Raw genomic sequence first — 54,719 nt, forward strand, 5'->3', positions numbered from 1 at the left:
TGATGGAGGAGAAGGTGGCGGTGGCGCAGTAAGGCTGCGTTGGGTCGGGTGGCGCACGATGGGGCGTACCCATTATCGGCCCACCCGATAGCTACCCGCGATCAATCGATTGGAACGAAAACCGCAAGCCGCCGAGCATGGGCGCACCGTTCAACAACAAAAACAAGGAACTGCCCATGCCCGCTCTCTTCCACAACCCCGTCGCCACCGTGTTCGGCAGTGGCAGCCTGGAACGTCTGCCCGCACTCTGCCCGGGCAAAGTCACACTGGTGACCTTTCCCGAAGCCGCGCAACTGGGCTTGGTCGAACGCGTGCGCGGCCTGCTCGGCGAGCGGCTGGTGTGCGTGATCGACGACGTCCAGCCCAACCCCGATGTCGCCTGGCTGCGCACGGTCCATGAGCGCTTCTGGCAGGTCAACGCCGAGTGCGACACCGTGCTTGCCTTGGGTGGCGGTAGCGCGATCGACACAGCCAAGGCGTTGATCGTGGGGACCGCCTCTGGGCGCTTCGACGAATTGCTGGAACTGCTGGCCAGTGGCAAACCGTTCACCCCTGCGCGCTGCAAGACCCTGGTCGCCGCGCCCACCACTGCCGGAACCGGAAGCGAAGTGACCCCTTGGGCGACTTTGTGGGATGCCGCGCAGCAGAAGAAATATTCCCTGCACCTGGCGTGCACCTGGCCCAAGGTGGCGCTGATCGACCCTGACCTGATGCTCAGCGTGCCTGCGGCGGTGACGGTTTCCACCGGACTGGATGCGCTGTCCCACGCACTGGAATCGATCTGGAACCACAACGCCAATCCGATTTCCGACACTTTCGCCATTTCGGCCATCGAAGACATCCTCGAATGCCTGCCGCGTCTTGAGCAGGATCTGGGCAACCGCGAACTGCGTGCGCGCATGGCCTTGGCTGCGCTCAAGGCCGGCATGGCCTTCTCCAACACCAAGACTGCCCTGGCTCATTCCATCTCCTACGAAATGACCCTGCGCCACGGTCTGCCTCACGGCATCGCCTGCTCCTTCACCCTGCCCTTGGTGCTGGGCCTTGCCTGGGGGCGCGACGTCGGACGTGACCAAGCCCTGAAGAAGGTGTTCGGCAATGACCTGGCCGATGCGCAGCATCAGCTGCGTGGGTTTCTTCACCGGCTGGGAGTCAAGACCGAGTTCGAGGACTACGGCGTGACGGATGCCGAGGCCGAAGCGATGATCGACTTCGCCATGCAGGGCGCACGCGGCCGTAACTTCATCGGCTCGCACGCCGCCTGATACGCGTCCAGACCCCGGTGGCCAGCGCCGCCGCCCTTTCCTGTTGCACCGAACAAGCGTGCCGTCCCGCCGTGCCTCACGGCGGCGCCTACGAACAAGAAGGAAAACCGTCATGAACCGTACACAAACCCTGTCTGGCCCATTGACCGGAACCTCGCCTTTTCGCGTCGCCCAATGGCGCATGCTGCTGGCGGCGATGTTCTGCTACCTGTTCTTCTACACCGGTCGCCAGACCTTTGGATTCGCCATCCCCGGCATCCAGGCCGAGTTCGGCCTGAGCAAAGAAACCCTCGGCTGGGCCTCCAGCGCCATGCTGTGGATGTACGCCATCGGTCAGGCGATCAATGGCAACCTCGCCGACAAGTTCGGCGGGCGCCGCATCATGAGTCTGGGGGCCGTGCTGTCTTGCGGTGCGAACTGGGTCACCAGTTTTGCCGGAGGCTTGTTCAGCCTGGTCCTACCCTGGGGCGTCAATGGCTACTTCCAGGCCTTGGGCTGGGCACCGGGAAGCCGCCTGCTGTCGAACTGGTGGGGCGCAGAAGAACGCGGCAAGGTCTATGGCTTCTACGTGTTCGCCGCAGGCTGCGCCTCGGTGCTGTCGTATGTGACCTCGGTGGTGGTCATCGATGTGCTGCACCTGGAGTGGCGGTGGATCTTCCGCCTGCCGGTGCTGCTGATGCTCGCCGGTGGCATCGTGTTCTACCTGGTAGCGCGCGAGCGGCCACAGGACATGGGCTTCGAGCCCTTGTCAGACACAGGTGTGGCCAATGCGGCGGACCGTGCGAACGAAGCCGACCACGCCGACCAGGAAACCTCCCGGCAACGCTACCTGGCCGTGCTGAAGAACCCGCGCCTGCTAGTGGCCGCTGTTTCGCTGGGCTTCCAGAACGCTGCGCGCTACGGGCTGATCGTCTGGGTGCCCGTGCACTTCTTGGGCGCCAACTGGCAGAAAGGTGACAGCTTCATCGATCCGAAGTGGATCACCGTCGCTTTACCGGTGGGCATGGCTGTCGGGGCATTGAGCAACGGCTGGGTCTCGGACCGGCTGTTTGGCAGCAAGCGCTACCTGGCGATCATGCTCTATATGGTACTGGGCGCCCTGACCAGCCTGTGGATGTGGAGCCTGCCGGCGCACAGCGCGATGGGGCTGTTGGCACTGTTCCTATGCGGGTTCTTCGTCTACGGGCCGGCGTCGAGTTTCTGGGCGCTGTGCCCGGACCTTGTCGGCGCACGCCGGGCCGGCACCGCCACCGGCATCATGAATTTCTCGTCTTATCTGTTTGCGGGCCTGGCCGAACCCTTGATTGGACGTATGCTGGACACGACTGGCAACACGTCTCTGATCTTCATCGTCGTCACCACGGCCTGCGCCTGCAGTGCCCTGGTCGCCCTGTTCGTCCGGCGCTGAGGGTGTGAAGATGCCCGTCATTGCCCACGCGCCCCTGACCGAGAGGCTCCATGTACCAGTACCACAAGTGGTTGCGTTCGTTTCATGCCGTTGCCCGGAGCGGGAGCTTCACCCAGGCCGCCACGCTGCTCAACATCGGCCAGCCGACCATCAGCGAGCAGGTCAGCGGCCTGGAAAAACGCTTCTCGGTGGAGCTGTTTCATCGTCGCGGTCGCTTCATCGAGCTCAGCCCTGCCGGACAGCAGCTGTACGAGATCACGCAAGGGTTGTTCGGCCAGGAGGACGAAGCCCTGCAGTTGCTGCAGAGCTTTGCCCAGCGCAAGCAGGGTATGTTGCGCATCGGCGCCGTCTCGCCGCCGATCGCCATGAGCCTGACCTATTCGTTGATGCAGCAGTATCCGGACATCGAACTGGAAACCTCGTTCACCAGCGAAGCCGGCACGCTGGAGCGGCTGTACAACTTCGATATCGACGTGGCGATTCTCGCTTTGTCGGAATTCGACCATCGCCTGAGCACCCAGCTGTATCGCACCTGCCCGATCCTCGCGGTGGTGCGCGACGACCATCCGTGGGCCCAGCGCGAGCGGATCAGCGTCCAGGAGATCGCCGATCAGCGTGTGGTGTTGCGCGAGCCGGCATCGCGCACACGCCAGCTGGTGGAGGAAGGTTGCCAGGCGCACGGCGTGACACTCGACTGCGCGATGCAACTCAACAGCCGCGAGGCGATCGTGCATGCAGTGGTCCATGGCATCGGGATTGGCTTCGTCTCTGCGGTGGAGTATGCCGATCGCCCCGGCACGCGCTCGATCGCCTTCGCCGAAGACCCATTCCACATCAGCTACTACCTGTGCTGTCTGGGCATTCGTCGCAACCGGCCGATCATCTGCGAGCTGTTCGACGCCAGCACCGCTCCCAACGCCCCGCACTAATGCTTCGCCTTGCCTGCCGCCCGCCGCGTGCGGGCTGGCTTCGTACGCCCTGAATTTCACTCACCGGAGAACACCATGAACTATCACACCCCCAGCAAACTGCAGGCTGTCGTGCTCGACTGGGCCGGCACCGTCGTCGATTTCGGCTCCTTCGCGCCGACCCAGATCTTCGTCGAGGCGTTCGCCGAATTCGGCGTCGAGGTCAGCCTGGAAGAAGCACGCGGCCCGATGGGCATGGGCAAGTGGGACCACATCCGCACCCTGTGCGACCTGCCGCAGATCGCCGAGCGCTATCACGCGGCCTTTGGCCGCTATCCCACCGACCAGGACGTGACGGCGATCTACAACCGCTTCATGCCGTTGCAGATCGACAAGATCGCCGAGCATTCGGCGCTGATTCCGGGCGCCTTGGAAGCCATCATGCAACTGCGTGCGCAAGGCCTGAAAATCGGCTCGTGCTCCGGTTACCCGGCGGTGGTGATGGAAAAGGTCGTTGCCCTGGCCAAGACCAACGGCTATGAAGCCGACCATGTAGTGGCCACCGATGAAGTCCCCAATGGCCGCCCTCACCCGGCCCAGGCATTGGCCAACGTGATTGCCCTGGGCATCGAGGACGTCGCGGCATGCGTCAAGGTCGACGACACCTGGCCGGGCATTCTCGAGGGCCGGCGCGCCGGCATGTGGACTGTCGCCCTCACCTGCTCGGGCAATGCCCTAGGCTTGACCTACGCCCAGTACAAGGCCCTGCCGGCGGACCGGCTGGCGCAGGAGCGCCTGCGCATCGGTCGATTGTTCGAAGGCTCGCGTCCACATTATCTGATCGACACCATCGCCGAGCTGCCTGAGGTCATCGCCGACATCAATGCACGCCTGGCGAAGGGAGAGATGCCGCAAGGGCGATGAACTCAAACGCCCCCAAGCAAGCCCGCCTCGCGCGGGCTTGCTTGGAGTCCCGATCACCAAGGCGATAGCCACGGCATGAATTTACGTTATAAGATAACGTTTCATTCATGCTGATTATCTCCTCGCCCATGACCAGTGCCCCTCCCGCCCTTACCCAAACCACCCAGCGCCTGCAGAGCATCGATGCCCTACGTGGCCTGGTGATCCTGTTCATGTTGCTCGACCACGTGCGCGAGACGTTCTTCCTGCATCACCAGGTCGGCGATCCGATGAACATCGACACGACCGAACCCGGCCTGTTCGCCAGCCGCACCCTGGCCCATCTGTGCGCCCCGGTTTTCGTGCTGCTCACGGGGCTTTCGGCCTGGCTCTACGGCGAAAAGCACCAGGGCCAAGGCGCTGCGGCGGTGTTCTTGTTCAAGCGAGGGCTGTTCCTGGTGGCGCTCGAGTTCACCCTGGTCAATTTCGCCTGGACCTTCCAACTGCCGCCGAGCGTGATCTACCTGCAAGTGATCTGGGCCATCGGCCTGAGCATGATCGCCCTGTCGCTGCTGGTATGGCTGCCGCGGCCTGCGCTGGTGGCGCTGGGCCTGGTGATCGTCGCCGGGCACAACCTGCTCGATGGCCTGCACTTCGGGCCAGAGTCGGCCCTGCACGTACCGTGGGCGATCCTGCATGACCGTGGTTGGCTGGTGGTCTCCGAGGAGATGCGTCTGCGCACTTCATATCCTGTGCTGCCGTGGATCGGCGTGATCGCCCTGGGCTATGGCTTGGGCCCATGGTTCGGCCGTGGCAGCGATGCCCGTGAGCGCCAGCAGCGACTGCTGCTCACAGGTGCCGCTGCCCTGCTCGGCTTCGCCGTGCTGCGTATGATCAATGGCTACGGCGAGGCGCCCTGGAGTGACTACCCCACCGCCACGCAGACGCTGATGAGTGTCTTCAACATCACCAAGTACCCACCATCGCTGCTGTTCCTGGCATTGACCCTGGGCATCGGCCTGCTGGTGCTGCGTGGCTTCGAACGCGCGGGCAGCGCCCGTTGGATCAGTACGTTGGCGGTGTTCGGCGCCGCGCCGATGTTCTTCTACCTGCTGCACCTGTATGTGTTGAAGCTGCTGTACCTCGCCTGCGTCGCGCTGTTTGGGCTGAACCAGGGTGACTACTTCGGCTTCGACGGCATCGGCGCGGTTTGGCTGGTCGCCCTGCTGTTGGCCATTGCGCTGTACCTGCCGGTGCGCAGCTTCGCCCGCCTCAAGGCGCGGCGACGTGACATTGCCTGGCTCAAGTACTTGTAGAAGTCACAGCGATGACCCTATTCAATCGCATCGCCCTGCTGCTGCCGCTGGCAGGCGCCTCGCCTGCGGCGATGGCCGACGCCGCGCAATCGCACGCCGAAGGGTTCCTCGACGGCAGCACCTGGAGCGTGCTCAACCGCAGCGTGCTCGACCAGCGCGACTATCGCCATGGCTCACGCAACAGCAGTGCCCGCAACGCCTTCAAGCCGCGCCGCGAACGCAGCGACCAGGCCGGAGAATGGGCCTACGGCCTGATGGGTAGTCTTCAGTCCGGCTTCACCCAAGGGCGAGTCGGTGTCGGCCTGGACGCGCACGCCTACCTCGGCGTGCAACTCGACAGCGGCGGCGGCCGCGCCGGCAAGGCGCGCTTGCTCGCGCTGGACAACGACGGCCATCCGAAAACGCAATACGGCCGTGGCGGTGCGGCGATGAAACTGCGTTTTTCCAACACTGTGTTGTCGTATGGCGAACAGCGGATCAAGACGCCCGTGTTCAGTTCATCCGACAGCCGCCTGCTGCCTGAGACCGCCACTGGGTGGTTTCTCGACAGCAAGGAGATCCCGACGCTCAGGCTGGTCGCGGGTCACTTCAACGAAAGCACCGACCGCAATGCGTCGAGCCACGACCAAGGCTTCGTGGTGAACTACACCAATGCCCGTCAAGGCAACACGTTCGACCTGGCCGGCATGGTGTGGGCTCCCAATGCCCGGGTCAGCGCCAGCCTCTATACCTCGCGCTACGAAGACACCTGGAACCAGCACTACTTCGGCAGCACCTTGAGCCATGCTCTGGATGATCGACGCAGCCTGGGCCTGGACCTGAACCTTTACCGCACCACCGATACCGCAGACGCCTTGTCAGGCCGTATCGACAACACCACCTGGAGCCTGGTGTCCCGCTACAGCGACGGCCCGCATACGTTCAGCCTTGGCTGGCAACAGGTCGATGGAAGCACCCCGTTCGACTACGTGACCCGGGGAGCGATCTACCTCGGCAATGCGGTGCAGTTGTCCGACTTCAACGCACCGAACGAAAAATCCTGGCAGGCGCGGTATGACCTGGACCTGGGCCCCTACGGCGTGCCCGGCTTGGACCTGACGGCGTTGTATGTGCGCGGGTTCGATATCGACGGCACCCATGCCGACCCGGACGGCGGCTACGCCTACCTCGGCTACGGCAAAGGCGGCAAGCATTGGGAGCGGGACCTGCAGGTGCGGTATGTGGTGCAGAGCGGCAATGCCAAGGGCATGGTGTTTTCGCTGCGGCACAACGTGCACCGGGGCAATGCCGCACAGGCAGAACTGGATGCCGACCAGATACGCCTGGCGGTGGAATATCCGTTTGGAGGGAAGCTCTAGGCGCTGGACGAGCTCTCAGTTGAACACCCAGAGCACGCGAGTCGGCTTGTCCGTCAGGTTGGCATAACGGAAACGCGCGTGAGGTTGGAGCTGGAAACTGTCATTGGGGTGGAGCGTCACCGGATCGCCGTCATCCAGCCAGACTGTCAGTTCGCCTTCGAGCACGAAACAGCCCTGCTCCGAACTGTCGTCCAGATACTCTTCCCCGCTCGAGGCCCCGGGTTCGAGGTGACTGTCGAGCATCGAGAAACCACCGGCGATGGTAGGCGACACGAGCACATCGGTAATCCCCCCTCCCAGATGCAGCGTACGGCGCTCATCCGGCCGCGTGACCCAGTCGAGCGCGCGGGGTTTTTCCAGGCTATAGAAGTAGGCCGTCGAGACCCCCAGCGTCTCGCTGATCGCCGTCAGGTCCGCCACGGTTGGGCGTGACACGCCCCGCTCGACCTGGGATAGAAAGCCCACCGAACGACCGATGCGTTGCGCGAGTTCGCCCAGGGTCAAGCCCTTGAACTTGCGCAGATCGCGAATGAGTATGGCGAGCCCTTCAATTTCTTCGTGCACTTTCATCGTGTGGTCTTGGCGGTGGGAGCGATGGTGTCGACGGAGGGTATTGGAGTGGGCCGTGCAAGGCAAGATCAAGGATCGAAGGGGACGGACTGGGCGGGCACGATGCATGAAGAGCACCTCGGCAGGGAGCCTGCCGAGGTGCCGCAGGCTTACTGGACAGCCTGGTAAGTCAGGTCCAGGCACTTGCGGGCCTTTTCCACCAGCTCGTCGATCTCTTCGGTGCTGATCACCAGAGGTGGTGCGATGATCATGGTGTCGCCCACGGCGCGCATGATCAGGCCATTGTCGAAGCAGTGCTGGCGGCAGATCATGCCGATGCCCTTGCCTTCGTAGCGGGCCCGTGTGGCCTTGTCCTTGACCAGCTCGATCGCGCCGAGCATGCCCAGGCCACGCACTTCACCCACCAGCGGGTGATCGGCCAGCTCACGCAGACGTTTTTGCAAGTACGGTGCAGTGACGTCACGCACCTGCTCGATGATCTTCTCGTCGCGCAGGATACGCAGGTTTTCCAGGCCCACCGCCGCTGCCACCGGGTGGCCGGAATAGGTAAAGCCATGGTTGAAGTCGCCACCTTCACTGATCACCTTGGCCACGTCGTCCCGCACGATCACGCCACCCATGGGGATGTAGCCGGAGGTCAGGCCCTTGGCGATAGTCATCAGGTCGGGTTTGAGGTCGTAGTAGTCGGTGCCGAACCACTGACCGGTACGGCCAAAGCCACAGATCACTTCGTCAGCCACGAACAGGATGTCGTACTTGGCCAGGATCTGCTTGATCTTCGGCCAGTAGGTCTGCGGCGCAATGATCACGCCGCCTGCGCCCTGGATCGGCTCGGCGATGAAGGCGGCGACATTGTCCTCACCTACTTCCAGGATCTTCTTCTCCAGTTGTTCAGCCGCCCACACGCCGAACTCGGCCTCGGACATGTCGCCGCCTTCACCGAACCAGTACGGCTGGGGGATATGCACGATATCCGGCAGCAAACCGCCCTGCTGGTGCATGCCGCTCATGCCGCCCAGGCCGGCACCCGCCACGGTGGAGCCGTGGTAGCCGTTGATGCGGCCGATGATGACTTTCTTGTCCTTCTTGCCCTTGATCGCCCAGTAATGGCGAACCATGCGCAGCACGGTGTCGTTGCCCTCGGAGCCGGAGCCGGTGAAGAACACATGGTTCATGCCGTGCGGGGCCACATCGGCGATTGCCTTGGCCAACTCCAGCGCCGGCGGGTGCGCGGTCTGGAAGAACAGGTTGTAGTACGGCAGTTCTTTCATCTGCCGGGCAGCCACGTCGGCCAGTTCGTCACGACCGTAGCCGACGGCTACGCACCACAGGCCCGCCATGCCGTCGAGGATCTTGTGGCCTTCACTGTCCCAAAGATAAACGCCCTTGGCCGAGGTAATGATGCGCGGGCCTTTCTCGGCCAGTTGCTTGACGTCGCTGAACGGCGCCAGATGATGGTCTCGGCTCATGGCTTGCCAGGCAAGCGTCTGGGAATTCTTTTCACTCATTTATTACTCTCCTTAACGAGGCGCAGCCGGGCTGCGTAAAAACATTCAACGTTTCAATAGCGCTCACGGCTCAGGCGGTTTTCAACATCAACTGACGCAATACCGAGCGTTGCCGGCAGGCTTTGCCAAAGGTCTGGAAGATCGTCAGGTAATGCGGGTTTTCAAGTACCCGGAACTCCGGATGCCACTGAACGGCCAAGGCAAAGCTCTTGCTGCCTTCAACCGAGATCGCTTCCACAAGCCCATCCGGTGCCAACGCCTCCACCCTCAGCCCCGGCGCCAGCACATCGATGCCCTGGCCATGGATGGAGTTGACGTCGATGACCGCGGGCAAGCCCATTCGGTCCATCAGGCCGCCTGGCTGGATATGCATTGCGTGGCGGGGGCCATACTGCTGGTCCACAGGCTCGTCCTTGCCTTCGCGGTGATCCATGAACAGGCCGGTCTCATGGACCTTCTGGTGCAGGGTGCCCCCGAGCGCCACATTCATTTCTTGGAAACCCCGGCAGATGCCGAGCACCGGCACACCAGCGGCGATGGCCGCACGCATCAGCGGCAGCGTCGTGGCATCGCGCAACGGGTCGTGGTGGGTGCCCGGCTCACTGGCCGGGCCGTTGTAGTGGAACGGTTCGATGTTGGACGGCGAGCCGGTGAAGATCAGCCCATCCACTGTGTCGACAATGTCGGCGGTATCCATCAATTCACCGAGACTGGGAATCACGATGGGCAAGCCACACGCCGCCTTGGCCGCGGCGCGCGCATACTTCTCACTGATCGTCTGGGTCGCATGCTGTTCAATCATGCGAGTGCATGCAGTGATGCCGATAACGGGCACGCGTGGCATATCATCCTCCGGCAAATCAATATTGCGAGTTATTCAAACTGATTAAGAAAGTGGGGCGCAGTTGGGCGAAACGGATGCTCACAAGAACCAGCGATATTCACGCGCGTTGATGGCGTTCATGAAATCCAGTTGTTCCTGGCGTTTGTTTTCGCAATAGACCATCACGAACTCACTGCCCAGGCCCTCGTTGACCACCGGATGGTTGCGCATCGCAGCCACAGCGCTCAGGGCATCCTTGGGGAAATCGATACCGCTCGTGCGATCGTCATTGAGCGGTGCGATGGGTTCCACGCCGCGATCAAGGCCATGCTCCATACCGGTGAGGATGGCCGCCAGCACCAGGTACGGGTTGGCATCGGCGCCGGCCAGGCGGTGCTCGATGCGCAGGTTGCGTGGATCGGACTCGGGAATGCGAATGCATGCATCGCGGTCCTCGAAGCCCCAACTGGCCACACTCGCGGCGTTGACCATGGCGCCGTAGCGGCGGTAGGCGTTGTGATTAGGGGCGAAGATCGGCATGCAATGGGGCAGCAGCGCCAGGCAACCGGCGACGGCATGGCGCAGGTTGCGTTGTCCGTAACCGGCCAACAGGTTGTTGCCGGCCTCATCGTAGAGACTGACATGCACATGCATGCCGCTGCCCGGTGCGTCCAGGTAGGGTTTGCTCATGAAGCTGGCGCGATAGCCATGTTTCATGGCGACACCACGCGTACTGCGGCAGAACAAGGCCGACCAGTCCGCCGCGCTCAATGCATCGTCACTGTGGGAGAAGTTGATCTCGAACTGGCCAGGGCCAAGTTCCGCGGTGATGACGTTCGCCGGTACACCCTGCTCGTTGGCGACATCCACCATCTCATGCAGCACGGACGAGAACCGCGACAGCCGTTCGATGTGCATGTTCGGCTGATCGTCCTGGTCGCCGGTAGCGACATCGCGTGGGTACTGCGGCAGGCCGTCCTTGAGCGCGCGGTCGAACAGGTAGAACTCAAGCTCAAAGGCAACCACCGGGCGAATGCCACAGCTGGCCAGACGTCGCAGCACCCGGGCCAGCACCTCACGGGGCTCGAACTCGATGGGCTTGGCGGTGCCATCGGAGGTGATCATCATCTGGGCGATCGCCTCCTTTTCCCAGCGCACCGGTTTCAGGGTGCCAGGCACCAGGCGCCGCGGTGCGTCCGGATCACCATCGGCAAAGCAATAGTCGCCAATCTTGTAGAGGCCACCCTGGGTCCCCAGCAACACACAGTTCTGCGGCAACTTCAAAGGCGCGCCTGCAGCCACTTTCTCCAGCATGTCCATGGGGTAGCGCTTGCCATAGAAATGCCCAGGAATATCCAGCGCAATCAGGTCGACGTAACGCACGTCTGGGTGTTGGGCGCGGAAAGCGCGCACTTCAGTCAGCAGATCCGGAAAGATGACACTCATCTTCTTGTCCTTGTGAGGTGAAACGAATTCAGTTGAAGACCCAGAGCACGCGGGTGAGCCTGTCCGTGAGGTTGGCGTAACGCAAACGCGCATGAGGTTGCAGCTGGAAGCTGTCGTTGGCGTGCAGCGTCACGGCATCGCCGTCGTCCAGCCAGACCGTCAGTTCGCCCTCGAGCACAAAGCAGCCTTGCTCCGAGCGATCGCTCAGGTGCTCTGCGCCACTGCTCGCACCAGGCTCAAGGCGGCTGTCGAGCATCGAGAAGGCGCCCGAGATCGTCGGTGAGGCCAGCACATCGGTGATGCCCGAACCGAAGTACAACGTGCGCCGCTCATGAGGGCGAGTCACCCAGCTGACGGCGCGGGGCTTGCTCAGGTTGTAGAAATACGCAGTCGAGACGCCGAGTGTTTCGCTGATGGCGGTGAGGTCCGCCACGGTCGGGCGCGAAACACCCCGTTCAACTTGGGAAAGAAAACCAACCGAACGGTCGATGCGTTCAGCCAGCTCGCCCAGCGTCAGATTCTTGAACTTGCGCAGGTCATGAATGAGGATCGCCAAGGCTTCAACTTCTTCGTCCATCTTCATCGCTCAGAGGCAGCCGTGAAATTATTTGATTTATTTTTCATGAAAAAATACATGAAAAATTTCACGCGTCAAGCCAGGCGCAGCAAACGGCTTGCACCCAGAGCTAGGGATTCAGATGAGGTCGGGGACGTCAGGCGCGCGGCCATCGTGGGCACTCAGGCCACGTTGCGCGCCCATCGTAGGCTTCGCCAGCGCCTACAAGAGAGGACCAAGCTTTCACCGGGGAGAATGAGGCCAGCTCCCACCCAGTGAGGCGGTTTTACACTGGGGACGCTGCGCCAGGGTTCGTGGGCGCTGGCGCAGCCAGTGATCGAGTGTGAAGCACTCGCCTGCTGTTTTCGCTACAAGATGTCGGATTCGCGTTCGATGATCTGCGTAATGATCGGCACCGGCGTCATCAAATGCTCCAGCATCATCTTGCTGGCCTTGGCGGCATCGCGCCCCAGGATGGTACTGACCAGCTCGGCGTGCTCTTCGCGCTTGAGCCGCAACGACTCTTCGGACAGCACCGTGCGCTTGAGCCAGATCTGCCGGTAGCGTTCGGCCTGATCCTGCAGAAAGGCACGCGCCTGCAGCAAGCTCTTGGAGCCGCAACCACTGGCAATGGCATTGTGGAAGGCCTTGTGCCGGGCATCCCAGATATCGACCATTTCCTGCGGGCTGTGCAACTCGACCACCTTCGAAAGCGTGTGCGAGCACGCCACGATGGACGCCTCCCAGGCTTCATCGCCCTTCTCTACCGCCAGCCCCACGATCAAGGCCTCCAGGTGAGCCCGGGCGGTGTAGACATCGAGCATCTCGTCCAACGACATCGGTGCCACCCGATAGCCCTTTTGGTTGATCGCGCTGACCAACCTCTCTGCCACCAGCCGCGCCAGCACCTCGCGCATCGGCCCCACACCGACGGCGTAACGGTCTTTCAAGGCGCTCATCAAGAGTTTTTCCCCGGGGCGGAAGACGCCACGGAGAATGTCGGATTTCAAGCGCGAATAGGCAGCATCTGATGCGGTTTCAGCGAGGTCTGTGTGGTCCATCCAGAGGGCTCTCTTGCTAGGCGCGCCTATCATACCGGACTCCGTTAGGACACGCAGATCGTGTACAAAACACAATAATTACTACGATATTTAAAAATGTAGACATTTTTTAATTTCAGCGATATTTTTGCTCCACGACCTGACCCGTCCTCTCAACCGCCCGGTTAACAAGGAGTCGCCATGAACGCCCTCACCCACATCGATATGCCTGTCCTCGAGCAACCTGCCCTGCTGCACGGTTTCACCTTGCAGTCGACCTCCCAGTCCGAGCGCCTGCTGGAACTGCGCTTTGCCAAGGAAACCGTCGACGCCTTCGTCGCCGCGGTCGCCCAATGGCCGGTCCAGGCCTTGGAGTACAAATCGTTCCTGCGTTTCCAGTTCGGCAAGATCCTCGACGACCTGTGCCAGGGCACTTTGCGCCCGGTCATCGTCAACACCCTGCTCGATCGCAGCACTGGCGGCCTGCTGGTCACCCCTGAGGGCCTGGACAACGTCTCCCAGGCTGAAGACATGGTGAAACTCTCTACCGCTGTGGCCCATCTGCTGGGCCGATCGAATTTCGATGCCATGAGCGGCCAGTTCTACGCGCGCTTCGTGGTCGAGAACGTCGATAACTCCGACAGCTACCTGCGCCAGCCACACCGGGTGATGGAGCTGCACAACGACGGCACCTTCGTGAACCAGATCACCGACTATGTACTGATGATGAAAATCGACGAGCAGAACATGGAAGGCGGCAATTCCCTGTTGCTGCACCTGGACGACTGGGCTGACCTGGACCGTTTCTACAAGCACCCGCTCGCCCGTCGGGTGATGCGCTGGACCGCGCCACCGAGCAAGAACACCCGGGAGGATGTATTCCATGCCGTGTTCGATACCGACTCGGTGGGTCGCCCGACCATGCGCTACATCGACCAGTTCGTGCAGCCTGAGAACTACGAGGAAGGCACCTGGCTGTTCCAGTTAGGCGAGTCGCTCGAAGGCAGTGCGCACAAGGTGTCGATTCCGGTCCCGGTCGGCTCGTTCCTGCTGATCAACAACCTGTTCTGGCTGCACGGCCGTGACCGCTTCGTCGCTCACCCGGGCCTGCGCCGCGAGTTGATGCGCCAACGCGGCTACTTCAGCTTCCCGAAAATGGAACACCACCGGGGCCAGACCTCCAACTGATGCTCAGCGTGGCCTCGGCGCCTGCGGGCCGGGGCCATCTGCAAGGAACAGACTCATGTACGATTTCGTGATCATCGGCGGCGGTATCGTCGGCATGTCGACAGCGATGCAGCTGGCTGACCAGTACCCCGAGGCGCGCCTGCTGCTGCTCGAGAAAGAGAGCAGCCCAGCCCAGCACCAGACCGGCCACAACAGTGGTGTGATCCATGCGGGTGTCTACTACACGCCCGGCAGCCTGAAAGCAAAGTTCTGCCTGGAAGGCAACAAGGCCACCAAACGCTTCTGCGATGAGCACGCCATCCCCTACGACAACTGCGGAAAACTGCTCGTCGCCACCAACGAGCTGGAGATGCAGCGTATGCGCGCCCTGTGGGAGCGCACTGCGGCCAATGGCCTGGAGCGCCACTGGCTGTCGGCCGGCGAGCTTCGCGAACGCGAGCCGAACATCGTTGGCCTGGGCGGTATCTTCGTGCCCTCCAGCGCCATCGTGAACTACGCCGCGGTGACCGCTCAGATGGCCAGGCAGTTCGAGAAAAAAGGCGGCACCCTGCAGTTCGATGCCGAAGTCACCGGACTGGTCGAACAGGCGGACTCGATCGTCGTCAAGACCGACCGGGGCACTTACACGACCCGCTACCTGGTGTCGTGCTCGGGCCTGATGGCTGACCGGGTCGTACGCATGCTCGGTGTGGAGCCAGGTTTTACCATCTGCCCGTTCCGTGGCGAGTACTACCTGCTGCCACCGGAGCACAACCGAATCGTCAATCACCTGATCTACCCGATCCCGGACCCGTCCATGCCGTTCCTGGGTGTACACCTGACCCGGATGATCGATGGCACCGTCACCGTCGGGCCGAATGCAGTGCTGGCCATGAAGCGCGAGGGCTATCGCAAATCCGATGTCTCCCTGAGCGACCTGGGCAACATGCTGGGGCACCGTGGTATCCGCAAAGTGCTCAGGGACAATCTCCGCCCAGGGCTGATCGAGATGAAGAACTCGCTGTTCAAGGGGGCCTACCTCAAGACCGTGCAAAAGTACTGCCCGAGCCTCGAGAAGAAACACCTCAAGCCCTACCCGGCCGGCGTGCGCGCCCAGGCGGTGTCCAATGACGGGAAGCTCATCGATGACTTCCTGTTCGTCAACACCGCCCGTAGCGTCAACGTCTGCAACGCGCCTTCCCCGGCGGCCACCTCAGCCATTCCGATCGGGGCCTACATCGTGTCCAAGGTCCAGGAAATCGTCGGCGATGAATTCAAGAAAACGTCCGTGCCGGCACTTCAGGCCCAAGCCGTCTGAACACAGGCTGTTGCGTCCGGAAGGTCACTCGACCTTCCTCTGGCTGGCAAGGCTGACCCAGGGCCACCGGCTGGAGCTGCTCGCCCTGGCCAGTCTGTTGATCGCCGTTTTCATGCTTTGATCCCCGCCGGGCTGCCTGCTGGAAGCAATGATTCAGCAGGCAGTCATCTGACGTATTCTTCATAATATCTGTCAGACACTCCGACATAAGCAGTGTTATATTTCGCAAATTGGACCAGCTGGTTACTTCTTGACCGCTAGGTTAGCCACCCGTGGCAGTGTCAGTCTGCTTGATGTGTGGCACAGGGCCGGGAGTGCCCGTTGCGAATTCCCCACGCATTCGCGACCCGCAAGAGAAATCGGAATTCCCATCAGGTATCTATGTGAAGCGTGACATCCACCTCGTCGTTCTGCTGCTGTCGATCATCGGTTGTTCGCTCGCATCGTTGACACTGTGGAAGGTCATGGCCTCTCGTGAGCGGGCACTGGAAGACATCAATACCCACGCCTTGAACCTCACCCAGGCACTGTCCACCTATTCCGAAGGTATCGTGCGACAGAGCTCGCTGCTGTTGCTCGGCCTCATCGAGCGGCTGGAAACCGAAGGCAGCGGGCCTTCGCAGATCGAACGCCTGAGCCAGCTGGTGAGCCGCCAGCACCCGTTGATGCCGCAGTTGAGCGGCATCACCATCTATGACAAGGATGGCCGCGGGCTCATGTCCTCCAATAGCCCCATGCCCGTCGGTGCCAACAGCAGCGACCGCGCCTACTTCATCCATCACCGCGACGATCCTTCCCGCGAGCCGTTCATCGGCCTTCCTATCCGCAGCCGCACCAACCAGGAATGGGTCATCACCATCAGCCGCCGCTTCAACGACGCCCATGGCGATTTCGCCGGCGTCGTTGCCGTGACGCTGGGCGTGGAGAACTTCCTGCACCTGTTCGGACAGCTGGATGTGGGCCAGGACGGCGCCATCGGGCTGTCGTACACCGACGGGGCGATACTGGTGCGTTACCCGTTTCGCGAACAGGACATGGGGCGCAACTTCTCCAAATCGCCCATCTATGCCAAGTACCTCGTCGATCAGTCAGTGGGCACGGCCTCGTTCACCTCCAGCCTGGACGGCGTGGAGCGCCTGTATGCATTTCGCAAGAGCGACACCCTCCCCCTGGTGACAACGGTCGCCCTCGGCAAACGCGAGGCGCTCGCGGCCTGGCGCTTCGAGGCGCAGCTGTCGGCGTTGGTGGTCTGCGGTCTGCTCGCCCTCACCGGCGCCATCGGCTGGCTGCTGATTCGCGCCATGGGCCGACGGATCGCCGCAGAGCGTGAGCTCAGAGAAACCCAACAACAGTTGCTCGACAGCAATCAACAGCTCGAACGCCAGGCGATGCTCGATGCTCTGACCGGACTCGCCAACCGACGCCGCTTCGACGAGGTGCTGGACGAGGAGATTCGAAGAGCCCGTCGAAGTGGGACGCCATTGTCCCTGCTGATGATCGATATCGACCACTTCAAACGCTACAACGACACCTACGGCCATCCGGCCGGCGATGCCTGCCTGCAGCGAATCGCCGGCCTGCTCGCCGGCTGCATCCGTCGGCCGTGCGACCTGCTGGCACGTTACGGAGGTGAGGAAATGACAGTGGTCCTGCCCGACACCGACTGCGACGGTGCCGTCGTCGTGGCGCGGCTGATGCTGGAGTGCCTGGCCATGGCGTCCATCGCCCACCAAGGCAGCCCTTTTGGCCAGGTGACCGCCAGTATCGGCATCGCCTGCGCGGCCGGTGCCTCCCTCGACAGCAGCCAATCGCTGCTCGAACGCGCCGACCAGGCGCTCTATACCGCCAAGCAGGCGGGCCGCAATCGCCTGCATGTCGCCACGCCGACCGGCATTCCCTTACCCGCTGGATCCTGAATCGAGCATGACACTCTCCAACCCCTCACTCCTCATCTGGACCGTGGCCGCCCTGGCTACCTGTGGCGTCATCCTGCGCCCCTGGCGCATACCTGAATACGTCTGGGCCATGGGAGGCGCGCTGCTGCTCACAGGCCTGGGGCTGATTCCATTGCACCGTGCCATGGCCGCTATCGCCGAAGGCGGTGATGTCTATCTGTTTCTCATCGGCATGATGGTATTGGCCGAACTGGCACGACAGGAAGGTTTGTTCGACTGGCTCGCCCGGTACGCGGTGGGCCACGCCCGTGGCTCTGGGCAGCGGTTGTTCGACTTGGTGTTTCTGGTGGGCACGCTGGTTACCGTGTTCCTCTCCAACGATGCGACTGCCGTGGTGCTGACCCCAGCGGTCTACGCCGCCTGCCGGGCGGCCAAGGCCGAACCGCTGCCGTACCTGTTCATCTGCGCGTTCATCGCCAACGCCGCCAGCTTCGTATTACCGATTTCCAACCCCGCCAACCTGGTCGTATTCGGCAGCCAGATGCCGCCGCTGCTGGAATGGCTCAGGCAGTTCACTTTGCCGTCGCTGGCGGCCATCGTCCTGACCTACGCGGTCCTGCGGATCACCCTGCGCCAACAGATTCGCCAACCCTTGGCCTTGGAGATCGACCCGCAGCCCCTGTCCCAAGGGGCCAGGCTGAGCGCCGTGGGGATTGTGCTGACCGGCACCCTGTTGCTGACGGCGTCGGCACTGGACACGCCCTTGGGGCTGCCCACCTTTTGCGCAGGTCTGGCCACCACCGGGCTGATCCACCTGCGTCAGCGACGTAGCCCGATGCCGGTGCTCAGGCATGTGGCCTGGGGCGTGCTGCCGCTGGTGGCAGGTTTGTTCGTGCTCGTCGAAGCCGTGGCCCAGACCGGCGTCATCGACCGGCTGGCTCAGGCCCTGGCGGCACGGGCCCAGGTCTCGCCCACCCAGGCCAGCTGGGCCGCAGGCGTAGGTGTCGCCCTTGCCAGCAACCTGATGAACAACCTGCCCACCGGGCTGATAGCCGGGGCCATGGGGCATCTGGTCGAGTTACCCGGACAGACGACGGCCGCACTGCTGATTGGTGTGGATCTGGGCCCGAACCTGTCGATCACAGGCTCCCTGGCGACCTTGCTATGGCTGGTGGCAATTCGTCGCGAAGGCGAGCATGTCAGTGCCTGGCGCTTCCTGCGCCTGGGTCTGCTGGTGATGCCGCCAGCGCTGGCTGCTGCATTGTTGGCATTGATGCTCTGAACGCAAAACCAGGGCACTGAGCTCGACCTTGAGCAAGATCCTGGTGCCGCCCGCCAATACCTGACAGATCTGTAATGTTGCACTCAGTTTTCTGACAGCGCTGCCTGCCTATCGTAAGCCTGGAAAGTGCGAGTGCTCTCGGGACCAAGGATGCTGACCCGATAGCCCGTACATCAGCCACTATATGACTGACTGGACGCAACGGCATGCAAAGCAAAACCACAAGACGATCCTTCGTCAAAGGCCTGGCCGCGACCGGACTACTGGGTGGATTGGGCATGTGGCGCACGCCGGTCTGGGCCGTGACCAGCCCTGGCCAACCCAGCGTGCTGACGGGCACCGAGTTCGATCTGTATATCGCAGACCTGCCGGTCAACTTCACCGGCGCCGCGCGTACGGCCATGGCCATCAACGGCTCGCTGCCAGGCCCCATACTTCGCTGGCGCGAGGGCGACACCGTCACGCTGCGTGTGCGCAACCGCTTGAAGCAGGACACCTCCATCCACTGGCACGGCATTATCCTTCCGGCGAACATGGACGGGGTGCCTGGGCTGAGCTTTCACGGCATCGCCCCCGACGGGATGTACGAGTACAGGTTCAAGGTCCAGCAGAACGGTACCTACTGGTACCACAGTCACTCTGGCCTTCAGGAACAGGTCGGGGTGTATGGCGCGCTGGTCATCGATGCCAAGGAGCCCGAGCCATTCACCTATGATCGCGATTACGTGGTCATGCTCAGCGACTGGACCGATGAGGATCCTGCCCGGGTTCTGTCCAAGCTCAAGAAACAGTCCGACTACTACAACTTCCACAAACGCACCGTTGGCGACTTCGTCGACGATGTCAGCAAAATGGGCTGGTCGGCGGCCCTGGCCGATCGCAAGATGTGGGCCCAGATGAAGATGAGCCCCACCGACCTCGCCGACGTCAGTGGCTATACCTACACCTATCTGATGAATGGCCAGGCCCCTGATGGAAACTGGACCGGCCTTTTCAAACCCGGCGAGAAAATTCGGCTGCGCTTCATCAACGGCTCGGCCATGACTTATTTCGATGTGCGGATCCCCGGCTTGAAGATGACTGTCGTCGCGGCGGATGGTCAGCATGTCGATCCCGTCTCGGTCGACGAATTCCGAATCGCCGTGGCGGAAACCTACGATGTCATCGTCGAGCCCGAGGACGCGCAGGCGTACACCATTTTCGCTCAGTCCATGGACCGTACCGGGTATTCCAGGGGCACCTTGGCAGTACGCGAAGGCCTGCAGGCGCCCGTCCCCGCGGTCGATCCACGCCCGCTCATCTCGATGAGCGACATGGGTATGGATCACGGCAGCATGACTGGCATGGACCACGGCCAGATGGCTGGGATGGACCACGGCAGCATGGCGGGTATGGACCACAGCCAGATGGCCGGGATGGATCACGGCAGCATGGCTGGCATGGATCACGGCAGCATGGCGGGCATGGACGGTGCCATGCAGACCCATCCTGCGTCAGAAACCAACAACCCTCTGGTCGACATGCAGACCATGACCCCGACGCCCAAGCTCAATGACCCCGGAATTGGCCTGCGCAACAACGGCCGCCGTGTGCTGACCTACGCGGACCTGCGAAGCACCTTCGCTGACCCGGACGGCCGTGAGCCGGGGCGGACCGTGGAACTGCACCTGACCGGTCACATGGAAAAGTTCGCCTGGTCCTTCGACGGCATCAAGTTCTCCGATGCCGAGCCGCTGCGCCTGAAGTATGGCGAGCGTCTTCGCATCACGCTGGTCAACGACACCATGATGACTCACCCCATCCACCTGCATGGCATGTGGAGCGACCTGGAGGATGAACACGGCAACTTCATGGTCCGAAAACATACGATCGATATTCCCCCAGGCTCCAAACGAAGCTACCGCGTGACGGCGGATGCCTTGGGTCGTTGGGCCTATCACTGCCACCTGTTGTTCCACATGGAAATGGGCATGTTCCGAGAAGTTCGTGTGGACGAATGAACTGGAGATCTGAAATGAGCAAAACCATGAAACGAAACACCTATGTCTTCTCTGCCGCATTGGCAGGCCTGCTGGCGGTCTACACGCCGTCCTCGTGGTCCAGCGATGATCATGAGCAGCACGTTCAGAAATCCACCCAGGCTGCTGGCCAGCCCGATGGCATGAAGGGGATGGACCATGGCTCGATGAAAGGCATGGATCACAGCAAGATGAAAGGCATGGACCATGACGCGATGAAGGGCATGGATCACGGCAAGATGAAGGGCATGGACCATGACGCGATGAAGGGCATGGATCACCGCAAGATGATGGAATCCCAGGGCGGCGACAAAGCCAAGGCAGGGAAAGATGACCAATAGGCGAGTGCGACCCTCGCTCATGGCATTGGCCATCTCCCTCAGCACACTGGGCGGGACGCCGAGCTTCGCGGCTGAAAAAATGGAGCACTCGTCGATGGACCACGGCGCCATGCAGGGCATGGACCACGGCAAGATGGGCCATGGCAGCATGGAGGGGATGGACCACGGTGCCATGGATCATTCAATGATGAACCCAGGCACCGACGATGCCCCCCGAAGGACCAGTCGAACGCCCATTCCGATCCTCACGGACACCGACCGCAAGGCCGCGTTTCCCCCGCTGGACGGTCACAAGATGCATGACAGCGCGATCAACAGCTTCTTCTTGCTCGATCAGCTGGAATATCAGGACGCGGACGAAGGCAGTGCGCTGGCCTGGGATGCCTCGGGATGGGTGGGGGGCGATGTCAATCGGTTGTGGATCCGCTCCGAAGGCGAACGGACCAACGGGGTGACCGAGGATGCCGAGTTGCAATTGCTCTATGGCCGCGCCATCGGCCCTTGGTGGGACGTGGTGGCCGGGGTTCGCCAGGACTTCAAGCCCGAATCACCGCAGACCTGGGCAGCGTTTGGTGTGCAGGGCATGGCGCTTTACGACTTCGAAGCCGAAGCCACTGCGTTTATTGGCGAGAATGGTCAGACAGCCGCGCGTCTTGAGGGCGAGTACGACATTCTGTTGACCAATCGCCTGATCCTGCAACCCATCGCCGAGGCCAACTTCTATGGCAAGAACGATCCTGCGCGCGGCGTCGGTTCGGGCCTTGCCAACACCGAAGTCGGCCTGCGTCTTCGTTATGAAATCGTTCGTCAATTCGCGCCGTACATCGGCGTTACCTGGAGCCGCTCCTACGGCAAGACCGCTGACCTGATTCGCGACGAAGACGGGGATGTGGAAGAGGCGCGCTTCGTTGCCGGGATTCGGATGTGGTTCTGAGACCTTGAATGAAAAGAACAATGACAACGCTCGTGGTCGCAGGCGCGGTAGCGAGTGCCGCCGTGTTGGGCGCCGCCTACTCGGGCCTGGTCAACGTGGGGGCCGATGATCCCCACTTCCCCGCCGTGCATGCCTTCCTGGTCATGGCCCGGGAGCGCTCCATCGAAGTGCGCGCCAGGGACATCAAGGTGCCGAACCTCAAGGATGAAGCACTGATCCGCACGGGAGCGGGCAACTACAACGCCATGTGCGTCGGGTGCCACCTCGCCCCTGGGGTTGACCAGACCGAACTCAGCCAAGCGCTCTACCCCCCGCCTCCGAACCTGGCCAAGATCGGGACCGGTGATAATCCCGCCGTGGCGTTCTGGACCATCAAGCACGGCATCAAGGCCACAGGCATGCCGGCGTGGGGCAAGAGCATGGGGGATCAGTACATCTGGGGGATCGTCGCCTTCCTCGATCAACTGCCCCAGATGGACGCTCAGCAGTATCAGGCGATGGTGGCGAGCAGTGGCGGCCACCAGCACGGCGGTGGTGAGAGTGCGATGCACAGCGCTGGAGGCCACCATGGTCAGGGTACGGAGCAATCGAAGGCGCATCATCCACCCTCTGACTCAGCACACAGCTCAGGTCACCACGATGGGCATGGCGGAGCCGAAACGGACGTTGCCCATCCCGCCACACCTTCGCCAACGACGCATGTCCACCGAGATGGAAAAGAGCACGCCCACTGAAACTGAAGGGTCACTGACGGGAGGGGTCGCTGTGCCCCTTACCCGTTTTGCGCAGGGTTAACGTTTTAACTTCACACTCGCGAAAGTCGACTCGCTTTGTGCTTGGTCGAGCGAACTTTTAGCGGTGTCGTCTGGCCCCTTTGTCTCGTCGTCATCCAGCAGCAGTTTTTGCGAAGTATTGGAGGTAGCTCTTTCGTTTTTCGGTGGCGCCCCGAAATATTCCCGGTAGCACTTGGAAAAGTGCGGCGTGGAGACAAAGCCCACCACGGAAGCCACCTCGATGATCGACATGTGCGTTTGTTTGAGTAATTGACGCGCCCGAACAAGACGCAAGCGTAGATAATAACGAGAGGGGGTACAGTTCAGGTTTTTCTGAAACAATCGTTCAAGTTGGCGCCGTGAAATATTCACATACTTGGCCAGCTCATCCAGATCAATCAACTCCTCCAGATTGGCCTCCATCAGCGCGACGATTTCCTGCAACTTCGGCTGATTGGTGCCGAGCATATGCTTGAGCGGCACACGCTGATGGTCCTGCTCATTACGAATACGCTCGTACACGAACATTTCCGAAATGGCCGCCGAGAGTTCCCGACCGTGCTCGCGACTGATTAGGTGCAGCATCATGTCCAAGGGGGCTGTGCCTCCCGAACTGGTGAAGCGGTTGCGATCCAGGCTGAACAAGCGGGTACTCATGTTGACCCGCGGAAAGGCCTCCTGCATCGCGCCCAGGCACTCCCAATGCACGCTGCAATCGAAACCGTCGAGCAACCCGGCGCAGGCAAGCGCCCAACTGCCGGTGCATACCCCGCCCAAGCGCCGCGACTTGCGCGCCTGGGCCTGTAGCCAAGTGATATGTTCACGGGTGACGGTGCGTTGAATGCCGACGCCACCGCAGACAATCACGGTATCCATCGGTGGCGCGTTGTGCATGGCGGCGTCGGGGACGATCTGCAAGCCATCACTGGCCCAGACTTGGCCACCATCGACGGTCAGGGTGTGCCAACGGTAGAGCTCGCGTCCAGAAAGCTGGTTGGCCATGCGCAGCGGTTCGACGGCGGACGCCAAGGAGATCAGCGTGAAACTGTCCAGCAAAAGAAAGCCGATGGACTGGGGAGGAAAGCCGTTGTGATCAGGCTTTCCGTCCTTTTGCGACGACATACAGATACCTCTTCGACAGGCAGGCGAGCACCCATGACGGGCTACTTTTAATAATTCTCGAATTAATCGAGATATTAAAAATCTTTTTTTTAGTTATTTGAAAACTGCAACGTTAATCCTGCGGTCGCAAAGACGCCGTGTTGTGTTTTTGAACCACCGTTCAATAATACCGCATAGCAAGCTCACTTAGCCTGAGCCCCAAAACAGTGCAGAGGTCAACTTGAAAGAAGCGTTCGCTGGCGATGGCACGATTTGGCCATCACTGTATACGATGTATTAGCCTGATGGCGGGGCGTTAAACAGCTAGTTACTCTTACTTTCTAGAGGGTCAATGTACGTGCTCGGTTTAAATGGCACATGATCTGCTTACGCCATTTTTTTGCCCATGTGCGACCTGCCGCGTGTTGCCGGGAGGGAAAGGTTTCGACTCTCTGCGCTGCGTAAAGAAGCAAATGTGGGGAACAAGCAGACGCGCAGCGTACGCGAGCGGATGACGGCAACTCCAAACAGGCTGCCTTCAGGCGGGATCTACAAAAAATCTGCAAACGAAAAAAGGGCGACCCTTTCGGATCGCCCTTTTCGTGCCCGGAAATCCGGGGCTTTTGTTTGGTAGGCACAATTGGACTCGAACCAACGACCCCCACCATGTCAAGGTGGTGCTCTAACCAACTGAGCTATGTGCCTGTCGTGTGGCGCGCATATTAAGGGGACGGCACCCACCTGTAAAGCGCTTTTTTCAAAAAAATCAAAAACTTTGCCAACAGTGCCAGGCCAGAGGCGAAGACCGCGCCCCGAGGCCACCCGCCTATCGCCGTAGCACTCCCGCCAACACCGGCGAATGTTGTCGTTTTCCATCAAGAGCCGCCTTTGACCCTCCCCTAGATTAACTCCCGAGCAAGCCCCTGACCGAATCCAAGGGGCAGTGTCTGGAGGAGACCAGCCATGCAATCCGTCGAACAGTTCAAGCACAGCACTTGCGTTGCAGATTGGGCCGATCAACGCCCGGAACAGGCGTTTACCCTGCCCTCGCGGTACTTCTTCGATGAACAGATTTTCGCCGCCGAACGCGACCGCATCTTCATGAGCGCCTGGCACCTGGCCGGCCATCGCAACGAGTTCGCAGAGCCCGGGCAATTCGTGGTTTGCGACATCTTTGACCAGAGCGTGGTAGTGGCCTGCGGCAACGATGGCAAGATCAATGCCTTTCACAACGTCTGCCAGCACCGCGGCAATCGCTTGCTGGACGTACGCCGAGGCAGCGACACCCGGGTGCTGCGCTGCGCCTACCACTCCTGGTGCTACGAAATGGACGGCAGCCTGCGCAGCGCACCACGTAGCGAACGGCTGATCGCCTTCGACAAGCAGCAGTTCAATATTCCCAAGGTCCGCGTCGAAGAACTCGGCGGCTTCGTCTACTTCAACTTCGACGCCCAAGCCCCCTCGCTGGCCGAACTGTTCCCCGGCGCCGATGAAGAGATGCGAGCGGTGTTTCCCGAGCTGGGCAAGATGCGCCTGATCGAGGAGCAGGATGTGATCGTGCCGGCCAACTGGAAGGTGATCATGGACAACTCCATCGAGGGGTATCACTTCAAGCTGTCCGGCCCGTGCCATATCGACCTGGCCAAGCTGATCGACTTCAAAGGCTACCGTCTGACCAAGCGTGACAACTGGTGGACCTACATCGCCCCAGCCAACCTGCAGGCCGAAGAAGCCTACGGCGTGAAGCTCAGCGGGCCGCGCAACCCCGACGAGCGCTTCTTCAACATTGGCCTATGGCCGAACAACACCTTTTATACCTTCCCGTTCTCCGAGTTCCTCGGCACTTTCATCATGATTCCGCTGGACGCCGAACGCTCGCTGCTGCGCTTTGGCTACTACAGCCCGCACGAACAGGTGCCGGCAGTTTCCCACGCCTGCATGAAATGGATGAACGAGGACCTGGGCCCGGAAGACATCGAGCTGAACATCAGTGTGCAAAAAGGCCTGCGCTCGCTGGGCTACGACCAGGGCCGCTACATGATCGATGCCGAACGCAGCAACGAAAGCGAGCACCTGGTGCATCACTTCCACAAGCTGGTGTTCGACGGGATCGGCGCTGGCCGCTGACCGTTGAGGGAGAGCCTTATGCTCGGGCATGAATACGACTACGTGATCATCGGCGCAGGCTCGGCCGGCTGTGTGCTGGCCAAGCGCCTGGGCGAGAACCCGGCGCTGCGCATCCTGGTGCTGGAGTCCGGCCCGCCGGACGCCAGCTGGACCATCGACATGCCCTCGGCCGTGGGCATCGTGGTGGGCGGCACGCGTTTCAACTGGCGCTACAGCAGCGAACCGGAGCCGGGCCTGGACGGCCGGCGCATCGGCACGCCGCGCGGGCGCACCTTGGGCGGTTCCTCGTCGATCAACGGCATGGTCTACATCCGTGGCCATGCCCGCGACTATGACGGCTGGGCCGAGCACGGCTGCGAGGGCTGGAGCTACCGCGAGGTGCTGCCGTACTTCATCCGCGCGCAAAACCACCGGGACGGCGCCGACCGCTACCGGGGCGGGGCCGGGCTGCTCCACGTGACCCCAGGCGACACCTCGCCACCACTGTGCCAGGCCTTCATCGAAGCGGGCCAGCAGGCCGGCTACGGCGCGAGCGGCGACCTCAATGGCTACCGCCAGGAAGGCTTTGGCCCGGTCGACCGCACCACCCGCGACGGCAAGCGTTGGAGCACTGCTCGCGGCTACTTGGCCGAAGCGCTCCAAGGCGGCAACGTCACGGTCGCCACCTCGGCGCTGAGCCGCCGGATTCTGTTCGACGGCGACCAGGCCTACGGGGTGGAATTGGAAATGGACGGCGCCGTGCACCAAGTGCGCGTGCGCCACGAAGTGCTGCTCAGCGCAGGCGCCATCAACTCGCCCCAGCTGCTGATGCTCTCCGGCGTCGGCCCTGCCGAGGATCTGCAGCGCCTGGGCATTCCCGTGGTGCGGGATCTGCCTGGGGTTGGCCAGCGGCTCAACGACCATCCCGACACCGTGGTGCAGTACCGCTGCAAGCAGCCGGTGTCGATCTATCCCTGGACGCGGGCGCCAGGCAAATGGCTGATCGGCGCGCGCTGGTTCGCCAGCCACGATGGCCTGGCGGCGAGCAATCATTTCGAGGCTGGCGCCTTCATCCGTTCGCGGGCGGGCGTGGAGTTTCCCGACCTGCAACTGACCTTCATGCCCCTGGCGGTGCAACCGGGCAGCGTCGATCTGGTGCCCGAGCACGCGTTCCAGGTGCACATCGACCTGATGCGTCCCACCAGCCTGGGCAGTGTCAGCCTGACCAGCGCCGACCCGCACCAGGCGCCACGCATCCTGTTCAACTATCTCACCAGTGAGCGCGACCGGGCCGACATGCGCGCCGGTGCCCGACTGGTGCGCGAGATCCTCGCGCAACCGGCGATGCGTGCCTATGCGGGCGATGAGCTGGTACCGGGTGCCGACCAGGTGAGCGATGCGCAGCTCGACGCCTGGGCGCGGCGTGTCACCGAGACCGGCTACCACGCCAGCGGCACATGCAAGATGGGCCCGGTCGGCGACCCGGAGGCGGTGGTCGATCCACAGTTGCGCGTGCATGGCCTGCGTGGGTTGCGGGTGGTCGACGCCTCGATCATGCCGCAGATCGTCAGCGGCAACACCAACGCGCCCACAGTGATGATCGCCGAGAAGGCCAGTGACCTGATCCGCGGCCATGACCCGTTGCCGGTCAACGATGCCCCGGTGTGGATTCACCCGCACTGGCGCCAATGCCAGCGCTGAAGCGCGCTTGCCAAAGCCGGCCCGCTGCGCTTGGATAGGCGCAGCGGGCCTTTTCCGTGAACGAGGCGCCGGCCCATGCAGCCGACGCCCATTGTCGAGCCTGGTGCAACCATGAACCGATCCGAAACCCTTGGCCTTCAGTGGCAGGGCCCCGCCAGCCCTCCCCTGCGCATCGGCATCCTGTTGTTGCCGTCGTTTTCCAATTTCGGCCTGGCCTCGCTGATCGAGCCGTTGTCGATCGCCAACTGGCTGGCCCAACGCAGCCTGTTCCAATGGACCCTGCTCTCGGTGGACGGCCAGCCCGTGCCCGCCAGCAACGGCCTGCTGGCCAGCGCCCAGGCCGGCATCGGCGAGCACACCGAGTTCGACGCCTGCGCGGTGATTGCCAGCTTCGACGTGCACCGCCACGCACGCAACCCGGCGCTGAAGGCATGGATCAAGCGCCAGGCCGCATTCGGCGCAATCATGGTCGGCATCGAGACCGGCACCGAGCTGCTCGCCGCAGCCGGTGTGCTCGATGGCCATCCGGCGGCGGTGCACTGGGACAACCTGCAAGGCTTCCAGGAAAGCTACCCCAAGGTCCAGGCTTGCGCGCAGCTCTACTCGCTGGGGCGCAAGCGTCTGACCTGCGCGGGCGCCACTGCCGTGCTGGATATGGTCCTCAACTGGCTGGATCACCTGGCCGGCGGCAATCTGGCGCGCGAGGTGGCCATGCACATGCTCATCGAGCAGGTGCGCGAGCCACAGGTCCAGCAAGCCGAGGGCTATCGCCGCAGCCTGCATGCCCAGGCCGGCAAGATGGGGCGGGCCATCGAGCTGATGGAGCAGCACCTGGAGGAGCCGTTGAGTTGCGAGGCCATCGCCGAGCGGGTGGCGCTGTCGCGTCGGCAACTGGAGCGCCAGTTCATGCAGCACACCGGCCTGACGCCATTGAAGTACTACCTCAGCCTGCGCCTGGCGCGTGCGCACAACCTGTTGCAGCAGACCCGCATGAGCGTCGCCCAGGTAGCCGCCAGCGCTGGGTTCGGCTCGTTGGAGCACTTCTCCCGCGCCTACCGCGCCAAGTTTGGCTGTGCGCCGAGCAATGACCGTTCGCAGAGCTTGAACGCGCCGGTCATGCGCCAACCGTTGGGACATGATCGGCAGCCGTTGGCGTTCTAAGCGCTGCGCGAATCTTTGGGGCCGCAACGCGGCCCCGGGGGCCTTGCGCTAGAGCCCCAGGTAACGGCGCACCGCCGACACGCCCGGCTGGCCATCGAAGGTCGTCACCCCCGCCAACCAGCTGTCCAGCACCTGCGGATTGCGCTTGAGCCATTCACGCGATGCCAGCGCAGGCTTTTGCTTGTCGTTGAGGATCGCGCCCATGATCTGACTCTCCATCCCCAGCTGGAACTCCATCCGCGATAACAGCGCCCCAACGTTCGGGCACTCCTGGCCAAAGCCTTTGCGGGTGTGGGTATCGATCACCGCAGCGCCATAGTTGGGCCCGAAGTCGTCATCGCCGCCACTGAGGTAGCGCATCGACAACTGGGTGTTCATCGGGTGCGGCTCCCAGCCCAGGAACACGATCGGTTTTTTCGAGCGCACGGCCCGGCGCACCTCCACCAGCATGCCGGCCTCGCTCGACTCGACCAGGCGAAAATCCTTGAGGCCGTAGCGGTCCTTGTCGATCAGGCCCTGGATGATCTGGTTGCCATCGTTGCCCGCCTCGATGCCATAGATGCGCCCCTGCAACGAGTCCTTGAGCCGGGCGATGTCCTTGAAATCCTTGAGCCCAGCCTCGTAGGCATAGTCCGGCACCGCCAGGGTGTACTTGGCGCCGGTCAGGTTGGTTCGCACCCGCTCGACGCTGCCTTTTTCCAGAAACGGCGTAGAGATCGCCGCCATCGAGGGCATCCATGCGCCGAGATAGACATCGATCGTCTTCATCTCCATGGCCTGGTACGCCATCGGGATCGACAGCATCTGCGTCTTGGTCTTGTAGCCCAAGCCCTGCAGCACAGTGGTTGCAAGGCCTGTGGTGGCAGCGATGTCGGCCCAGCCGACCTCGGCGAAATGCACGGTCTGACAGGCAACGGGGTCCCCCGCCTGGGCGGTGGCAAAGGCTGCGGCGAACAGCGATGCGGCGAGCACGGATACGGCTGTTTTCTTCGGCATGCGAGCGACTCCAGAACGGTTGAGGGTGGGCGTGGCAATAGGTTGGGACGTTCAGGCGCGGTAGTCCGGCTCCTGTTCATCGAGGATTTCCTGCAGCGCGGCAAAATGGCGGGTGGCGAAGTCCGGGTAGTCCAGCCACTGCCGGGCCGTCTTGCGCGCTACGGCGTCGCTGGCGATGCGCAGCGGGCGGCCGGTGGCCAGGGCGGTGAGGTAGAGCTCGCAGGCGCGCTCGAAGTAGTAGAGATCGTCGAAGGCCTGGGCCACGCTGGGCGCCGCCACCAGTACGCCGTGGTTGCCCATCAGCAGGACCGGCTTGTCGCCCAGCTGACGACTCACTCGCTCCGCTTCATCCCCCAGGCCCATGCCATCGAAACCCTCGTCGATGGCCACGCGCTCGAAGAAGCGCATGGCGTTCTGCTCGATCGGCGGCAGGCGTGAATCGGCCAGGCAGGCCAAGGCCGTGGCGTACTTGGAATGCACATGAAGGATGCAGCGCGCGTGCGGGTGCTGGCGATGCAAGGCACCGTGCAAGGCCCAGGCGGTGATATCCGGCGCCCCGGGGCGCTGCAGGGCCAAAGGGTCATCGGCATCGAGCAGCAACAGGTCGCTGGCGCGGATCTTGGAAAAGTGCCGCCCATAGGGGTTGATCAGAAAGCGCCGGCCATCCTCGGACACGGCCAGGCTGAAATGATTGGCGATGGCCTCGTGCATGCCCAGACGGGCAGTCCAGCGAAACGCGCAAGCGAGCTCGACGCGGGCCTGGGCATGGGCGTCTAACACGGCGATGGATGGGTTGTGCATGGCGGTTCCTCGGGCGTCGAGCGCGCCCCCCGGGCACGCATTCACATTCCCGAGTCTAGGGAGCGCGCCAACGAGGACTTGATGCGATGCGACCTGCCTTGTCGCGAATGCACGCCGCGGCGATGGCTGTCGCATTCGGTCAAGTTCGTGCCCAGGAGCCTGGCTATGGTGCGGTCATTTCCAATGCACACGAGGAAACGCAGCATGACGCATCATCAGCTCTTCATTGCAGGGCAGTGGCGTGAACCGCACAGCAAGCGCTATCGGGAAATCATCAACCCCGCCGACGAAACCCTGCTCGCCCTGGCGCCAGAGGCAAGCGCCGACGATATCGACGCCGCGATCGACGCCGCCCGCCACGCCTTCGACCACGGCCCCTGGCCCCAACTGCCGCCCAGTGAGCGCAGCGCCGTGCTGCTGCGCATCGCGGCGGCCATCGAAACCGATGCCGCCCATCTGGCGCGCCTGGAAACCCTCAACACTGGCAAGACCCTAGGCGAAAGCGCGGCCGACCTGGCCTGCGTGGTGGCCACCTTCCGCTACTACGCGGGGCTGCTCGAAGCGCGCACCGACATCGCCCATCCCCAGGCGCCCGCCCATGTCATCAGCGTCACACGCCATGAGCCGGTGGGCGTCTGCGCACTGATCGTGCCGTGGAACTACCCGCTGCTACAGACCGCCTGGAAACTCGCGCCCGCCCTGGCCGCAGGGAACACGGTGATTCTCAAACCCAGCGAACTGACGCCACTGAGCGCCTTGCACCTGGCATCGCTGCTGGCCGCCCTGGCGCTGCCGCCTGGCGTGTTCAACCTGGTTTGCGGCGATGGCGCCGTGGGCCATCGCCTGGCGCTCAGCGAGCGGGTGGACATGCTGTCTTTCACCGGTGGCGCCAATGCCGGCGCCAAGGTCATGCAGGCCGCCAGTGGCAACTTCAAGCGCCTGGCGCTGGAGCTCGGCGGCAAGAACCCGAACATCCTGTTCGCCGATGCCGACCTGGACGTGGCCCTGGACCAAGCGCTCAACGCAGTGTTCTTCAATGCCGGGCAAGTGTGTTCGGCCGGCTCGCGCCTATTGCTGGAGGCGAACATCCATGAGCGCTTCGTCCAGCGCCTGGCCGAACGCATCGAAGCCATCGTCCTGGGCGATGGCTTCGACAGCCGTACGCGCATGGGCCCGCTGATCTCGTCGGCCCACCGGGACCGCGTACTGGCACGGGTCCAGACGGCGCAAGGCGAAGGCGCCCGCCTGAGCGCAGGTGGCCATATCCCCAGGGACGCGCACTTGAGCAAGGGGTTCTGGCTGCGCCCTACCCTGCTCACCGAGGTACAGGCCGACATGGGCATCGCCCGTGAGGAAATCTTCGGGCCGGTGATCACCGTCGAGCGCTTCACCGATGAGGACCATGCCGTTCAGCTTGCCAACGATACGCCCTATGGCTTGGCGGCGGGCGTGTGGACCGGCGACCTGGGCCGTGCCCATCGTCTGGCGCGGCGGCTACGGGTGGGCACGCTCTGGGTGAACGACTACAACGTGGCCTTTCCCCAGGCGCCCTGGGGCGGTTTCAAGGCCAGCGGCATTGGCCGCGAGCTGTCGGCGGCGGGGCTGGAGGAATTCAGCGAACTCAAGCATGTGCTGCTCAACTGCGAACCCCGAGCGCTGAACTGGTTCAAGTGAGGCCGCCATCAAGGCTTGCCCGTCGTACCCGACCGAGCCTGCTGGTCCTGCCAGCGCTTGAGGTTTTGCTCCAGCAGTTGCCTGGGCACGGCACGGTCGAGCAGGTCGGTGAGTTTTTGTGCCAGTTGCGCCCGTAGCTCGGGCTGGTTGCAGGTCGAGTGATGGGAGAGGGTCAGGTACAGCCCTTCGCTGGAAACAGGCGGCGCCAGCGCCTGCACTTGCTGGGAGATTCCCAGAGTGCGGGCCAGCGCCAGTCCTGGGTAAAGCTCGTAGATGACGTAGTCGTTGCGTTTGAACAACAGCTTGCGAAACGCTTGGTCCGCGCTGGGGACCGCTTCGAGTTTCAGGTGAGCGTTGGCGTAGTCGTCAAATTGCTGGCCGTAGCTGTTGTTGACCAGGGTGCCACCGCTGCGCCCTTGCAGGTCGGCCCACCCTGTGTAGGAAAACGGGTCGTCGTGACGCACCCAGACCACGCTGGGCGTGTTCAGGAACGGCGGGGGAATGAAATCCATGGTGACTTCGCGCGATGCGGTACGAAAGGCGCCGGCGATCAAGTCGATCCGCCCGCTCTTGACCTGCTCCTGCGCACGCGACCACGGCCCGCCATAGACCACGTCGATCTCAAGCCCCAGTTCGCTGCCAAGGCGCTGGAGCAGATCGGCATTGGCGCCGATCAGGCGTTGCGGGTTCTGCGGGTCGCGCCATAGGTAAGGCGGGTACTCGGGATTGCCCGTTGCCATCAAGTGCTTGCACGGCTGCGCTGCCCCGGCAGCCGCCGGGGCAAGCAGGAAACACACCAGTGACAAGAGCATCGGTCGATAAATCTTGCGCATGGGCGCCCTCGGTTCGGTCGTACCCGCCTATCTCGACGATGCAAGTGTAGCGTCGATGCAGGCAGCGAGCACGACGCCCCGAAAGCCTCGCGCCAAGCGTGGGTAGACCTTTAACCATGCCCAACTTGGGCAGGCTCAGTGGCGTTTGCCTTTGTCACGCGCGGCCTTTTGCGCCGTGGAGTCGTGCGCAGTACCGGTCGAGCCATCAGGGCGATGGGCGTCGTTGTCGCGCTCGGCCTCACCCTTGGGCGGGCGCTTGGCAGGTTCGTGGGTAGCTTGGGTCATCATCACCTCCTATCCTTTGCTGTGTTCAGGCGAAGTCGGTCCGGTCCCACGCTTGATGCCGCGCGGCCCGGCAACGCCCCAGATGGCCAGCCCGATCACCGGGAACAGCACCAGCAGCAACGACCACAGCACTTTGGTGCCGTCGGACTTGTCGCTGCGGAACACGCTGACGATGGCCCAGAGATCGACCAGCAGAATGATCGCCACCAGGGCGATCCAAAAATACGTGACAGGATCACTCATATCCGCCTCCTCTTGCGATTCGAAAAAACCACAGGTGTGAACAGAGGAAGGCGCACGGCGGCGCAAAGTTCAGACAGCTTCGTTGAGCGCGGATGAATGGGCCGGCGCTGTCACACCGGTGCCGACAACACCGGCAGCTCCTTGGCCAGCAAGGCAGCGGCGGTGCTGCTCAATTGCATACGGCCCAGCACGCTGCGCAGCACCCATTTGCAGGCCACGATTTCGTTGCTGGGCACGGGCCGTGTCCGCTCGCCGAGGTTGGTGGTGAAGATGTGATGAAGCACATTGCCAACCGGCAACGTACACAACGTATGCAAGCCCTGGCAGTGCAAAGAGGCTTCCTCTCGCAACTCTCTGATAGCGGCCTCTTCCGGCGTCTCGCCCGGCTCGATGACGCCGCCTGGCAGGTTCCACCTCGCGCCTTTCTTGCGTACGAGCAGGACCTTTCCGTTGCGTAGACAGACGATCGTGGCGCGGGCTTTGGCTGTGCGGATTTTCTTTGCAGGCATACCGGGTGTTCTGGGCAAAGGCTCGGGTATCGGCAGCGCCGACTGACGCTTCTTCCTTGAAGACCTGCACACCTGACGCCCCGTTCAAGCGAAGGGACACATACCAATCGAATCTCACCCACAGTGCCAGCGCCTAGCGAATACTTGCGCGGTGGTCATCCGTCAAGCAACAACCTGCGCACCCGAAAGCAGTGCGAGACAAGCCAGGGTTATTGGCTTTGGCACTTCAAACGCCGGTCCGTCAATCCTTAAAGCAACCCGTCAGCAAATTCCAATTCCTTTTGCGAGGTGCAATGCCTCGCCCTTGTCACTACTGAACACAGACCTTCCTGTGTAGATGACATGAGGTGAAAGATCATGGCTGACAACCAAGACAAACAAAGCAACCAAGGCGGCAGCGCCAACACCAACCCAGGCAACTTCGCCAACGACCGGGAGAAAGCTTCTGAAGCTGGGCATAAAGGTGGCCAGGCGTCCGGTGGCAATTTCAAGAACGATCCTGAACGCGCCTCCGAGGCCGGCCACAAAGGCGGCCAAATGTCCGGGGGCAATTTCAAGAACGACCCTGAGCGTGCCTCTGAGGCCGGCAAGAAAGGCGGCCAGGCGTCCGGCGGCAATTTCGCCAACGACCGTGAAAAGGCCTCCGAAGCCAGTCGCGTAGGCGGCCAGCACAGCCATGGGGGCGGCCGTAAAAGCGACGACGACCGCTAACTTCCCACCGATTGCCGGGGCGGTTCTGCCGCCCCGGCGCTGTTGATGAGGCACATTCCAATGTTCATGCACAACAAACGCCTGCAGTACACCGTGCGGGTGGCGCAGCCCAATCCTGGGCTGGCCAATCTGCTGCTCGAACAGTTCGGTGGCCCCCAAGGGGAACTGGCCGCCGCCATGCGCTATTTCACCCAGGCCGTGAGCGAGGATGACCCAGGGCGCAAGGACCTGCTGTTCGATATCGCCACGGAGGAACTGAGCCACCTGGAAATCATCGGCTCGATCGTGGTGATGCTCAACAAGGGCGCCAAAGGCCAGCTGGCCGAGGGCATCGAGGCCGAAGGCGAGCTCTACCGCTCGCTGACCGGTGCCGGTAACGACTCGCATATCACCAGCCTGCTCTATGGCGCCGGCGCACCCTTGGTCAATTCCGGCGGTGTGCCCTGGTCGGCGGCCTACATCGATACCATTGGCGAACCCACTGCAGATCTTCGCTCCAACATCGCCGCCGAAGCCCGCGCCAAGATCGTCTACGAGCGGCTGATCAATGTCACGGACGATCCTGGCATCAAGGATGCCCTGGGCTTTCTCATGAGTCGGGAAATCGCTCACCAACTGTCTTTCGAAAAAGCCCTGCATGCCATTGCGCCCAACTTCCCCCAAGGCAAGCTGCCAGGAGATCCTGAGTTCAACAACACGTACTTCAACCTTTCCAAAGGTGGCGAAATGCGCGGGGCCTGGAATGAAGGACAAGACTGGGTCTATGTGGAGCAGCCTCAACCGGCTGTGGATGGCGGCGATGGCGAGGCCTCGGTGCAGCTCGACGCGCAGTCGCAAACCGCATTGGACGCGATGAAAACCAGGACGATGTCCAATCCCCAGGCCCAGCCTCTGACCGGGGCGGAGCTTGGCAAGGTCAACAACGGTCAGGAGTAGGATGGGCCCCGCACCGGGCAAAACGCCGGTGCGGGTGATTGGCTTCAGCGCTTGGCTTCGGCATCCGGATCGGCGGACCGGGCCAGGAAGGCACGGGTCACTTCCGGCAGGTGGTCCTTCAGCCATTCGGCCATGGCCACTTCTTCCTTGAGAATCGACCTGCAGGCCTGTGCGGTGGCGCTGTCGCCGGCCGCCTCCGCCGCCTCGATCAATACGGTGTACGAGGCGATCTCCATGTTTTCGAAGACATAGCCGGCCATGGCCCCTTTGACCACCTCGTCGCTCATGGCCATGCCGCCCACTGCCTGCCCGAAGGCCATGAGTTTGGCTGCCATATCCTTGAACACCGAAGTGCTTCCGCCCAGGCGCTCGATGCACTCGACCAGCACGCGCTGCTGCCCTTGGGTTTCTTCGATGTGCTGGACGATTCGTGCCTTGAGGGTGGGGTAATGCTCGAGGCGTTCAGCCTGCCCTTTGAGCATGCTCTCGGCTTGCTGTTCCATGGCATGGGCATCTCGCAGCCAGTCGAGCAGATTGTCGGTAATGGATGTCATGTTGCGTTGCCTCTTTGGGATGATGGGTACTGCTTGTGAAAGCCAGTTCCCCGCCTCGACTCTGTCGAACCGACAGGTGGGCATGCGGCTACGCTAAAGGCGCTACGCGGCCTCGCTTCGACTGCCAGGCCCGCGCACATCACAACACCTGGATTGCCACCGCATAACCCCCTAGGGCCAGCCAGAACACCAGGAATACCCAAGGAGTGCGCAACGAAAACAGCAATGACTTGCGATACCCAGGTCGCGAGATTTCCGTCTCGCAAAACAGTGGTGACTCGTCATAAGCCAACCCCATCAAGGGCTCGCTGCGCAGCAGGTGGCTCTGCTTGAACTGCCAATGGTCGATGATCTTGTAAGCCGCGCGGATGCCCGGCCAGGCACTCAACGAACTCAACGCCCCCAACAGGGCGAGAAACGGCGGCACGATCAAGGTGAACGCCGCCCCCCAGTCCGGATTGAGATTGCCCATGGAGGAAACGAACGCGATGACCAGAAACGACTGGGCCGCAAGAAAGGCATCGGTGCGGTTGGCAAGGATGCTCGTCTCGTACTGGATTTCCCGGCGGTAGAAATCCAGGCGCTCCTTGGGAGAACCGAACAGCTTGGCATTGCGCTCGCTGATTTCGTGCTCAGGGGTTGAGGGGGTGATGATGCGCGGCACCGGTCGCTCCTGGGAGAGGGTTCAACGTGGATTGTGGAGGTCGGATGGGGTTTGCGGCGCCAGCGCGTATTCCACCAACGTCGCGGCACAGGCCGTGATGCCATCGCCATGGATCATCTCGAAGCCATGGGTGTTTTCCGTGGGAATGGCCAGGCAGCCTGCCTGCGCCGCGACACCCGCGCTCATGACCGCGCTCGCGTCACTGGCGAAATCCACCAGCAAGGCGGCTTGCGGCCTGTACCCGGCGTGCTGCGCCGCCGCCGTCAGCCCATGGACGACACTACGGCTGTAGAGGCCTTTTTGATCCCCGGTATTGATGATCGGGTCGGCGCTCAACCGGGCACCGTACTCGTCCAGCACCGGGCCCACTTCGACTGCCACGGTAGTATCACCCGGCAGGCGCGCCGCGGCGTACATGGCCCCGGCGTTGGACTCTTCCTCCAGGGTGGTGAGGACGAACTAGACATCCTGGCGCAGCCCGGCGCGGCGCGCCTTAAGATCACGGGCACAGCCCAGCAGCGCTGCCACCGGCGCGCGATCATCGAGAAAATGCGCCGCGATGCAGTCGTTGACCGCGTAAGGTTGACGCCAGTGCCGGCTGAGCACGACCCGCGTGCCAGCAACAGTGCGTGGAGTAGCGGATCGATTTCCATGATGACGTGCCCCCGGGCTCATGAGCCGTTGAACTTCTTCACATCGATGGGCGGGGCGACGAATTCGGGCCCCTGCCCCGCTGGACGCCAACGCACGTTGGCCAGGCCGTAGCGCTCGGCCATGGGTCGGCTGACCTTCTTGATCGTGTGCTGGCCGAACCGTGGGATGATGCCCACGCCCGCATCGCAACAGGCCCAATGCCAGGCCTCGGCATTGTCCATGCGCCCCAGGCGAATGATGAACGTGCGGTACTCGCCATGGAGTTCGTACTCGATCACAAACAATTGCTGCCCTGCCATCACACGCCTCCTCAGTGGTTCCAAGCCTATGGAGCAGGGGCAGGGAAAGAAAATTCATTCGAGATTCACACGCTTGGTACAGTCGCCCCAAACGACCGCCGGAACGCTCGCAATGAACCTTGGCCCCGCTCTCGGGCTCGATTGCCAAAGCGCGCAGGAAAACGGCCATGAATGCATTCAACGAGCCTTTGGAGCGGGAGCGACGCAAGCGCCTGGCGATCGATTGCTGGTTCGCCCTGTTCGACGATGACACGCTACGCCAGGACTGCCCCAGCACCTACCACGAGACGCTGTTGCGCCAAGCGGATGAAATGGACCGACTCGGGTTGGTGGAGTGGACCGAATGGCGCGACCTGCGCCGGCTGGCCGACCGGGCGTTCCTCAGGGCGGTCGCCGGTGCGGACTACCATCCGGCCACACTGCTCAGGGTTGTTGGTAGTGGGCCGGGGATGTGCCCGGCTCATGTTCATGCTCGATGCGCTGCACCTGTACATCGGTGAACGACGATGACTCGCCGCGATGCAGCCCCTGCAGATAGCTGCGCGCGCATTCCACGCTGATGTCCTGTTCGTCGCTGCGCATTTCGCAGGTGCCTGGCTGGTTATCGAGGATGTAGCTGATCAGAAACAGATGACTGGCCATGGACGGCGCTCCTGTCGAGAAAATGAAACGCGACCGGCTACCCGGTCGCGTATGGGGCGTCAGGCGGCGTTCTGGTCGGCCTTTAGCATCTTCTTGTGGGCCTGCATGGCGACGCCCATCTCCTCGAGCGCCTGCTTGCCCAGCAGCTTCTTGGCGGTCGGAAAGAGCTCGCCTTCCTCCTCCTCGATATGGTGCTCCAGCAGCTCCTTCATCACCTTGACCCTGCCTGCGAATTCCACGGTGCCAGTGTCGGTCTGCAGCAAGTCGGGCAAGACCAGCGAGTCGACGGTGCGGTGTTCCTCCTTGGCCTCGTAGTACATTTTCTCCTCTTCCTTGCCCCCGGCCTGCTTGATGGCCGGGTAGAGGATCTGCTCTTCGAGCGCGGTATGGATCTGCAGCTCCTGTTCGATGCGGGCGAGCAACTCACTGCGCTTTTTCACGGCGCGCTCGGTGGTGCTGGACAGTTCCTCGAGCAGTTTCTTGACGGTTTCATGATCCTGGATCAGCAGTTCGATGGCATTCATTGTCGGGCCTCATCAGTCGATGGAATACAAAGACTTGCCCTGTGTGGAGTCATCGCCCGCTACGTCGGTTCGTGGTGGCCGATAAATGGCAGCGCACCGGCCCCGCCGCGGGGTGTCGGTCACTTGGCGCAGGCGGGGGCCGCGACGCGCTCGCCGGCTATCCACCTGGCGCGGCCCACCCCCCAGGCCAGCGCCCGGGTCATGGTCTCGCCTGGGCGGGCATCGAACGCTTCTTCGTGCAAGGCCTTGCCGCCACGTGCATACACACCGATGAACAACTGCGTGGCCCCGGTGCGCGACAGCCTTACCTGCACATCGATACAGGTGCCATCGTCGAGCGCCTCCTGATGCGTTCGATGATGAAGGGTCGCATCGGCCCAGTCCCAAAACACATTACCCCTGATACGCATGTCGGCCTCCTGCGACTCCTGTCCAGAGCGCCACCCTATCGAAACCGCCCTGGCATGCAACCTCCGTGGGCAGGAATGAGAACTGAATCAGACAACCGGTGGGATACCCTGCAATCAGGCTAATGATCGTCCAGCATCGGTCTAATGCTGCCACCCTCGAGCTGCGCCTGTGCTAGCGTTTCCTGATTGGGTGCCTGCCCTCCTGCCGAAGAGAATCGACACATCAACCGACTGATTACAGGTGAGCCATGGAGCTGAAGATCAATCATAAGACCTATCAGGTCGATGCCGAAGCCGACACGCCGCTGCTGTGGGTGATCCGAGACGACCTGGGGCTGACCGGCACCAAGTACGGCTGCGGCCTGGCCCAGTGCGGCGCCTGTTCGGTGCTGGTCGATGGCAATGTGGTGCGCGCCTGCGTCACGCCGGTGGCCGGTGTGGTGGGGCGGGAGGTGACCACCATCGAGGCGATCGAGGCCGATGAGGTCGGCAAGCGCGTGGTGGCGGCCTGGGTCGAACACCAGGTGGCTCAGTGCGGCTATTGCCAGTCCGGACAGGTGATGGCGGCCACCGCACTGCTCAAGCACACACCCACGCCCAGCGACGAGCAGATCAACGCGGCGATGGTCAATCTGTGCCGCTGCGGCACCTACAACGCCATCCATGCCGCCATGCACGACCTGGCCCAAGGGGGTAAAGCCTGATGAAGACGCCCCTGGAGCTCCCCGAAGACCTGCTGAGCCTGACCCCCGGCGAAACCGTCAACCTGTCGCGCCGGCGTTTTCTCGCCGGTACCGCCGTCGGTGCACTGGTGCTGGGCTTCGGCCTGCCCCTGGGTTCGCCTAGGGTGCAGGCGGCCACCGCCACCGGCACTGAACGTGGCACCCAGGTACCGGCCTTCCTGGAGATTCGCCCGGACAACACCGTGCGCCTGCTCAGCCCGTTCATGGAAGGTGGCCAAGGCACCTACACCGCCATGGCGCAGATCGTCGGCGAGGAACTGGATGCCGACCCGGCCACGTTCGTGGTCGACAGCGCTCCGCCCGGCGAAGCCTACGTGGTGATGGAGAACGGCATGCGCATCACCGGCGGCAGCATGTCGGTGCGCATGAGCTACCCGACCATGCGCCGTCTCGGCGCCATGGCCCGCGCCATGCTGCTGCAGGCCGGCGCCGAGCACTTCGACGTGCCGGTGGGCGAGCTCTCCACCGAGCCTGGCAAGGTCGTCCATGGCGCCTCTGGGCGCAGCATCACCTATGGCGAGCTGGCCGGACGCGCCATGGACCTGCCCGTGCCGGACCCGGCCCGTGTCACGCTGCGCGACCCCAGCCAGTTCCGCTGGATCGGCAAGCCGGTCAAGCGCGTCGATGCCTACGACAAGTCCACCGGCAAGGCTCAGTACAGCATCGACATCCACGTCGATGGCATGCTCCAGGCCGCCGTGCAGCATGCGCCACGTCTGGGCATGACCCCTGGCGGTATCCGCAACGAAGCCCAGGTCAAGGCCATGAAAGGCGTGCATTCGGTGCACCTACTGCCCGGTGCGGTCGCGGTGGTCGCCGAGCGTTGGTGGTACGCCAAGCGTGCAGCCGAGGCGCTTCAGGTCGACTGGCAGGAGCCGGGGCCCGACGCGACGGTACGGCCCATGCCCAAGGATTTTTCCAGCGATGCCTGGCGCGAGCACCTGGCAGCCCAACCAGGTCCAGGCCGCGATGACGAAAAACTCGGTGATGTAGCTGCGGCCCTGGCCAGCGCCAAGACCACCGTAGAGGCCACCTACCACAATCAGTACCTCAACCATGCCCAGCTGGAGCCGCCCTCGGCGACCGCGCGCTTCAACCCGGACGGTTCGCTGGAGGTATGGCTGCCCAACCAGGCGCCGGACATGTTCCGCGACGACATCGCCAAACGTACCGGGCTCGACCCTGCGCGGATCACCCTGCACTCGCCTCTGCTCGGCGGTTTTTTCGGTCGGCATTTTCTCTATGACTCGGCCAATCCCTACCCGCAAGCCATCGCGTTGGCCAAGGCGGTCGGCCGCCCGGTCAAGGTGATCTGGAGCCGCGAGGAAGAATTCTTGCGGGATGTGCTACGCCCCGTCGCCGTGGTCAAGTTCCGCGCCGGGCTCGATGACAAAGGGCTGCCGGTGGCACTTGAAGCGGTGAGTGCCACCGAGGGCCCCACCGAAGCCATCGCCGGCAAGCAGGGCGAGCAACTGGACCCTACAGCCCTCGAAGGGCTGTCGGGCAAGGCCTACGCCATCGCCAACACGCGCGTCGCCCAGATCTACGTCAAAGGGCCGGCCATGCTCGGCTACTGGCGTTCGGTGGGCAATTCGCTCAACGACTTCTTCTACGAAGCCTTTCTCGACGAACTGGCCGACAAGGGCGGCCAGGACCCGTACGCGTTGCGTCTGCACCTGCTGCAGGGCAACCCGCGCTTGACCACATTACTGCAGGCGGTCGGCGAGTTGTCCGGCGGTTGGAAGCGCGGCCCGTTCACGGCCGAGGACGGCAGCACGCGCGCCCGTGGCGTGGCCATGGCCTCGCCGTTCGGCTCCGAGGCGGCGGTGATCGCCGAGGTGTCGATCGAGAACGGCCAGGTCAAGGTGCACGACATTTGGCAGGCGATCGACCCGGGCAGCATCGTCAACCCGGCGATCATCGAGGCCCAGGTCAACGGCGCGGTGGCCCTGGGGCTGTCTCAGGTGCTGCTGGAGGAAGCGGTATGGCAAAACGGCATGCCGCGGGCGCGCAACTATGACCTGTATCCGGTGCTGCCGCCTTCGCGCATGGCGAGGGTGCATGTGCGCATCATCGAGAGCGGCGCGAAGATGGGTGGGATCGGCGAGCCCCCGCTACCAGCGGTGGCGCCTGCCGTGGCCAACGCGGTGGCACGGCTGACCGGTCAGCGCATTCGCAGCATGCCGCTCAGTCGCTATACCTTCAGCTGACGTCCAGGGGCCACCCATGCACAACCGTCGACTCGCAACCGCCGCCCGCTGGCTGGCCCTGCCGTGCCTGGCTGCGGCAGGCCTGTTGGCCTGGTATGTCACCCGTGAGCCCGCCTCGCCCCTGGCCGACGACGCCCCGCCGGACGCAGCGCTGGTCAGTCATGGCGAGTACGTCGCGCGCCTGAGCGACTGTGTCGCCTGCCACAGCCTACCGACGGGCAAGCCATTTGCCGGCGGCCTGGAAATGGCCACGCCGCTGGGCTCGATCCATGCCACCAACATCACCCCCGACCGGCAGACCGGCATTGGCACCTACAGCCTGGCTGACTTCGACCGCGCCGTGCGCCAGGGCGTCGCGCCAGGAGGCCGACGGCTGTACCCGGCCATGCCCTACCCCTCTTACGCCAAGCTCAGCGATGATGACGTCAAGGCGCTGTATGCCTTCTTCATGCACGGCGTACCGCCCGTCAACCAGGCCAACATCCAGAGCGACATTCCCTGGCCGCTCAACCTGCGCTGGCCCATCGCCCTGTGGAACGGCCTGTTCTCGCCCACCACACCCTATGCGGTCAAACCCGCACAGGATGCACTGTGGAACCGCGGCGCCTATATCGTCCAGGGCCCCGGCCATTGCGGCAGTTGCCACACCCCTCGGGGACTGGCCTTCAACGAGAAGGCCCTGGATGAGCGAGGTGCGCCGTTCCTGGCCGGTGCCCTGCTCGATGGCTGGTATGCCCCGAGCCTGCGCGGCGACCACAACACCGGCCTTGGGCGCTGGAGCGAGGCGGACATCGTGCAGTTCCTCAAGACCGGGCGAAACCAGCATGCCGTGGTGTTCGGCTCGATGACCGAAGCCTTCAACAACTCCACCCAGTTCATGAACGACGAGGACCTGACGGCGATCGCGCGCTATCTCAAGTCATTGCCGGGCGACCGTGAACGCGACGGCGCGCCCTGGCAATACCAGGCCTTGCCTGCCGCGCACTTGGACACCCCAGGCGCCCAGACCTACCTGACCCGCTGCGCCTCCTGCCACGGCCTCGATGGCAAGGGCCAGCCCGAATGGATGCCGCCCCTGGCCGGGGCCACCTCGGCGCTGGCCAAGGAAGATGCCTCGGCCATCAACATCACCCTCAACGGCTCGCAACGGGTCGTCGCCCAAGGCCAACCGGACGCTTACCGCATGCCGGCGTTTCGCGAGCAGTTGTCGGACCGGCAGATTGCCGATGTCCTGACTTTCATGCGCAGCGCCTGGGGTAATCGGGGCGGTGCAGTGCAGGCCCAGGCGGTCGGCAAACTGCGCGAGCACACCGACCCGGCCAGCAGCAGCCCGATCATCCTGCACATGCGCTGAGCGGTCGCCGGCCAATGCCGGACGAGGTGGTCAGGCCCTTGGCGCCTGACCGCCCCGCTGAGCTCTGCCTCTGATCAGCGGGGGCTTGAGATATATTCGATAAAGCGTATATTCACAAAATCATATATCCCTTGAGACTCGTGCTCGCCAGCCCATGAGAACCGCCATGATTGACCCCTTGTCGCCCACCCAGGTTTTCAAGTGCCTCGCCGACGAGAACCGTGTACGCATGATGCTGATGATTGCCCGCGAGGAAGAACTCTGCGTGTGCGAACTGATCTGCGCCCTGGATGAAAGCCAACCCAAGGTCTCCCGCCACCTGGCGCAACTTCGCACCTGTGGCCTGCTGGAAGACCGCCGTCAAGGCCAATGGGTGTATTACCGGTTACATCCCGCATTGCCCGCCTGGGTACGCGAAGTGCTGGCGACCACGCTGGAGGCCAACCGCGAATGGCTCAGCACCAGCACTCGACGCCTGGATGTCATGGGCGAGCGGCCCCAGCGCCTCGCCTCCTGCTGCTGATTGCTCCCATTGGCTTGCGAGCAAAGAACGCCGTCCCTCTGCCAAGAGTGAAATCATGACCGAACACCCTATTCCCAACCTGGACAACGCACTCGTTGACCTGCCGACCGTGGACAAACTGGCGCGCGTGCAGACCTCCACGCACAAACCACGGATCCTACTGCTCTACGGATCGACCCGCGAGCGCTCCTTCAGCCGGCTGTTGACCGAAGAAGCGGCCCGCCTGCTGGAACACTTCGGTGCCCAGACGCGCATCTTCAACCCCTCGGGCCTGCCGCTGGCCGATGACGCCCCGGACGATCATCCCAAGGTCAAGGAACTGCGCGAACTGGTGCTCTGGTCCGAAGGCATGGTCTGGTGCTCGCCTGAGCGCCACGGCGCAATGACCGGCGTGTTCAAGTCGCAGATCGACTGGATCCCCTTGAGCATGGGCGCGGTGCGTCCGACCCAGGGCAAGACCCTTGCACTGATGCAGGTCTGCGGTGGATCGCAGTCGTTCAACGTGGTGAACCAGTTGCGTGTGCTCGGCCGCTGGATGCGCATGTTCACCATCCCTAACCAGTCGTCAGTGCCCAAGGCCTACCTGGAGTTCGACGAAGCCGGGCGCATGAAGCCGTCTGCGTACTACGACCGCGTCGTCGATGTCATGGAGGAACTGGTGAAATTTACCCTGCTGTTGCGCGACCGCGCCGATTACCTGGTCGACCGTTACTCCGAGCGCAAGGAGTCGGCCGAGGAACTGTCCAAGCGCGTCAATCAACGTTCCATCTGAACCCTTCACGACCTCTCCCCACCTCCGTTGGAGGTGGGCTTATCCCACTTCGAGCACAAGAACATGACAATCAAAGTAGGCATCAATGGTTTTGGACGTATTGGTCGTCTGGCGCTGCGCGCGTCCTGGGAGTGGCCAGAATTCGAGTTCGTGCAGATCAATGATCCGGCCGGCGACGCCGAAACCCACGCCCACCTGATCAACTTCGACTCGGTCCACGGACGCTGGCACCGCCAAGCCAATGCCGAAGGCGACTCGGTGGTGATCGAGGGCAAGCGCATCAAAGTCACCGCCAACAAGACGATCTCCGACACCGATTGGTCGGGCTGCGACCTGGTGATCGAGGCCAGCGGCAAGATGAAATCGGTGGCCGTGCTCCAGGCCTACCTCGACCAAGGCGTCAAACGCGTGGTGGTCTGTGCCCCAGTGAAGGAAAGCGGCGCGTTGAACGTGGTGATGGGCGTCAACCAGCACTTGTTCGATCCGGCGCAGCACCGCATCGTCACCGCCGCCTCCTGCACCACCAACTGCCTGGCGCCGGTGGTCAAGGTGATTCACGAGCACCTGGGCATCCGCCACGGCTCGATCACCACCATCCACGACCTGACCAACACCCAGAGCATTCTCGACACGCCGCACAAGGACCTGCGCCGTGCCCGCGCCTCGGGCATGAGCCTGATTCCCACCACCACAGGTTCGGCCACTGCGATCGCCGAGATTTTCCCCGAACTGCGCGGCAAGCTGAACGGCCATGCCGTGCGCGTCCCGCTGGCCAACGCCTCGCTGACCGACTGCGTGTTCGAAGTGGAGCGTGCGACCACGGCCGAAGAAGTCAACGCGCTGCTCAAGGCAGCCGCAGAAGGCCCGCTCAAGGACATCCTGGGTTATGAAGAACGCCCCCTGGTGTCCATCGACTACCGCACCGATCCACGCTCCTCGATCATCGATGCCTTGTCGACGCTGGTGGTCAACGGCACCCAGGTGAAGGTCTACGCCTGGTACGACAACGAATGGGGCTATGCCAACCGCGCAGCGGAGCTGGCCCGGCTGGTCGGCACGGCGGAGTAAGCAGCGATCATGAAGGCATTGTCTGCCCTGTCTTCGCAAGTCCGTCAGTACCTGCTGGTGACCGGCAATTACTGGGCTTTCACCCTCACCGACGGCGCCTTGCGCATGCTGGTGGTGCTGCACTTCCATGCACTGGGCTACACGCCGCTGCAGATCGCGGCGCTGTTCCTGTTCTACGAAGTGTTCGGGGTGATCACCAACTTGGTGGGCGGCTACCTGGGCGCGCGCCTGGGGCTCAACCGCACCATGAACATCGGCCTGGGCCTGCAGGTGCTGGCCTTGCTGATGCTCACGGTGCCGGCCGCCTGGCTGACGGTGCCTTGGGTGATGGCCGCCCAGGCGCTGTCCGGCATCGCCAAGGACCTCAACAAGATGAGTGCCAAAAGCACTATCAAGCTGCTGGTACCGGACAGCCAGCAAGGCACTCTCTACCAATGGGTTGCCCTACTCACGGGCTCGAAAAACGCGCTCAAGGGCGTGGGGTTCTTCCTTGGCGGCGCACTGCTTGCCCTGCTCGGCTTCACCCAGGCGGTGCTGGCCATGGCGACAGTACTGGCCTTGATCTGGCTCGCCAGCCTGATCCTGCTAAAAAAGGATCTGGGCAAGGCCAAGGCCAAACCGAAATTCCGCGACCTGCTGTCCAAGAGCCGGGCGATCAACCTACTCTCGGGCGCACGACTGTTTCTCTTCGGCGCCCGCGATGTGTGGTTCGTCGTGGCACTGCCGGTGTACCTGAGCACCGCCTTTGGCTGGGATTTCTGGCAGGTCGGCGGCTTCCTGGCCAGCTGGATCATCGGCTATGGCATCGTCCAATCGCTTGCCCCTCGCCTCACCGGCAAGGCGCGCGGTCATGTCCCCGACGGCCGGGCGGCCTTGGCCTGGGCCACCGCCCTCGCTGGCGTGCCCGCGCTGATCGCCTTGGGCCTGACTGCCGGGGCGCCAGCCCAGGTCGTGCTGCTCGGCGGGCTGATGCTGTTCGGCGTGCTGTTTGCGGTGAATTCGTCGCTGCACAGCTATCTGATCGTCAGCTATGCCAAGGAAGACGGCGTATCGCTGGATGTGGGCTTCTACTACATGTCCAACGCCCTGGGGCGGCTGATCGGCACACTGCTCTCGGGGTGGGTGTTCCAGGCGTATGGCCTACAGGCGTGCCTGTGGATCTCCTGCGCCTTCGTGCTGCTGGCGGCCTTGATTTCGGTCGCGTTGCCAAGGCATGCCAAGGGGGTTGTCGGTGCGCATTAGCCCCCCGGGCGGCCGTGCGACCGGCCACCAGGGTGACCGCACAGGACATCATCGAGTGCCACGTTCCTCCCTATGAAGTCGACTTTTGTATTGAGCTGGTGCGCCATGGCCGTGCACATAGCACCGTGTCAGACCGCAGGTGTCGGCTTGACCGCCAGAATGCTGCAGGGGGCACTGCCGATGAGTCTTTCGGTGGTGTCCCCAATCAGTTTGGCCCAACGCTTGGGCTGCACCACGCCCACCACGACCACATCGATCATCAGCGAGCTGATATGCGCCTTGATGATGCGAAGTGGCGCCCCCTCGACGAAGTACCGATGCGAATAGGCAATACCGTGCGCATCGGCCAAGGTATCGAACGGTACCCGCAGTGACGCTCGCACCTCCTGTGCCCATGGCTCGGCGAGCTCTGCATTGGCCAGCATGGCCATGGGCAGGTCGTAGGCCGACAACAGGTGCGCGTGCCCATTGCACTGGAGCGCCAGTTGCTGACCGGCCTCTATCAACTGGTGGTTGAGCACGTGCTGAGCAGGCTCGGGACTGGCCACGTCCACGGCAATCAACACCTGGGCCGGCATGGCCGGCGCATTGACCGGCACGAACTGGAACAGCCCTTGGCAGGCATGCAACAACGCATAGTCGAGCGAGGCCTGCGCGATCTGCCCAAACATCGAGCTGGCGGGGCAATCCTTGATCACCAGGTCAGGTGCGAACTTCGCAATATAGGCGGGGAGGAAATCACGCGGGTTGAGGGTCTGCACGGCCTCGAACGATGGACGGGGCCGGTGGGCGCACTGCTCGTCGAGCAACGCATTGAGCTCGGCATTGAAATGCACGAACGATGCTGTCGCTGCCGGGGGTTGCTGCAGTTCGTGGTGCAATCGCAGCTCCGTGGGCTCATAGACACCCAGTACATGCAACGCAGCGCCCGAAGCATCCGCCAACGCCAGCGCCCGAAGCAAGGCGGCCGGACATGACTCGGGCTGGGTCATGATCAAGAGAATCCGGCGGTACGGGCTCATAGGCCACCTCCCGGGACGAGGGTCGACACTCGCAGCCCCGTCATTATCAGAGCAGGTGCTGGCGCAAGCTTGATAAAAATCAAGGCTTGAAAGGCCCGATACGTCACCCTTGGCCTGTACCGATGCGCCTTGCTCAAGGCTGCCATCGCCGAGGAGGCCATCATGACTACCTATTCGCGACTCCTGTTGATCTGCCATCCAGACCTGCACCCCTCGCCCGCCATGGCCCGCGCGCAAGCGCTGGCCAGTGGCACGGGGGCTACTCTGCACCTTGTGGTGTTGAGCCAACTGCCAAGCCGCTTGGCGACGCTGGACCAGGTACTGCGCAGCAATGCCCGCAAGCAGGACGCCGAGCATCGCAAGGCCTGGCTGGCTGAACAGGTCGCGGCGCTGGGGGCGCTCGGCATCACCGCCTACGCCGAAACCGTGGACGAAGACGATCCGCTGAAGGACTTGATTCACCTGGCCCAACTGCATCGTGTGGAAATGGTGATCAAGGACATCAAGCACGAAACCGCCCTGAGCCGCGCCCTGCTCACGCCACTAGATTGGCAGTTGCTGCGTCGTTGCCCGATCCCTCTACACCTGGTGGCCCATGCCGAGCCCACGCTGCCAACACGTGTCATTGCCGCTGTGGAACTGGCCGAGAACGGCCCAACGATCCAGAAACTCAACGATCGCATCTTGCAAGCGGCACACACCCTTGCGCAGCGCTGTAAAGCGCAACTGCACCTGCTTCAGGCATACGAACCCAGCCCCAGCTTCGTTGCCTATGCAGCCGCCCCGGTGGCCTGGACCGAGGCGCTGGTCGAGGAAATGACCGGCCGCGCACGCGAGCGTCTGGCAAAGCTGGGTGCCGACCAAAGCATTCGGCAGGATCACCTGCATCTGGTGCGCGGACCCGCCAGCAAAGTCGTCAGCGAGTTCGCCAATCAACAGGGTTTCGACGTGGTGGTGATGGGAACGCTCTACCATGAAGGGCGCACCAAGGTTGTCGGCAGCACCACCGAGCAGGCCCTGTACAAGGTCCAGTCCAGCATTCTGGCCATTCACGGTTGAATGCGGTGGCGCACCGTTTAGGCTTGATGCTGGCCAAGGCAGGGCTGAGGGGCGAGCATCTGATAGGTGACGTGGCCGGCAGAACCGTCATCGTTTTCGACGACCTGATCAGCACCGGTCAGACACTGCTGCGTGCCGAGCAATTGCAGGACACCTGATACAGCAACCGCTTACACCCAAGCTCAGCGTCGATCCAAGGAGCGATACAGCGCGTCTTCCTGGTCGAAATGAAGCTTCGCCAGGGTGTCCAGGCGAACAAGCTGGTGCTGTATCTCTTCAGCGCTTGGAGCTCGCGTTGCCTGGCTGAAATCTTCGCTCATACGCGACAGCAGATGAATCAGGCGAAAGATTTCGCGGTGGGTATGGCTCATGGTCGACAGCGGATCTTCACCTGGCATGAAGCGGCTGAGCAGCGGGTAGAGCCGGCGTTCGTCATCGCGTTCGTGACGCTCCAACAGGTTGTGCAGTGCCGCGACCAGGTTGCGCAAGTCGGCCTGTGCCTTGTCGAGAGGACGACTAGAAAAGTCGCGGGCCATCTGGCTCAGGTCCGTTAGCACCCCCTCCAGTTGCCGGTGCTCATCCTCGAGCCGATCGATCGCGGCGACGTCGATGCCGGCGCGCCGCCTACCGGGCCAGGGCCCCAATGCGCGCAGGGCATTGCCGATGATCAGCAGATCGATCCCTTCCTGCAGGATGGCGCCGAGCAAGGCCGGCAGATAGCCTGCCGCGGCGATGAGCATGGCCAGCAACGACAGGCTCATCCCGGCCCACACGCCTTGCCGCGCGATGTGCACGGCATGCCGGGCAATATCCAGTGCTTCGACCAGCCGGTCGAATCGGTCCACCAGCAGCACCACACCCGCCGCCTGTGCCGAAGCGGTGACGCCAGACGCCCCCATGGCCACGCCGACATCGGCAGCGGCCAGGGCTGGAGCATCATTGATGCCATCGCCGACCATCAGCGTTGGCTCGCGGCGGCAGCCTTCCTGCACCAGGCGCACCTTGTCCTCGGGCGTCAGGCCAGAATGCAGTTCGTCGATGCCCGCAGTCAGTGCGATTGCCTGCGCCGTTTCCAGACGATCCCCCGTCAGCATGACGATCTTTTCGATACCTCGGTTACGGAGCAAGCGCAGGCTCTGGGGTGCTTCCAGGCGCAGGTTGTCGGCCAGCCTGATCATCCCTTTGAGTTGACCGTCGATCGCGACAAAACTGCCACTGCTGGCCAGGTAATCCAGCTGCTGCAAGCGCGCCTGCGCCCAGGCATCGCTTTGCGCTTCGCCTTGCACATAGCCCACCGCTCCCAAGCGCACGGCATGCCCCTGTACGGTGCCGGCAAGCCCTTGCCCCGGGGTCTCCTGCACATCCTGTGGCGGTGTCAGCGACAAACCGCGCACGCGAGCGGCCTGGACAATGGCCTGGGCGATCGGGTGCGAAGAGGCCTGTGCCAGCGAGGCGGCCCACTGCAGAAGCTGCAGCGGCAGCCCTTCACCCTGGAGCTCGATCGATTGCATCTGGGCATGACCGCCGGTCAAGGTACCGGTCTTGTCCAGAAAGACCTGCCGGATCCCGGCAAGCGCTTCCAGAACCTGGCCATCACGCACGAGGATGTTGCGTCGCGCGGCCCTGGAAATACCGGAGATGATGGCGATGGGCACGGCCAATATGAGCGGACAGGGGGTGGCGACCACCAACACTGCGAGCACGCGATACACATCGCCACTGAGCCACCAGGCGGCCCCTGCGACCAGCAACGTCAGCGCAATGAAGCCCAAGGCGTAACGATCGGCCAAGCGAACGAAAGGCGCGCGAGATCGACGCGCCGTTTCGGCCAGACGTACGATGCCAGCGTAGGTGCTCTGCGCTGCCGTGCGCGTGGCCAGTAGCAGCACTGGCGCGCCGGTGTTGGTCACGCCACTGGCCAGAAGCTCACCGCAATAGCGTGTGACCGGCAAGGACTCGCCCGTGAGCGCAGCCTCATCCAGTATCACCTGATCGCTCAGCAGACGACCATCGACCGGCACCACCTCGCCCAGGCGCACCCATACGATTTGACCGGGCTGAACTTCGTCCACGGGTACTTCACGCAGCCCGTCGTTTTCTTGAATCCAGGCACGCTGGGGAGCCCGCTCGATCAAGGCCCGCAGTTCGCGCTCGGCGTGTTGCAGGCTGAGCGCCTCCAATGCACGCCCGGTCGCCAGCATCAGCGCGACCACCGCACCGACCAGCATCTGCTCCAGCCACAGCGCCGCCAGGATCGACACCAGGGCGATGAGATCGATGCCAGCTTCGCGCCTGGCCAGGCGCCTGGCGATCTCCACGGCCAGCACCAGGGCCATCACACTGCTGCCTCCCGCCCAGATCAGCGCCGCCCAGGCAGGCTGCTGCGCGGCATAGGCGACCCCGCCAAACAGCAAGGCCACTGCACTCACGAGCAACAGGCCCGGGTCCAGCCAACGACGTGACATGGCGGTTACTTCTGTTTGGCCTGCCGCTGCAACCGTTGGACCTCTTGCTGGGTCTGGGTCGCGATGCGCAGCGCCTGGTTGGCAGTCTGCTCGACCAGATCGATCCGGTAGCAGACCTCGTCAGCGCGCAGCCTTGCGGTGGCGGCGTTGTTCTCCGCCGACTCCAGGCGCGCATCGATTTCCTCGGCGCGCCAAGGACTGCAGCCTGAAACGGATACCAGCACGATCGACAACCCGATAAGCAGATAGCGTCGCATGTCCATGCCCTCGCAGGTGCCTAAGATGACTTGAGTATCCGTAGCGCATCGGGCAGCGGCCTGACATTTATCAAGCTCCTGCGGCGTGGGCAGCACGTCGATCTTGACCTTTGTCAATCGCGCCGGGCCATCGACGGGTAAAAACAAGGACTAAAGGCAATGGCGTCGTCACGCTTTCAGGGGGCGGTGCCCGGCGTGAGGAAGGTCGACGATTGTCTGCTGATCGCCTGAAGCGCTTCATAGAATGCGTGGCACGAGGCCCGTCCAGTGATCGTCTCGAGGAACTGCGGCCATGAACAAAGATCAGCCATCGAAACTGTATTACCTGGCGATCGCGATCGCGCTGCTCACCGCCCTGCTGTTCAGTCTGTTCGACCGCTCGGCTGTCGCAACCCTCCCTTACAGCCAGTTCCTGCAACTGCTCGAACAGCAAAAAGTCAGTGATCTGCAAATCAAGCGCAATCGTATCCAGGGCAGGCTGCAGGAACCCATCGATGGGCGCCAACGGTTTTCCACCGTCCGCGTCGATCCGGCGCTGTCGGCGCAGCTCAGCCAGTCCGGGGTCGCCTTCACCGGTCTGGCAGAAGACAACACGGTCGCGGACTTGGCGGGCTGGTTACTGCCGTTGATGGTCATGCTCGGCGCCTGGTTCTTCATCTTCCGTGGGTTTGGGGAAAAGCAGGGGCTGGGGGGCTTGATGAGTGTCGGCAAGTCCCGTGCGCGGGTCTATGCCCAGCGGGACATCAAGGTCACCTTCGCCGATGTTGCCGGGATCGATGACGTCAAGGATGAACTGATCGAAATCGTCTCGTTCCTGAAAAACCAGGCCTGGTACGCACGCCTGGGGGCCCACGTCCCCAAAGGCACCTTGCTGGTCGGTCCCCCCGGAACCGGCAAGACCTTGGTGGCCAAGGCAATCGCCGGAGAGGCGGGAGTCCCCTTCTTCTCGATCTCCGGATCGGAGTTCGTGGAAATGTTCGTGGGCGTGGGCGCCGCCCGAGTGCGCGACCTGTTCGACCAGGCTCGACACGCGGCACCGTGCATCATTTTCATCGATGAGCTGGACGCCCTGGGCAAGATGCGCGGTATCGGCAACCTGGGTGGCAATGACGAGAAGGAGCAGACGCTGAACCAACTGCTGGCCGAACTGGACGGCTTCGATCCGCGCGAAGGCGTCGTGCTGCTGGCAGCCACCAATCGCCCCGAGGTGTTGGACCCGGCGTTGCTGCGCGCGGGACGATTCGACCGGCAGATCCTGATAGACCGGCCCGATCGCAAGGGCCGCCTGGCGATCCTGAAAGTGCACCTGCACAAGATCGTCTACAAGAACGACCTGGATTGCGAACGCATCGCCGATATCACGCCTGGCCTGACCGGCGCCGACCTGGCCAACCTGGTCAACGAGGCGGCCATCGTCGCCACCCGGCGCGCCAGTCAGTGGGTCGAACTGGAGGACTTCACCGCGGCGGTCGAGCGCCTGGTCGCTGGGGTAGAGCGCAAGAGCACCGTGCTGCGTGAAGACGAGCGCCAGGTCGTGGCGTATCACGAAATGGGCCATGCCCTGGCCGCCAGCAGCCTGCCGGCGATGGACCCGGTCCACAAGGTGTCGATCATCCCACGGGCCGCGGGCTCGCTGGGCTATACCCTGCAAAGGCCGACGGACGACCGCTTCCTGATCAGCGCGCAGATGCTCAGGGACCGTATCGTGGTGCTGATGGCAGGCCGTGCGGCCGAAAGCCTGGCATTCGGCCAGGTGTCCACCGGGGCCGCCGATGACCTGGGCCGCGCCACCGATATTGCCCGACAACTGATCACCCGGTTCGGCATGAGCCCTGAATTGGGCCAGGCAGTGCTGGAGCGCCAGCAGGCCAGTTACCTTGGAGACGCCCTGTTGCGTCAGGAGCACAAGGATTACTCCGAGCAAACGGCGCGGGAAATCGACCTTGGCATTCGTGAGCTGCTCGAGCAGGCCTACAAGCGAGCCCAGGCATTGCTTGAGCAACGCCGTGCCGATCTGGACGCAGGCGCGCGCTTGCTGCTGGCCAAAGAAACCATCACGCCCGAGGAGTTTCCCGCCCTGCAGCCGCAGCTCAAGGAGCCTGTGGCATACCCATTGATCGGCACTGCAAAATAATCACCCGATTTCGGCCAGGGTGCCTGCCATGCTCACCGTCACGCTGATCAACACACTGGTCGTGATTCTTGTGGTGATCATTCACTACGAATGCCTTCTGCGCCTGAACGACTGGCTGCCACGGCTGAAGCTATGGAGCCGCTTCCGGATCGTGGTCGGTGTGTTCGGGGCGCTGCTAGCCCACGCATTGGAGGTGTGGTGCTTCGCCCTGGCCTACTACCTGATGGCCAATGCCGA

54 protein-coding genes, 1 tRNA gene and 2 pseudogenes (2 of these 57 cut by a window edge) are annotated in these 54,719 nt (G+C 62.9%); 33 read left to right on the plus strand and 24 right to left on the minus strand.

Annotation, left to right across the window (positions count from 1 at the left end; all coding sequences use genetic code 11):
• From HMPREF3173_RS01425 to HMPREF3173_RS01455, 7 genes are all read left to right on the plus strand, one after another.
• Positions 1-32 carry the end of a bifunctional diguanylate cyclase/phosphodiesterase gene (locus tag HMPREF3173_RS01425; RefSeq protein WP_070571196.1) on the plus strand. It extends 2,521 nt beyond the left edge of the window, so 32 of the gene's 2,553 nt are visible here — the last part of the coding sequence; its start codon lies off the left edge, out of view; its stop codon occupies positions 30-32.
• A gap of 144 nt (positions 33-176) precedes the next feature.
• Positions 177-1,265: an iron-containing alcohol dehydrogenase PsrA gene (gene psrA / locus HMPREF3173_RS01430; protein WP_070571269.1), complete on the plus strand. Its 1,089-nt coding sequence runs from the start codon at positions 177-179 to the stop codon at positions 1,263-1,265.
• A gap of 112 nt (positions 1,266-1,377) precedes the next feature.
• A complete protein-coding gene (locus tag HMPREF3173_RS01435) occupies positions 1,378-2,673 on the plus strand; it encodes an MFS transporter (RefSeq protein ID WP_070571197.1) in 1,296 nt (431 codons plus the stop codon).
• 50 nt (positions 2,674-2,723) lie between these two features.
• Positions 2,724-3,602, plus strand: a complete 879-nt coding sequence (locus tag HMPREF3173_RS01440) for a LysR substrate-binding domain-containing protein (RefSeq protein WP_070571198.1) — start codon at positions 2,724-2,726, stop codon at positions 3,600-3,602.
• 75 nt (positions 3,603-3,677) lie between these two features.
• Positions 3,678-4,505 (plus strand): phosphonoacetaldehyde hydrolase, encoded by an 828-nt coding sequence (phnX, locus tag HMPREF3173_RS01445; RefSeq protein ID WP_070571199.1) that lies wholly within the window; start codon positions 3,678-3,680, stop codon positions 4,503-4,505.
• A gap of 128 nt (positions 4,506-4,633) precedes the next feature.
• Complete coding sequence (locus HMPREF3173_RS01450) at positions 4,634-5,800, plus strand: acetyltransferase domain-containing protein (protein ID WP_070571270.1); 1,167 nt, start codon at positions 4,634-4,636, stop codon at positions 5,798-5,800.
• Between the two features lie 11 nt (positions 5,801-5,811).
• Positions 5,812-7,158: an OprD family porin gene (locus HMPREF3173_RS01455; protein WP_070571200.1), complete on the plus strand. Its 1,347-nt coding sequence runs from the start codon at positions 5,812-5,814 to the stop codon at positions 7,156-7,158.
• A 15-nt stretch (positions 7,159-7,173) separates the two neighbouring features.
• Here HMPREF3173_RS01455 and HMPREF3173_RS01460 read toward each other — a convergent pair whose 3' ends face one another.
• The 6 genes from HMPREF3173_RS01460 to csiR all read right to left on the minus strand — a co-directional run bounded on the left by HMPREF3173_RS01460 (position 7,174) and on the right by csiR (position 13,122).
• On the minus strand, positions 7,174-7,728 hold the full coding sequence (locus HMPREF3173_RS01460; protein WP_043208966.1) for a helix-turn-helix domain-containing protein: 555 nt from the start codon (positions 7,726-7,728) through the stop codon (positions 7,174-7,176).
• 149 nt (positions 7,729-7,877) lie between these two features.
• Entirely contained in the window at positions 7,878-9,236 is a 1,359-nt protein-coding gene (locus tag HMPREF3173_RS01465; RefSeq protein ID WP_070571201.1) for an aspartate aminotransferase family protein, read from the minus strand.
• 70 nt (positions 9,237-9,306) lie between these two features.
• Positions 9,307-10,080 carry a gamma-glutamyl-gamma-aminobutyrate hydrolase family protein gene (locus tag HMPREF3173_RS01470; RefSeq protein WP_043208971.1) on the minus strand — a complete coding sequence of 258 codons (774 nt, stop codon included), beginning with the start codon at positions 10,078-10,080 and terminating at the stop codon, positions 9,307-9,309.
• Positions 10,081-10,158: 78 nt separating this feature from the next.
• Positions 10,159-11,505, minus strand: coding sequence for a glutamine synthetase family protein (locus tag HMPREF3173_RS01475; protein ID WP_070571202.1), 1,347 nt, complete (start codon positions 11,503-11,505; stop codon positions 10,159-10,161).
• A gap of 28 nt (positions 11,506-11,533) precedes the next feature.
• Entirely contained in the window at positions 11,534-12,088 is a 555-nt protein-coding gene (locus HMPREF3173_RS01480; RefSeq protein ID WP_070571203.1) for a helix-turn-helix domain-containing protein, read from the minus strand.
• 341 nt (positions 12,089-12,429) lie between these two features.
• The gene (csiR, locus tag HMPREF3173_RS01485) at positions 12,430-13,122 is read right to left on the minus strand and encodes a DNA-binding transcriptional regulator CsiR (RefSeq protein ID WP_070571204.1); all 693 of its coding nucleotides are present in this window, start codon (positions 13,120-13,122) and stop codon (positions 12,430-12,432) included.
• Positions 13,123-13,302: 180 nt separating this feature from the next.
• Here csiR and glaH point away from each other — a divergent pair, with 180 nt between their 5' ends.
• From glaH to HMPREF3173_RS01525, 8 genes are all read left to right on the plus strand, one after another.
• Positions 13,303-14,289, plus strand: coding sequence for a glutarate dioxygenase GlaH (glaH, locus tag HMPREF3173_RS01490; protein ID WP_043208977.1), 987 nt, complete (start codon positions 13,303-13,305; stop codon positions 14,287-14,289).
• Between the two features lie 55 nt (positions 14,290-14,344).
• Positions 14,345-15,586: an L-2-hydroxyglutarate oxidase gene (gene lhgO / locus HMPREF3173_RS01495; protein WP_070571205.1), complete on the plus strand. Its 1,242-nt coding sequence runs from the start codon at positions 14,345-14,347 to the stop codon at positions 15,584-15,586.
• A gap of 383 nt (positions 15,587-15,969) precedes the next feature.
• Positions 15,970-17,502: a sensor domain-containing diguanylate cyclase gene (locus HMPREF3173_RS01500; RefSeq protein ID WP_070571206.1), complete on the plus strand. Its 1,533-nt coding sequence runs from the start codon at positions 15,970-15,972 to the stop codon at positions 17,500-17,502.
• 7 nt (positions 17,503-17,509) lie between these two features.
• Positions 17,510-18,763 carry an arsenic transporter gene (locus HMPREF3173_RS01505; protein WP_070571207.1) on the plus strand — a complete coding sequence of 418 codons (1,254 nt, stop codon included), beginning with the start codon at positions 17,510-17,512 and terminating at the stop codon, positions 18,761-18,763.
• A gap of 206 nt (positions 18,764-18,969) precedes the next feature.
• On the plus strand, positions 18,970-20,763 hold the full coding sequence (locus tag HMPREF3173_RS01510) for a copper resistance system multicopper oxidase (protein WP_070571208.1): 1,794 nt from the start codon (positions 18,970-18,972) through the stop codon (positions 20,761-20,763).
• On the plus strand, positions 20,760-21,122 hold the full coding sequence (locus tag HMPREF3173_RS01515; protein ID WP_070571209.1) for a hypothetical protein: 363 nt from the start codon (positions 20,760-20,762) through the stop codon (positions 21,120-21,122). The genes HMPREF3173_RS01510 and HMPREF3173_RS01515 overlap by 4 nt, the downstream gene beginning before the upstream one ends.
• A complete protein-coding gene (locus HMPREF3173_RS01520) occupies positions 21,112-22,056 on the plus strand; it encodes a copper resistance protein B (protein WP_070571210.1) in 945 nt (314 codons plus the stop codon). Before HMPREF3173_RS01515 ends, HMPREF3173_RS01520 begins: the two co-directional genes overlap by 11 nt.
• An 8-nt stretch (positions 22,057-22,064) precedes the next feature.
• On the plus strand, positions 22,065-22,790 hold the full coding sequence (locus tag HMPREF3173_RS01525) for a c-type cytochrome (protein ID WP_070571211.1): 726 nt from the start codon (positions 22,065-22,067) through the stop codon (positions 22,788-22,790).
• A 57-nt stretch (positions 22,791-22,847) separates the two neighbouring features.
• On the opposite strand, the gene HMPREF3173_RS01530 is transcribed toward HMPREF3173_RS01525, so the two are convergent.
• Together HMPREF3173_RS01530 and HMPREF3173_RS01535 are read right to left on the minus strand one after the other, a co-directional pair.
• Positions 22,848-23,951: a choline metabolism transcriptional regulator GbdR gene (locus HMPREF3173_RS01530; protein ID WP_070571212.1), complete on the minus strand. Its 1,104-nt coding sequence runs from the start codon at positions 23,949-23,951 to the stop codon at positions 22,848-22,850.
• A gap of 607 nt (positions 23,952-24,558) precedes the next feature.
• A tRNA-Val gene (locus tag HMPREF3173_RS01535) sits at positions 24,559-24,635 on the minus strand.
• 258 nt (positions 24,636-24,893) lie between these two features.
• Between HMPREF3173_RS01535 and HMPREF3173_RS01540 the strand changes: the two genes are divergently transcribed.
• From HMPREF3173_RS01540 to HMPREF3173_RS01550, 3 genes are all read left to right on the plus strand, one after another.
• Entirely contained in the window at positions 24,894-26,057 is a 1,164-nt protein-coding gene (locus HMPREF3173_RS01540) for an aromatic ring-hydroxylating oxygenase subunit alpha (RefSeq protein ID WP_070571213.1), read from the plus strand.
• A gap of 18 nt (positions 26,058-26,075) precedes the next feature.
• Positions 26,076-27,737, plus strand: coding sequence for a choline dehydrogenase (locus tag HMPREF3173_RS01545; protein ID WP_070571214.1), 1,662 nt, complete (start codon positions 26,076-26,078; stop codon positions 27,735-27,737).
• Positions 27,738-27,848: 111 nt separating this feature from the next.
• Positions 27,849-28,898 carry a GlxA family transcriptional regulator gene (locus HMPREF3173_RS01550; protein WP_070571272.1) on the plus strand — a complete coding sequence of 350 codons (1,050 nt, stop codon included), beginning with the start codon at positions 27,849-27,851 and terminating at the stop codon, positions 28,896-28,898.
• Between the two features lie 48 nt (positions 28,899-28,946).
• Here HMPREF3173_RS01550 and HMPREF3173_RS01555 read toward each other — a convergent pair whose 3' ends face one another.
• Together HMPREF3173_RS01555 and HMPREF3173_RS01560 are read right to left on the minus strand one after the other, a co-directional pair.
• Positions 28,947-29,894 (minus strand): choline ABC transporter substrate-binding protein, encoded by a 948-nt coding sequence (locus HMPREF3173_RS01555; protein ID WP_070571215.1) that lies wholly within the window; start codon positions 29,892-29,894, stop codon positions 28,947-28,949.
• Positions 29,895-29,945: 51 nt separating this feature from the next.
• Complete coding sequence (locus HMPREF3173_RS01560; RefSeq protein ID WP_070571216.1) at positions 29,946-30,695, minus strand: class II aldolase and adducin N-terminal domain-containing protein; 750 nt, start codon at positions 30,693-30,695, stop codon at positions 29,946-29,948.
• A gap of 204 nt (positions 30,696-30,899) precedes the next feature.
• On the opposite strand from HMPREF3173_RS01560, the gene HMPREF3173_RS01565 reads away from it, so the two are divergent.
• Positions 30,900-32,369, plus strand: coding sequence for an aldehyde dehydrogenase family protein (locus HMPREF3173_RS01565; protein WP_070571217.1), 1,470 nt, complete (start codon positions 30,900-30,902; stop codon positions 32,367-32,369).
• Between the two features lie 8 nt (positions 32,370-32,377).
• On the opposite strand, the gene HMPREF3173_RS01570 is transcribed toward HMPREF3173_RS01565, so the two are convergent.
• The 4 genes from HMPREF3173_RS01570 to HMPREF3173_RS01580 all read right to left on the minus strand — a co-directional run bounded on the left by HMPREF3173_RS01570 (position 32,378) and on the right by HMPREF3173_RS01580 (position 34,239).
• Positions 32,378-33,202, minus strand: coding sequence for a substrate-binding periplasmic protein (locus HMPREF3173_RS01570; protein ID WP_070571218.1), 825 nt, complete (start codon positions 33,200-33,202; stop codon positions 32,378-32,380).
• A gap of 135 nt (positions 33,203-33,337) precedes the next feature.
• Positions 33,338-33,487, minus strand: coding sequence for a hypothetical protein (locus HMPREF3173_RS24500; RefSeq protein ID WP_168166359.1), 150 nt, complete (start codon positions 33,485-33,487; stop codon positions 33,338-33,340).
• A 9-nt stretch (positions 33,488-33,496) separates the two neighbouring features.
• On the minus strand, positions 33,497-33,730 hold the full coding sequence (locus HMPREF3173_RS01575) for a PLD nuclease N-terminal domain-containing protein (RefSeq protein ID WP_043209000.1): 234 nt from the start codon (positions 33,728-33,730) through the stop codon (positions 33,497-33,499).
• 110 nt (positions 33,731-33,840) lie between these two features.
• Positions 33,841-34,239, minus strand: a complete 399-nt coding sequence (locus HMPREF3173_RS01580) for an NUDIX domain-containing protein (RefSeq protein ID WP_070571219.1) — start codon at positions 34,237-34,239, stop codon at positions 33,841-33,843.
• Between the two features lie 357 nt (positions 34,240-34,596).
• On the opposite strand from HMPREF3173_RS01580, the gene HMPREF3173_RS01585 reads away from it, so the two are divergent.
• Positions 34,597-34,950: a con-10 family general stress protein gene (locus HMPREF3173_RS01585; protein WP_070571220.1), complete on the plus strand. Its 354-nt coding sequence runs from the start codon at positions 34,597-34,599 to the stop codon at positions 34,948-34,950.
• Positions 34,951-35,010: 60 nt separating this feature from the next.
• Positions 35,011-35,886: a manganese catalase family protein gene (locus HMPREF3173_RS01590; protein WP_070571221.1), complete on the plus strand. Its 876-nt coding sequence runs from the start codon at positions 35,011-35,013 to the stop codon at positions 35,884-35,886.
• Positions 35,887-35,930: 44 nt separating this feature from the next.
• On the opposite strand, the gene HMPREF3173_RS01595 is transcribed toward HMPREF3173_RS01590, so the two are convergent.
• The 4 genes and pseudogenes from HMPREF3173_RS01595 to HMPREF3173_RS24220 all read right to left on the minus strand — a co-directional run bounded on the left by HMPREF3173_RS01595 (position 35,931) and on the right by HMPREF3173_RS24220 (position 38,057).
• Positions 35,931-36,440: a ferritin-like domain-containing protein gene (locus HMPREF3173_RS01595; RefSeq protein WP_043209008.1), complete on the minus strand. Its 510-nt coding sequence runs from the start codon at positions 36,438-36,440 to the stop codon at positions 35,931-35,933.
• 139 nt (positions 36,441-36,579) lie between these two features.
• Complete coding sequence (locus HMPREF3173_RS01600) at positions 36,580-37,104, minus strand: hypothetical protein (RefSeq protein ID WP_070571222.1); 525 nt, start codon at positions 37,102-37,104, stop codon at positions 36,580-36,582.
• A gap of 21 nt (positions 37,105-37,125) precedes the next feature.
• Positions 37,126-37,722 (minus strand): annotated as a pseudogene (locus HMPREF3173_RS23760) (M28 family peptidase); the annotation flags it as partial.
• 53 nt (positions 37,723-37,775) lie between these two features.
• Positions 37,776-38,057: a DUF6555 family protein gene (locus HMPREF3173_RS24220; RefSeq protein ID WP_043209012.1), complete on the minus strand. Its 282-nt coding sequence runs from the start codon at positions 38,055-38,057 to the stop codon at positions 37,776-37,778.
• 167 nt (positions 38,058-38,224) lie between these two features.
• Between HMPREF3173_RS24220 and HMPREF3173_RS23765 the strand changes: the two genes are divergently transcribed.
• Positions 38,225-38,557, plus strand: coding sequence for a hypothetical protein (locus tag HMPREF3173_RS23765; RefSeq protein ID WP_256543725.1), 333 nt, complete (start codon positions 38,225-38,227; stop codon positions 38,555-38,557).
• On the opposite strand, the gene HMPREF3173_RS01615 is transcribed toward HMPREF3173_RS23765, so the two are convergent.
• The 3 genes from HMPREF3173_RS01615 to HMPREF3173_RS01625 form a co-directional block, all read right to left on the minus strand.
• Positions 38,481-38,699 carry a hypothetical protein gene (locus tag HMPREF3173_RS01615; protein ID WP_043209014.1) on the minus strand — a complete coding sequence of 73 codons (219 nt, stop codon included), beginning with the start codon at positions 38,697-38,699 and terminating at the stop codon, positions 38,481-38,483. The genes HMPREF3173_RS23765 and HMPREF3173_RS01615 overlap by 77 nt on opposite strands.
• A gap of 59 nt (positions 38,700-38,758) precedes the next feature.
• On the minus strand, positions 38,759-39,223 hold the full coding sequence (locus HMPREF3173_RS01620) for a hemerythrin domain-containing protein (RefSeq protein WP_070571223.1): 465 nt from the start codon (positions 39,221-39,223) through the stop codon (positions 38,759-38,761).
• 119 nt (positions 39,224-39,342) lie between these two features.
• Positions 39,343-39,633 carry a hypothetical protein gene (locus tag HMPREF3173_RS01625; protein WP_070571224.1) on the minus strand — a complete coding sequence of 97 codons (291 nt, stop codon included), beginning with the start codon at positions 39,631-39,633 and terminating at the stop codon, positions 39,343-39,345.
• A gap of 248 nt (positions 39,634-39,881) precedes the next feature.
• On the opposite strand from HMPREF3173_RS01625, the gene HMPREF3173_RS01630 reads away from it, so the two are divergent.
• The 7 genes from HMPREF3173_RS01630 (at position 39,882) to arsJ (ending at position 47,545) form a co-directional block, all read left to right on the plus strand.
• Positions 39,882-40,337, plus strand: a complete 456-nt coding sequence (locus tag HMPREF3173_RS01630; RefSeq protein WP_070571225.1) for a (2Fe-2S)-binding protein — start codon at positions 39,882-39,884, stop codon at positions 40,335-40,337.
• On the plus strand, positions 40,337-42,586 hold the full coding sequence (locus HMPREF3173_RS01635) for a xanthine dehydrogenase family protein molybdopterin-binding subunit (RefSeq protein ID WP_070571226.1): 2,250 nt from the start codon (positions 40,337-40,339) through the stop codon (positions 42,584-42,586). Before HMPREF3173_RS01630 ends, HMPREF3173_RS01635 begins: the two co-directional genes overlap by 1 nt.
• A gap of 16 nt (positions 42,587-42,602) precedes the next feature.
• Positions 42,603-43,940 carry a c-type cytochrome gene (locus HMPREF3173_RS01640; protein ID WP_070571227.1) on the plus strand — a complete coding sequence of 446 codons (1,338 nt, stop codon included), beginning with the start codon at positions 42,603-42,605 and terminating at the stop codon, positions 43,938-43,940.
• A gap of 166 nt (positions 43,941-44,106) precedes the next feature.
• Positions 44,107-44,463 (plus strand): metalloregulator ArsR/SmtB family transcription factor, encoded by a 357-nt coding sequence (locus HMPREF3173_RS01645; RefSeq protein ID WP_070571228.1) that lies wholly within the window; start codon positions 44,107-44,109, stop codon positions 44,461-44,463.
• Positions 44,464-44,518: 55 nt separating this feature from the next.
• A complete protein-coding gene (gene arsH / locus HMPREF3173_RS01650; protein WP_070571229.1) occupies positions 44,519-45,235 on the plus strand; it encodes an arsenical resistance protein ArsH in 717 nt (238 codons plus the stop codon).
• Between the two features lie 63 nt (positions 45,236-45,298).
• Entirely contained in the window at positions 45,299-46,303 is a 1,005-nt protein-coding gene (locus tag HMPREF3173_RS01655; protein ID WP_070571230.1) for an ArsJ-associated glyceraldehyde-3-phosphate dehydrogenase, read from the plus strand.
• Between the two features lie 9 nt (positions 46,304-46,312).
• Positions 46,313-47,545, plus strand: a complete 1,233-nt coding sequence (gene arsJ, locus HMPREF3173_RS01660) for an organoarsenical effux MFS transporter ArsJ (protein WP_070571231.1) — start codon at positions 46,313-46,315, stop codon at positions 47,543-47,545.
• A gap of 128 nt (positions 47,546-47,673) precedes the next feature.
• Here the strand turns inward: arsJ and HMPREF3173_RS01665 are convergent, their stop codons facing one another.
• Positions 47,674-48,567, minus strand: a complete 894-nt coding sequence (locus HMPREF3173_RS01665) for a universal stress protein (protein WP_070571232.1) — start codon at positions 48,565-48,567, stop codon at positions 47,674-47,676.
• A gap of 162 nt (positions 48,568-48,729) precedes the next feature.
• Between HMPREF3173_RS01665 and HMPREF3173_RS01670 the strand changes: the two genes are divergently transcribed.
• Together HMPREF3173_RS01670 and HMPREF3173_RS24230 are read left to right on the plus strand one after the other, a co-directional pair.
• The gene (locus HMPREF3173_RS01670) at positions 48,730-49,626 is read left to right on the plus strand and encodes a universal stress protein (RefSeq protein ID WP_070571233.1); all 897 of its coding nucleotides are present in this window, start codon (positions 48,730-48,732) and stop codon (positions 49,624-49,626) included.
• 35 nt (positions 49,627-49,661) lie between these two features.
• Positions 49,662-49,769: pseudogene (locus tag HMPREF3173_RS24230) on the plus strand (ribose-phosphate pyrophosphokinase); the annotation flags it as partial.
• A 39-nt stretch (positions 49,770-49,808) separates the two neighbouring features.
• On the opposite strand, the gene HMPREF3173_RS01675 reads toward HMPREF3173_RS24230, so the two are convergent.
• Positions 49,809-52,091 (minus strand): heavy metal translocating P-type ATPase, encoded by a 2,283-nt coding sequence (locus tag HMPREF3173_RS01675; protein ID WP_070571234.1) that lies wholly within the window; start codon positions 52,089-52,091, stop codon positions 49,809-49,811.
• Between the two features lie 5 nt (positions 52,092-52,096).
• Positions 52,097-52,348, minus strand: a complete 252-nt coding sequence (locus tag HMPREF3173_RS01680; RefSeq protein WP_043209082.1) for an Lpp/OprI family alanine-zipper lipoprotein — start codon at positions 52,346-52,348, stop codon at positions 52,097-52,099.
• Between the two features lie 292 nt (positions 52,349-52,640).
• Between HMPREF3173_RS01680 and ftsH the strand changes: the two genes are divergently transcribed.
• A complete protein-coding gene (gene ftsH / locus HMPREF3173_RS01685) occupies positions 52,641-54,482 on the plus strand; it encodes an ATP-dependent zinc metalloprotease FtsH (RefSeq protein ID WP_070571235.1) in 1,842 nt (613 codons plus the stop codon).
• Positions 54,483-54,510: 28 nt separating this feature from the next.
• Positions 54,511-54,719: the 5' portion of a potassium channel family protein gene (locus HMPREF3173_RS01690; protein ID WP_070571236.1), read on the plus strand. The gene runs 217 nt beyond the window's last position; the window shows 209 of its 426 coding nt (coding positions 1-209); its start codon is at positions 54,511-54,513; its stop codon lies beyond the right edge, outside the window.

The sequence above is a fragment of the Pseudomonas sp. HMSC08G10 genome, assembly GCF_001808425.1.
Lineage (GTDB): Bacteria > Pseudomonadota > Gammaproteobacteria > Pseudomonadales > Pseudomonadaceae > Aquipseudomonas > Aquipseudomonas guariconensis.

What these genes read in the sequence shown, in the direction of transcription:
- psrA (WP_070571269.1), top strand. Translation starts at nt 177, where the DNA reads ATGCCCGCTCTCTTCCACAACCCCGTCGCCACCGTGTTCGGCAGTGGC.
- HMPREF3173_RS01435 (WP_070571197.1), top strand. Translation starts at nt 1,378, where the DNA reads ATGAACCGTACACAAACCCTGTCTGGCCCATTGACCGGAACCTCGCCT.
- HMPREF3173_RS01440 (WP_070571198.1), top strand. Translation starts at nt 2,724, where the DNA reads ATGTACCAGTACCACAAGTGGTTGCGTTCGTTTCATGCCGTTGCCCGG.
- phnX (WP_070571199.1), top strand. Translation starts at nt 3,678, where the DNA reads ATGAACTATCACACCCCCAGCAAACTGCAGGCTGTCGTGCTCGACTGG.
- HMPREF3173_RS01450 (WP_070571270.1), top strand. Translation starts at nt 4,634, where the DNA reads ATGACCAGTGCCCCTCCCGCCCTTACCCAAACCACCCAGCGCCTGCAG.
- HMPREF3173_RS01455 (WP_070571200.1), top strand. Translation starts at nt 5,812, where the DNA reads ATGACCCTATTCAATCGCATCGCCCTGCTGCTGCCGCTGGCAGGCGCC.
- HMPREF3173_RS01460 (WP_043208966.1), bottom strand. Translation starts at nt 7,728, where the DNA reads ATGAAAGTGCACGAAGAAATTGAAGGGCTCGCCATACTCATTCGCGAT.
- HMPREF3173_RS01465 (WP_070571201.1), bottom strand. Translation starts at nt 9,236, where the DNA reads ATGAGTGAAAAGAATTCCCAGACGCTTGCCTGGCAAGCCATGAGCCGA.
- HMPREF3173_RS01470 (WP_043208971.1), bottom strand. Translation starts at nt 10,080, where the DNA reads ATGCCACGCGTGCCCGTTATCGGCATCACTGCATGCACTCGCATGATT.
- HMPREF3173_RS01475 (WP_070571202.1), bottom strand. Translation starts at nt 11,505, where the DNA reads ATGAGTGTCATCTTTCCGGATCTGCTGACTGAAGTGCGCGCTTTCCGC.
- HMPREF3173_RS01480 (WP_070571203.1), bottom strand. Translation starts at nt 12,088, where the DNA reads ATGAAGATGGACGAAGAAGTTGAAGCCTTGGCGATCCTCATTCATGAC.
- csiR (WP_070571204.1), bottom strand. Translation starts at nt 13,122, where the DNA reads ATGGACCACACAGACCTCGCTGAAACCGCATCAGATGCTGCCTATTCG.
- glaH (WP_043208977.1), top strand. Translation starts at nt 13,303, where the DNA reads ATGAACGCCCTCACCCACATCGATATGCCTGTCCTCGAGCAACCTGCC.
- lhgO (WP_070571205.1), top strand. Translation starts at nt 14,345, where the DNA reads ATGTACGATTTCGTGATCATCGGCGGCGGTATCGTCGGCATGTCGACA.
- HMPREF3173_RS01505 (WP_070571207.1), top strand. Translation starts at nt 17,510, where the DNA reads ATGACACTCTCCAACCCCTCACTCCTCATCTGGACCGTGGCCGCCCTG.
- HMPREF3173_RS01510 (WP_070571208.1), top strand. Translation starts at nt 18,970, where the DNA reads ATGCAAAGCAAAACCACAAGACGATCCTTCGTCAAAGGCCTGGCCGCG.
- HMPREF3173_RS01515 (WP_070571209.1), top strand. Translation starts at nt 20,760, where the DNA reads ATGAACTGGAGATCTGAAATGAGCAAAACCATGAAACGAAACACCTAT.
- HMPREF3173_RS01520 (WP_070571210.1), top strand. Translation starts at nt 21,112, where the DNA reads ATGACCAATAGGCGAGTGCGACCCTCGCTCATGGCATTGGCCATCTCC.
- HMPREF3173_RS01525 (WP_070571211.1), top strand. Translation starts at nt 22,065, where the DNA reads ATGAAAAGAACAATGACAACGCTCGTGGTCGCAGGCGCGGTAGCGAGT.
- HMPREF3173_RS01530 (WP_070571212.1), bottom strand. Translation starts at nt 23,951, where the DNA reads ATGTCGTCGCAAAAGGACGGAAAGCCTGATCACAACGGCTTTCCTCCC.
- HMPREF3173_RS01540 (WP_070571213.1), top strand. Translation starts at nt 24,894, where the DNA reads ATGCAATCCGTCGAACAGTTCAAGCACAGCACTTGCGTTGCAGATTGG.
- HMPREF3173_RS01545 (WP_070571214.1), top strand. Translation starts at nt 26,076, where the DNA reads ATGCTCGGGCATGAATACGACTACGTGATCATCGGCGCAGGCTCGGCC.
- HMPREF3173_RS01550 (WP_070571272.1), top strand. Translation starts at nt 27,849, where the DNA reads ATGAACCGATCCGAAACCCTTGGCCTTCAGTGGCAGGGCCCCGCCAGC.
- HMPREF3173_RS01555 (WP_070571215.1), bottom strand. Translation starts at nt 29,894, where the DNA reads ATGCCGAAGAAAACAGCCGTATCCGTGCTCGCCGCATCGCTGTTCGCC.
- HMPREF3173_RS01560 (WP_070571216.1), bottom strand. Translation starts at nt 30,695, where the DNA reads ATGCACAACCCATCCATCGCCGTGTTAGACGCCCATGCCCAGGCCCGC.
- HMPREF3173_RS01565 (WP_070571217.1), top strand. Translation starts at nt 30,900, where the DNA reads ATGACGCATCATCAGCTCTTCATTGCAGGGCAGTGGCGTGAACCGCAC.
- HMPREF3173_RS01570 (WP_070571218.1), bottom strand. Translation starts at nt 33,202, where the DNA reads ATGCGCAAGATTTATCGACCGATGCTCTTGTCACTGGTGTGTTTCCTG.
- HMPREF3173_RS24500 (WP_168166359.1), bottom strand. Translation starts at nt 33,487, where the DNA reads ATGACCCAAGCTACCCACGAACCTGCCAAGCGCCCGCCCAAGGGTGAG.
- HMPREF3173_RS01575 (WP_043209000.1), bottom strand. Translation starts at nt 33,730, where the DNA reads ATGAGTGATCCTGTCACGTATTTTTGGATCGCCCTGGTGGCGATCATT.
- HMPREF3173_RS01580 (WP_070571219.1), bottom strand. Translation starts at nt 34,239, where the DNA reads ATGCCTGCAAAGAAAATCCGCACAGCCAAAGCCCGCGCCACGATCGTC.
- HMPREF3173_RS01585 (WP_070571220.1), top strand. Translation starts at nt 34,597, where the DNA reads ATGGCTGACAACCAAGACAAACAAAGCAACCAAGGCGGCAGCGCCAAC.
- HMPREF3173_RS01590 (WP_070571221.1), top strand. Translation starts at nt 35,011, where the DNA reads ATGTTCATGCACAACAAACGCCTGCAGTACACCGTGCGGGTGGCGCAG.
- HMPREF3173_RS01595 (WP_043209008.1), bottom strand. Translation starts at nt 36,440, where the DNA reads ATGACATCCATTACCGACAATCTGCTCGACTGGCTGCGAGATGCCCAT.
- HMPREF3173_RS24220 (WP_043209012.1), bottom strand. Translation starts at nt 38,057, where the DNA reads ATGGCAGGGCAGCAATTGTTTGTGATCGAGTACGAACTCCATGGCGAG.
- HMPREF3173_RS23765 (WP_256543725.1), top strand. Translation starts at nt 38,225, where the DNA reads ATGAATGCATTCAACGAGCCTTTGGAGCGGGAGCGACGCAAGCGCCTG.
- HMPREF3173_RS01615 (WP_043209014.1), bottom strand. Translation starts at nt 38,699, where the DNA reads ATGGCCAGTCATCTGTTTCTGATCAGCTACATCCTCGATAACCAGCCA.
- HMPREF3173_RS01620 (WP_070571223.1), bottom strand. Translation starts at nt 39,223, where the DNA reads ATGAATGCCATCGAACTGCTGATCCAGGATCATGAAACCGTCAAGAAA.
- HMPREF3173_RS01625 (WP_070571224.1), bottom strand. Translation starts at nt 39,633, where the DNA reads ATGCGTATCAGGGGTAATGTGTTTTGGGACTGGGCCGATGCGACCCTT.
- HMPREF3173_RS01630 (WP_070571225.1), top strand. Translation starts at nt 39,882, where the DNA reads ATGGAGCTGAAGATCAATCATAAGACCTATCAGGTCGATGCCGAAGCC.
- HMPREF3173_RS01635 (WP_070571226.1), top strand. Translation starts at nt 40,337, where the DNA reads ATGAAGACGCCCCTGGAGCTCCCCGAAGACCTGCTGAGCCTGACCCCC.
- HMPREF3173_RS01640 (WP_070571227.1), top strand. Translation starts at nt 42,603, where the DNA reads ATGCACAACCGTCGACTCGCAACCGCCGCCCGCTGGCTGGCCCTGCCG.
- HMPREF3173_RS01645 (WP_070571228.1), top strand. Translation starts at nt 44,107, where the DNA reads ATGATTGACCCCTTGTCGCCCACCCAGGTTTTCAAGTGCCTCGCCGAC.
- arsH (WP_070571229.1), top strand. Translation starts at nt 44,519, where the DNA reads ATGACCGAACACCCTATTCCCAACCTGGACAACGCACTCGTTGACCTG.
- HMPREF3173_RS01655 (WP_070571230.1), top strand. Translation starts at nt 45,299, where the DNA reads ATGACAATCAAAGTAGGCATCAATGGTTTTGGACGTATTGGTCGTCTG.
- arsJ (WP_070571231.1), top strand. Translation starts at nt 46,313, where the DNA reads ATGAAGGCATTGTCTGCCCTGTCTTCGCAAGTCCGTCAGTACCTGCTG.
- HMPREF3173_RS01665 (WP_070571232.1), bottom strand. Translation starts at nt 48,567, where the DNA reads ATGAGCCCGTACCGCCGGATTCTCTTGATCATGACCCAGCCCGAGTCA.
- HMPREF3173_RS01670 (WP_070571233.1), top strand. Translation starts at nt 48,730, where the DNA reads ATGACTACCTATTCGCGACTCCTGTTGATCTGCCATCCAGACCTGCAC.
- HMPREF3173_RS01675 (WP_070571234.1), bottom strand. Translation starts at nt 52,091, where the DNA reads ATGTCACGTCGTTGGCTGGACCCGGGCCTGTTGCTCGTGAGTGCAGTG.
- HMPREF3173_RS01680 (WP_043209082.1), bottom strand. Translation starts at nt 52,348, where the DNA reads ATGCGACGCTATCTGCTTATCGGGTTGTCGATCGTGCTGGTATCCGTT.
- ftsH (WP_070571235.1), top strand. Translation starts at nt 52,641, where the DNA reads ATGAACAAAGATCAGCCATCGAAACTGTATTACCTGGCGATCGCGATC.